At 71.7% G+C, this 56,718-nt stretch carries 49 protein-coding genes and 1 pseudogene (1 of these 50 only partly in view); 32 read left to right on the forward strand and 18 right to left on the reverse strand.

Annotation, left to right across the window (positions count from 1 at the left end; translation table 11 throughout):
- The coding region (locus A7B20_RS07820) for a non-ribosomal peptide synthetase (protein ID WP_157937623.1) at positions 1-6,664 on the reverse strand (6,664 nt) is incomplete at its 3' end.
- 440 nt (positions 6,665-7,104) lie between these two features.
- Here A7B20_RS07820 and A7B20_RS07825 point away from each other — a divergent pair.
- From A7B20_RS07825 to A7B20_RS07855, 7 genes are all read left to right on the forward strand, one after another.
- On the forward strand, positions 7,105-7,665 hold the full coding sequence (locus tag A7B20_RS07825) for a helix-turn-helix domain-containing protein (RefSeq protein WP_245866688.1): 561 nt from the start codon (positions 7,105-7,107) through the stop codon (positions 7,663-7,665).
- A 67-nt stretch (positions 7,666-7,732) separates the two neighbouring features.
- On the forward strand, positions 7,733-9,322 hold the full coding sequence (locus A7B20_RS07830; protein ID WP_102108013.1) for an ABC transporter substrate-binding protein: 1,590 nt from the start codon (positions 7,733-7,735) through the stop codon (positions 9,320-9,322).
- Positions 9,323-9,396: 74 nt separating this feature from the next.
- Positions 9,397-10,506: a M24 family metallopeptidase gene (locus A7B20_RS07835; protein ID WP_102108014.1), complete on the forward strand. Its 1,110-nt coding sequence runs from the start codon at positions 9,397-9,399 to the stop codon at positions 10,504-10,506.
- The gene (locus A7B20_RS07840; protein WP_102108015.1) at positions 10,500-11,507 is read left to right on the forward strand and encodes an ABC transporter permease subunit; all 1,008 of its coding nucleotides are present in this window, start codon (positions 10,500-10,502) and stop codon (positions 11,505-11,507) included. Before A7B20_RS07835 ends, A7B20_RS07840 begins: the two co-directional genes overlap by 7 nt.
- Before the next feature lies 1 nt (position 11,508).
- Positions 11,509-12,414 (forward strand): ABC transporter permease subunit, encoded by a 906-nt coding sequence (locus A7B20_RS07845; RefSeq protein ID WP_102108016.1) that lies wholly within the window; start codon positions 11,509-11,511, stop codon positions 12,412-12,414.
- 3 nt (positions 12,415-12,417) lie between these two features.
- Positions 12,418-13,395: an ABC transporter ATP-binding protein gene (locus tag A7B20_RS07850; RefSeq protein ID WP_102108017.1), complete on the forward strand. Its 978-nt coding sequence runs from the start codon at positions 12,418-12,420 to the stop codon at positions 13,393-13,395.
- Positions 13,392-14,354, forward strand: coding sequence for an ABC transporter ATP-binding protein (locus A7B20_RS07855; RefSeq protein WP_102108018.1), 963 nt, complete (start codon positions 13,392-13,394; stop codon positions 14,352-14,354). Before A7B20_RS07850 ends, A7B20_RS07855 begins: the two co-directional genes overlap by 4 nt.
- A gap of 73 nt (positions 14,355-14,427) precedes the next feature.
- Here the strand turns inward: A7B20_RS07855 and A7B20_RS07860 are convergent, their stop codons facing one another.
- Positions 14,428-16,386, reverse strand: a complete 1,959-nt coding sequence (locus A7B20_RS07860; protein ID WP_102108104.1) for a heavy metal translocating P-type ATPase — start codon at positions 16,384-16,386, stop codon at positions 14,428-14,430.
- Positions 16,387-16,544: 158 nt separating this feature from the next.
- The gene (locus A7B20_RS07865; protein WP_157937624.1) at positions 16,545-16,748 is read right to left on the reverse strand and encodes a hypothetical protein; all 204 of its coding nucleotides are present in this window, start codon (positions 16,746-16,748) and stop codon (positions 16,545-16,547) included.
- 415 nt (positions 16,749-17,163) lie between these two features.
- On the opposite strand from A7B20_RS07865, the gene A7B20_RS07870 reads away from it, so the two are divergent.
- Both A7B20_RS07870 and A7B20_RS07875 read left to right on the forward strand, forming a co-directional pair.
- Positions 17,164-18,963, forward strand: a complete 1,800-nt coding sequence (locus A7B20_RS07870) for a PHA/PHB synthase family protein (protein ID WP_102108020.1) — start codon at positions 17,164-17,166, stop codon at positions 18,961-18,963.
- A 27-nt stretch (positions 18,964-18,990) separates the two neighbouring features.
- Complete coding sequence (locus A7B20_RS07875; protein ID WP_102108021.1) at positions 18,991-19,476, forward strand: phasin family protein; 486 nt, start codon at positions 18,991-18,993, stop codon at positions 19,474-19,476.
- 33 nt (positions 19,477-19,509) lie between these two features.
- On the opposite strand, the gene A7B20_RS07880 is transcribed toward A7B20_RS07875, so the two are convergent.
- The 4 genes from A7B20_RS07880 to A7B20_RS07895 form a co-directional block, all read right to left on the reverse strand.
- On the reverse strand, positions 19,510-20,721 hold the full coding sequence (locus A7B20_RS07880) for an ABC transporter permease (RefSeq protein ID WP_102108022.1): 1,212 nt from the start codon (positions 20,719-20,721) through the stop codon (positions 19,510-19,512).
- 1 nt (position 20,722) lies between these two features.
- A complete protein-coding gene (locus tag A7B20_RS07885; protein WP_102108023.1) occupies positions 20,723-21,427 on the reverse strand; it encodes an ABC transporter ATP-binding protein in 705 nt (234 codons plus the stop codon).
- Positions 21,420-22,667, reverse strand: a complete 1,248-nt coding sequence (locus A7B20_RS07890) for an efflux RND transporter periplasmic adaptor subunit (RefSeq protein ID WP_102108024.1) — start codon at positions 22,665-22,667, stop codon at positions 21,420-21,422. Before A7B20_RS07890 ends, A7B20_RS07885 begins: the two co-directional genes overlap by 8 nt.
- 378 nt (positions 22,668-23,045) lie before the next feature.
- Complete coding sequence (locus A7B20_RS07895) at positions 23,046-23,402, reverse strand: SPW repeat domain-containing protein (RefSeq protein WP_157937625.1); 357 nt, start codon at positions 23,400-23,402, stop codon at positions 23,046-23,048.
- Between the two features lie 238 nt (positions 23,403-23,640).
- Between A7B20_RS07895 and A7B20_RS07900 the strand changes: the two genes are divergently transcribed.
- Positions 23,641-24,291, forward strand: coding sequence for a BON domain-containing protein (locus A7B20_RS07900; RefSeq protein WP_102108026.1), 651 nt, complete (start codon positions 23,641-23,643; stop codon positions 24,289-24,291).
- An 18-nt stretch (positions 24,292-24,309) separates the two neighbouring features.
- Positions 24,310-24,639 carry a hypothetical protein gene (locus tag A7B20_RS07905; protein WP_157937626.1) on the forward strand — a complete coding sequence of 110 codons (330 nt, stop codon included), beginning with the start codon at positions 24,310-24,312 and terminating at the stop codon, positions 24,637-24,639.
- Between the two features lie 87 nt (positions 24,640-24,726).
- Here A7B20_RS07905 and A7B20_RS07910 read toward each other — a convergent pair whose 3' ends face one another.
- Positions 24,727-25,554, reverse strand: a complete 828-nt coding sequence (locus tag A7B20_RS07910) for a universal stress protein (protein ID WP_102108028.1) — start codon at positions 25,552-25,554, stop codon at positions 24,727-24,729.
- A gap of 361 nt (positions 25,555-25,915) precedes the next feature.
- On the opposite strand from A7B20_RS07910, the gene A7B20_RS07915 reads away from it, so the two are divergent.
- The 10 genes from A7B20_RS07915 (at position 25,916) to mgtA (ending at position 36,960) form a co-directional block, all read left to right on the forward strand.
- Positions 25,916-27,142: a thiamine pyrophosphate-dependent dehydrogenase E1 component subunit alpha gene (locus A7B20_RS07915; RefSeq protein ID WP_102108029.1), complete on the forward strand. Its 1,227-nt coding sequence runs from the start codon at positions 25,916-25,918 to the stop codon at positions 27,140-27,142.
- A gap of 14 nt (positions 27,143-27,156) precedes the next feature.
- Positions 27,157-28,125 carry an alpha-ketoacid dehydrogenase subunit beta gene (locus A7B20_RS07920; protein WP_102108030.1) on the forward strand — a complete coding sequence of 323 codons (969 nt, stop codon included), beginning with the start codon at positions 27,157-27,159 and terminating at the stop codon, positions 28,123-28,125.
- Between the two features lie 3 nt (positions 28,126-28,128).
- On the forward strand, positions 28,129-28,437 hold the full coding sequence (locus A7B20_RS07925) for a type II toxin-antitoxin system MqsA family antitoxin (RefSeq protein ID WP_102108031.1): 309 nt from the start codon (positions 28,129-28,131) through the stop codon (positions 28,435-28,437).
- Positions 28,438-28,602: 165 nt separating this feature from the next.
- Entirely contained in the window at positions 28,603-28,959 is a 357-nt protein-coding gene (locus tag A7B20_RS07930) for a hypothetical protein (protein ID WP_102108032.1), read from the forward strand.
- Between the two features lie 16 nt (positions 28,960-28,975).
- Complete coding sequence (locus A7B20_RS07935; RefSeq protein WP_102108033.1) at positions 28,976-29,521, forward strand: hypothetical protein; 546 nt, start codon at positions 28,976-28,978, stop codon at positions 29,519-29,521.
- A 12-nt stretch (positions 29,522-29,533) separates the two neighbouring features.
- Positions 29,534-30,874 (forward strand): MBOAT family O-acyltransferase, encoded by a 1,341-nt coding sequence (locus tag A7B20_RS07940; protein WP_102108034.1) that lies wholly within the window; start codon positions 29,534-29,536, stop codon positions 30,872-30,874.
- A complete protein-coding gene (locus A7B20_RS07945) occupies positions 30,861-31,811 on the forward strand; it encodes an SGNH/GDSL hydrolase family protein (RefSeq protein WP_102108035.1) in 951 nt (316 codons plus the stop codon). Before A7B20_RS07940 ends, A7B20_RS07945 begins: the two co-directional genes overlap by 14 nt.
- A 62-nt stretch (positions 31,812-31,873) precedes the next feature.
- The gene (locus A7B20_RS07950) at positions 31,874-32,530 is read left to right on the forward strand and encodes a nitroreductase family protein (RefSeq protein ID WP_157937627.1); all 657 of its coding nucleotides are present in this window, start codon (positions 31,874-31,876) and stop codon (positions 32,528-32,530) included.
- A gap of 31 nt (positions 32,531-32,561) precedes the next feature.
- Complete coding sequence (gene ftsH, locus A7B20_RS07955) at positions 32,562-34,415, forward strand: ATP-dependent zinc metalloprotease FtsH (protein WP_425437133.1); 1,854 nt, start codon at positions 32,562-32,564, stop codon at positions 34,413-34,415.
- Positions 34,408-36,960, forward strand: coding sequence for a magnesium-translocating P-type ATPase (gene mgtA / locus A7B20_RS07960; RefSeq protein ID WP_102108037.1), 2,553 nt, complete (start codon positions 34,408-34,410; stop codon positions 36,958-36,960). The genes ftsH and mgtA overlap by 8 nt, the downstream gene beginning before the upstream one ends.
- Before the next feature lie 33 nt (positions 36,961-36,993).
- On the opposite strand, the gene A7B20_RS21200 is transcribed toward mgtA, so the two are convergent.
- Positions 36,994-37,350, reverse strand: coding sequence for an SPW repeat protein (locus tag A7B20_RS21200; protein ID WP_157937628.1), 357 nt, complete (start codon positions 37,348-37,350; stop codon positions 36,994-36,996).
- Between the two features lie 146 nt (positions 37,351-37,496).
- On the opposite strand from A7B20_RS21200, the gene A7B20_RS07970 reads away from it, so the two are divergent.
- Both A7B20_RS07970 and A7B20_RS07975 read left to right on the forward strand, forming a co-directional pair.
- Positions 37,497-38,387 (forward strand): nucleotidyltransferase family protein, encoded by an 891-nt coding sequence (locus A7B20_RS07970; protein ID WP_102108039.1) that lies wholly within the window; start codon positions 37,497-37,499, stop codon positions 38,385-38,387.
- Between the two features lie 95 nt (positions 38,388-38,482).
- Positions 38,483-38,905 (forward strand): c-type cytochrome, encoded by a 423-nt coding sequence (locus tag A7B20_RS07975; RefSeq protein ID WP_245866690.1) that lies wholly within the window; start codon positions 38,483-38,485, stop codon positions 38,903-38,905.
- 96 nt (positions 38,906-39,001) lie between these two features.
- On the opposite strand, the gene A7B20_RS07980 is transcribed toward A7B20_RS07975, so the two are convergent.
- Together A7B20_RS07980 and A7B20_RS07985 are read right to left on the reverse strand one after the other, a co-directional pair.
- Positions 39,002-39,892, reverse strand: coding sequence for a Crp/Fnr family transcriptional regulator (locus A7B20_RS07980; RefSeq protein ID WP_102108040.1), 891 nt, complete (start codon positions 39,890-39,892; stop codon positions 39,002-39,004).
- A 33-nt stretch (positions 39,893-39,925) separates the two neighbouring features.
- Positions 39,926-40,381 carry a host attachment protein gene (locus tag A7B20_RS07985; RefSeq protein WP_102108041.1) on the reverse strand — a complete coding sequence of 152 codons (456 nt, stop codon included), beginning with the start codon at positions 40,379-40,381 and terminating at the stop codon, positions 39,926-39,928.
- A gap of 216 nt (positions 40,382-40,597) precedes the next feature.
- On the opposite strand from A7B20_RS07985, the gene A7B20_RS07990 reads away from it, so the two are divergent.
- The gene (locus A7B20_RS07990) at positions 40,598-41,386 is read left to right on the forward strand and encodes a Crp/Fnr family transcriptional regulator (protein WP_172960976.1); all 789 of its coding nucleotides are present in this window, start codon (positions 40,598-40,600) and stop codon (positions 41,384-41,386) included.
- Positions 41,387-41,490: 104 nt separating this feature from the next.
- On the opposite strand, the gene A7B20_RS07995 is transcribed toward A7B20_RS07990, so the two are convergent.
- The 4 genes and pseudogenes from A7B20_RS07995 to A7B20_RS08015 form a co-directional block, all read right to left on the reverse strand.
- Complete coding sequence (locus tag A7B20_RS07995; RefSeq protein ID WP_102108043.1) at positions 41,491-41,772, reverse strand: glucose-6-phosphate isomerase; 282 nt, start codon at positions 41,770-41,772, stop codon at positions 41,491-41,493.
- A 34-nt stretch (positions 41,773-41,806) separates the two neighbouring features.
- Positions 41,807-42,226, reverse strand: a complete 420-nt coding sequence (locus A7B20_RS08000; protein ID WP_102108044.1) for a CBS domain-containing protein — start codon at positions 42,224-42,226, stop codon at positions 41,807-41,809.
- A 53-nt stretch (positions 42,227-42,279) separates the two neighbouring features.
- Positions 42,280-42,537 carry a helix-turn-helix domain-containing protein gene (locus A7B20_RS08005; protein WP_102108045.1) on the reverse strand — a complete coding sequence of 86 codons (258 nt, stop codon included), beginning with the start codon at positions 42,535-42,537 and terminating at the stop codon, positions 42,280-42,282.
- Between the two features lie 201 nt (positions 42,538-42,738).
- Positions 42,739-45,402, reverse strand: a pseudogene (locus A7B20_RS08015) (erythromycin esterase family protein).
- A gap of 134 nt (positions 45,403-45,536) precedes the next feature.
- Between A7B20_RS08015 and A7B20_RS08020 the strand changes: the two are divergent.
- A complete protein-coding gene (locus tag A7B20_RS08020; RefSeq protein ID WP_157937629.1) occupies positions 45,537-46,067 on the forward strand; it encodes a universal stress protein in 531 nt (176 codons plus the stop codon).
- Between the two features lie 52 nt (positions 46,068-46,119).
- On the opposite strand, the gene A7B20_RS08025 is transcribed toward A7B20_RS08020, so the two are convergent.
- The gene (locus tag A7B20_RS08025) at positions 46,120-46,842 is read right to left on the reverse strand and encodes a BON domain-containing protein (RefSeq protein WP_245866696.1); all 723 of its coding nucleotides are present in this window, start codon (positions 46,840-46,842) and stop codon (positions 46,120-46,122) included.
- Positions 46,843-46,871: 29 nt separating this feature from the next.
- Positions 46,872-49,547: a bifunctional acetate--CoA ligase family protein/GNAT family N-acetyltransferase gene (locus A7B20_RS08030; RefSeq protein WP_102108050.1), complete on the reverse strand. Its 2,676-nt coding sequence runs from the start codon at positions 49,545-49,547 to the stop codon at positions 46,872-46,874.
- 195 nt (positions 49,548-49,742) lie between these two features.
- On the opposite strand from A7B20_RS08030, the gene A7B20_RS08035 reads away from it, so the two are divergent.
- The 6 genes from A7B20_RS08035 (at position 49,743) to A7B20_RS08060 (ending at position 55,652) form a co-directional block, all read left to right on the forward strand.
- A complete protein-coding gene (locus tag A7B20_RS08035; RefSeq protein WP_102108051.1) occupies positions 49,743-50,249 on the forward strand; it encodes a flavodoxin family protein in 507 nt (168 codons plus the stop codon).
- A gap of 92 nt (positions 50,250-50,341) precedes the next feature.
- On the forward strand, positions 50,342-53,035 hold the full coding sequence (locus A7B20_RS08040) for a cation-translocating P-type ATPase (RefSeq protein ID WP_102108052.1): 2,694 nt from the start codon (positions 50,342-50,344) through the stop codon (positions 53,033-53,035).
- Positions 53,032-53,346, forward strand: a complete 315-nt coding sequence (locus A7B20_RS08045) for a phasin family protein (protein WP_157937630.1) — start codon at positions 53,032-53,034, stop codon at positions 53,344-53,346. Before A7B20_RS08040 ends, A7B20_RS08045 begins: the two co-directional genes overlap by 4 nt.
- 140 nt (positions 53,347-53,486) lie before the next feature.
- Complete coding sequence (locus tag A7B20_RS08050; protein WP_102108054.1) at positions 53,487-54,062, forward strand: NAD(P)H-dependent oxidoreductase; 576 nt, start codon at positions 53,487-53,489, stop codon at positions 54,060-54,062.
- Between the two features lie 34 nt (positions 54,063-54,096).
- Complete coding sequence (locus A7B20_RS08055) at positions 54,097-55,080, forward strand: zinc-dependent alcohol dehydrogenase family protein (RefSeq protein WP_102108055.1); 984 nt, start codon at positions 54,097-54,099, stop codon at positions 55,078-55,080.
- Positions 55,081-55,190: 110 nt separating this feature from the next.
- Positions 55,191-55,652, forward strand: a complete 462-nt coding sequence (locus A7B20_RS08060) for a thioredoxin family protein (RefSeq protein WP_102108056.1) — start codon at positions 55,191-55,193, stop codon at positions 55,650-55,652.
- A gap of 60 nt (positions 55,653-55,712) precedes the next feature.
- Here A7B20_RS08060 and A7B20_RS08065 read toward each other — a convergent pair whose 3' ends face one another.
- Positions 55,713-56,231 (reverse strand): Hsp20/alpha crystallin family protein, encoded by a 519-nt coding sequence (locus A7B20_RS08065; protein WP_102108057.1) that lies wholly within the window; start codon positions 56,229-56,231, stop codon positions 55,713-55,715.
- A 228-nt stretch (positions 56,232-56,459) separates the two neighbouring features.
- On the opposite strand from A7B20_RS08065, the gene A7B20_RS08070 reads away from it, so the two are divergent.
- A protein-coding gene (locus A7B20_RS08070; protein WP_102108058.1) for a DUF8173 domain-containing protein crosses the window boundary here: on the forward strand, positions 56,460-56,718 show its 5' end (the start). Its footprint extends 956 nt past the window's final position; 259 of the gene's 1,215 nt are visible here — the first part of the coding sequence; the start codon lies at positions 56,460-56,462; the stop codon falls past the right edge of the window.

The following is a 56,718-nucleotide window of genomic DNA, read 5'->3' on the forward strand; positions in this document are numbered from 1 at the left end:
CCAGCATCGCCGTCACCAGCGTCGCGCCGCGCCCGAGCCAGAGCCCGACGACGTCCCCGCGTCTGACCCCGCGCGCGACGAGCGCCCGGGCAAGCGCGGTCGAGCGGGCGTCGAGCGCGGCGTAGCTCAGCCCGCCGATCGCCTCGTGGTCCGGATCGCGGGCGACCTGTGCCGCGAAGCCCTGCAGCAGTCCGCTCGCCTCGCCCGCGCCCGCGGTGCGGCCGTCGGAAACCGCCGCGACCTCGGCCATCCGCGCCGGGTCTAGCAGGGCAAGGTCGCGCAGGCGGGCCTGCGGCCGGCGCACGATGTCGCCCAGCAGATGCAGGAATTGATCGGCCACGGCCGCGATGGTCGCGGCATCGAAGAGGTCGGTCGCGTACTCGAAACATCCGCCGAGCTGGCCGTCCTTCTCGGTCAGCCTGAGCGTCAGGTCGAACTTCGACACGTGGCTGTCCACCGCCAGCGGCTCGGTCGCGAGGCCCGAGGCGTCGAGATCGTCCATCGGCGTGTTCTGCAGGACGAAGACCACCTGGAACAGCGGCGAATGCGCGAGCGAGCGTTCGGGCTTCAGGTGATCGACCAGGTACTCGAACGGCAGATCCTGGTTGGCATAGCCTTCCAGAGCCGTATGGCGCACGGCGCGCAGCAACGTCGCGAAATCGGCCTCGGGGTCCACGTCGGCACGCAGGACCAGCATGTTGACGAAGAACCCGATCAGCGACTCGATCTCGGCGCGGTTGCGGTTGGCGATGTAGGTGCCGACGCAGATGTCGCGTTCGCGGGCGTAGCGCGCCAGAAGCACGTCGAAGGCCGACAGCAGCACCATGTAGAGCGTGCTCTGGTGCCGCGCGCCGAGCGCATAGAGCTCGGCCACGAGATCGGCGGGGATGACCACGTCATGGGTCGCCCCGCGGTAGCTCTGTGCCGACGGGCGCGGACGGTCGGTGGGCAGGGCCAGCACCGGCGGCGCGTCCCGCAGCGCCTCGGCCCAGTAGGACAGCTGGCGTTGCAGGGTCTCGCCCTGCAGCCAGCCGCGCTGCCAGCGGGCGAAGTCGGCGTACTGGATGGCGAGCGGCGGCAGGTCGTGGTCCCGGCCCGCCGCATAGGCCCGGTAGATCGCCGAGAATTCGGTGACCAGCACGCCCATCGACCAGCCGTCCGAGATAATGTGGTGCATGTTGAACAGGATGACGTGGTCGTCTTCCGCCAGCCGCAGGAGGGTCGCGCGGACCGGCGGCCCCTTTTCCAGATCGAACGGCGTCCCTGCATCCGCGATGGCCCGCCTGCGCGCCTCGTCCTCGCGGGCGGCGGGGAGCAGGTGGGTGAGGTCGACGACCGGGATATCCAGCGTGAACTCCGGCTCGACGATCTGGACCGGGCCGTCCGCCGTGGCGAAGCGGGTGCGCAGGCTGTCGTGGCGACGGACGATCTCGTTCAGCGCCCGGCCCATGGCGTCGCGGTCCAGCGGACCGCGCAGGCGGGTGGGCGCCGGGATGTTGTAGAACGGGTTGCCCGGTTCGAGCTGATCGAGGAACCACAGCCGCTCCTGCGAGAACGACAGCCGCTGCGGGCCGTCCCGCGGGATCGTGCGGATCGCCGTCATGCTGGTGCCCGAGCGCGTCTCGACCAGGTCGTCGACGTGGGGCGCAAGCTCGGCGATGGTCGGCCGGTCGAACAGGATCGCGCGCAGGCTGACGTCCACGCCGAACCTTTCGCGGATCTTCGAGATCGCCTGCGTCGCCAGCAGCGAATGCCCGCCGAGCGCGAAGAAGCCGTCGTCCGCGCCGACCCGGTCCAGCCCCAGGAGGCCGGCCCAGATGCCGGCCAGCGCCTCCTGGGTCGGGCCGGCCGGGGCGGCGAAGCCTTCGGTCGCGCGGCGCATGTCGGGACGCGGCAGGGACTTGCGGTCGACCTTGCCGTTGGCGGTGACGGGCAGGCGGTCCAGCGCGACGAAATGCGCGGGCACCATGTAGTCCGGCAGCGTCGCGAGCAGCGCCTCGCGCAGCGCGTCCTGCCGGGCCTCGCCGACGACGTAGGCGACCAGCCGCGTGTCGGCGGCGAGGTCGCTGCGCGCCACGACCAGCACGTCGCGGATGCCGGGGCAGGCGCGCAGCCGCGCCTCGATCTCGCCCAGTTCGATGCGGAAGCCCCGGATCTTCACCTGATCGTCGATCCGGCCGAGATACTCGATCGCCCCGTCCGGCCGGAAGCGGGCGAGGTCGCCCGACCGGTACATCCGCGCGCCCGGCGCGCCGAAGGGGTCGGGCAGGAAGGATGCCGCCGTCAGGTCGGGCCGGTTCAGATAACCCCGCGCCAGCCCGGCGCCCGCCAGCATCAGTTCTCCCGCGACGCCCGGCGGAACCGGGTTCATCGCGGCGTCGAGGATGTAGAGCTGCGTGTTCGCGATCGGATGCCCGATCGGGACCGAGGCCTGGCCGGGCAGGGCGCGGCAATCCCAGGCCGAAACCTCGATGCTGACTTCGGTCGGGCCGTAGAGATTGCGCAGCGCGACGCGGGGCAGCGCGGCGAGGAACCGGTCCTGCAGGTCCACCGGCAGCGCCTGGCCGGAGCAGAGCACCTGCCGCAGGCTGCCGAGGTGCGACGTGTCGGCCAGCCCGAGAAAGAACTCCAGCATCGGCGGCACGAAATGGATCGTGGTGATGCGCGCGTCGCGGATGAGGCCCGCCAGGTAGGCGACGTCCTGATGACCGCCCGGTTTCGCCATGACGAGCGTCGCGCCCGAAATCAGCGGCCAGAACAGCTCCCACACCGAGACGTCGAAGCTGTAGGGGGTCTTCTGCATCACCCGTTCGCCGTCGGCGACGCCATAGGCCCGCGTCATCCACAGAAGGCGGTTCGCGACACCGCCCTGCGGAACGGCCACGCCCTTCGGCCGCCCGGTCGAGCCCGAGGTGTAGATCACGTAGGCCAGGTTCTGCAGCGTGGCGGTCGCGGGTGGATCGCTCTCGTCCGCAGGAAGCGCCGCGGCATCGCCGTCGAGGCGGATCACCGGGCAGTCGAGCGGCGGCAGCGCCGGCGCAAGGGCATCGGTCGTCAGGACGAGCCGCACCGCCGCATCACGCGCCATGTAGGCAAGCCGGTCCCCCGGCAGGGCCGGATCGAGCGGCAGGTAGGCCCCGCCCGCCTTGAGGATGCCGACCAGCGCGACCATCATCTCGAACGACCGCTCGACATGAAGACCGACCACGGTGTCCGGCCCGACGCCCCGCGCCCTCAGCCCGTGCGCCAGCCGGTTGGCGCGCCGGTTCAGGGCCTCGAAGCTCAGCACCTCGTCGCCGCAGACGATGCAGTCGGCGCCGGGCCGCCGCCGGACCTGCGCCTCGAACATCCGGGCGATGGGGGCGAGCGTGTCGAAGTCCTCGGCCGTCGCGTTCCAGTCGCGCAGGATCACGGCGGTTTCGGCTTCATCCATCAGCGGCGCCGAAAGGACGGGACGGGTCGGTTCGGCCATCGCGGCCAAGAGGTGTTCGTAGGCCCCGGCCATGCGCGCGATGGTCGCGGGCTCGAACAGGTCGGCGGCATAGTCGATCTCGGCCTCGACACCCTGCGGACGGACGCGCAGCCGCAGGGTCAGGTCGAACTCGGACCGCACGACGTCCTGCCGGTGCCAGGCGGTCCGCAGGCCGTGAAAGGCGGGCGGCGCGTTGGGCCCGGACTCGATCCGCAGCATCACCTGGAACAGCGGCGAGCGGTCCAGCCGGCGTTGGGGGTCGACCGCCTCGAGGACCTGGTCGAAGGGCAGGTCGCCGTGGGCCACCGCCCCGTCCAGTGCCTTCCGGTAGGCTGAGCGCACCGCCCCCAGCGTCATCCCCGGCGACACGGCGACCCGCAGCGCCGCCCGGTTGGCGAGCGGCGCCACGAGGGCTCCGGTGTTGTCGCGGCTGCGCCCCGGCAGCTCGATCCCGAAGGCGAGGTCCTCCTGGCCGCTGAACCGGTGCAGCAGCAGCGCGAAGGCGGCGCCCGCATCGTCAGGGAACCCGGCCCCGTCCGGACCGGCCGGCATGGACCACGCATGCCGCGCGCCCCTGTGGGACTGGATCGCCGGGCGGGGATGATCCATGGGCAGCGACAGAGCGGCGGGGGCATCCGCCAGCTCGGTCCGCCACCAGTCGCGCAGCCCCTCGCGCAGTGCGCCCCGCAACCATCCCGCCTGCCAGCGGACATGATCGGCATGCTGGATGCCGGGGTCGGGCAAGGGCGAGGCCAGGCCATCGGCATAGGCCGAATAGAGCGCGGCGAGTTCGGCCAGCGCCAGGTCGGCGGACGCCTCGTCGGCGACGATCGCGTGCAGCGCCAGCACCAGGAGGTGCGTGTCTTCGTCCTGCGACACGACGCCGAGGCGCATCAGTCCGCCTTGCATCAGGTCGAACGGCGCGTCCGCAAGCGCCTGCGCGCGGGCGGCGGCCTCGGTCGCATCGGCGGCCCCCGCGCGCTCCACCGTGACCCCGCGCAGGGGCATCAGGGTCGCGGCGGGCGCACCGTCCCGGACGGCGAAGCGATACCGCAGCACCTCGTGCCGACGCGAAAGCTCGACCGCCGCGCGTTCGAGGACGTCAAACCGCAGCTCGCCGTCGACGAAGAGCGTCCGGCGCAGCGTGTAGATCGGATCGCCCGGCGCGAACTGATCCAGGTAGAAGAGGCGCTTCTGCCCGTCCGAGATCGGCACGGCCGTCTCGTCCGCGCCGCGCGCCGCCTCCTGAAGGTGCCGTTCGGCGAGCTTGCCTTCGATCTCTTGCGCCAGCTGGGCGATGGTCGGGTTCTCGAACAGCCCGCGCATCGAGATGTCGACGCCGAACCGCTTGTCGAGCGCCGAGACCACCTGCGTCGCCAGGAGCGAATTGCCGCTGAGTTCCAGGAAGTTGTCGTGGATCGACACCTCCTCCATCTCCAGAAGCTCGGTCCAGAGCGCGGTGAGCGCCCGTTCGACCGGCGTGCGCGGCGCGGCGAAGGCGCGGGTCACGGCCTGTCCGGCCGCCTCCCCGGTCCAGACCGGCGAGAACGCCCCCTGCGCCAGCATCTCGGCGCAGCGGAAGCGCTGGATCTTGCCGCTGGTCGTGCGTGGCAGGTCGCCCGTGCGCAGCAGGACGACCGAGCCGAGTTCGGCGATGTCGTGACGCTCGATCAGCATCGCGCGCAGGCTTTCGACAAGCCCCTCGGTGTCGAGGTCGCGCAAGGCAACGACCTCCTGCAGCACCGCGAGCCTGGTCTGGCCGTCGTGGTCCTGCGCCACCACGGCGCATCCGGCGGCGCGGAACTGCGGGCGCAGCGCCTCGACGTCGGGTTCGATGTCCTGCGGGAACACGTTGCGGCCCGCGAGGGTGATGAGCTCGCGCGAGCGTCCGGAGACGTAGAGCGCGCCGTCGTCCAGAAAGCCCAGATCGCCGGTCCGCATGAATCCGGTTTCGCCCCCGACACTCAGGCCGAAGACCTGCGTGCTGGCCGAGGGATTGCCCCAGTATCCCGCCGCGACCGAGGCGCCGCGCACCCAGATCTCGCCCGTCCGCCCGTCCGGGACGGGCATGCCGTCGAGCCCGACGATGGCGACCCCGGGGGCCGAGCCGTTGCTGACGAGCGGGCCGCCGTGGATCAGGGCATCGGCGGACAGGGCATCGGCGGCGCCGGGGCGGGGCGAAGCGGTCGCGGGCAGTTCGCCCCGGCGGCGTCCGGTCACCGCGCCGACGAGCAGCGTCGCCTCGGCCAGACCGTAGGCCGGCGTGAAGGCCCCCGGATCGAAGCCGCAGGGGCCGAATTGCGTCGCGAAGGACTCGAGCGTCTCGGCCCGGACCCGCTCGGCGCCGTTGATCGCGACCCTGAGGGACGACAGGTCAAGGCCGGCGCGATCCCCGGCGCCGATCCTGCGGGTGCAGAGGTCCCAGGCGAAGTTGGGCGCCCCGGTGACGGTGGCGCGGAAGTCGTGCACCGCCTGCAACCAGCGCAGCGGACGGGTCAGGAAGGCGAGGGGCGTCAGGTGCACCGCGTGCGCGCCACAGAACACGGTGGACAGGATGCCGCCGACCAGCCCGAAATCGTGGTGCGGCGGCAGCCAGGACACGATCACGTCGTCCCGCGACAGTTCGAACGCCGACCGGCAGAAGGCGAGGTTCGCCATGGCGTTGGCGTGGCTGATCATCACGCCCTTCGGATGGCCCGTCGACCCCGAGGTGTACTGCAGGAACAGCAGGTCGTCGGCCGTGACGGCGGGACGGGTCCATCCCGCCTCGCCCAGTTCGTCATCGACGCACAGGTGGGGCAGCCTTGCCAGCGGTCCGCCGTGATCCGCGATCCGCCCCGACAGCGCACGGTCGGTCAGCACGAGCGCCGCGCCGGCATCCGCCGCGATCCGTTCGACGCGCGGCAGCGCCTTGGCGGAGGTCGGGGCGGGGATCGGAACCGCGACCGTGCCCGCCAGGACCGCCGCGAGGAAGGCGAGCACATAGCTCTCTCCCGGCGGAAGCGCGATCAGGACGCGCTCGCCCGTCGTGGCGGAGGCCTGGATGTGACCGGCCAGACGGCACGCGCGGTCGACGAGGTCGCGGTAGCTCAGACAGGTCCGGGTGTCGCCCTGCAGGAACGTGAAGGCGGTGCGGCCGTCTTCGGCGGCCCGGGCGAGAACGACGTCGAGAAGTGTGGGAGCCGCGCTCACGCCGCGCCGCCGATGTGGCGGGCGGCGGGGCGGTCACCGGCAGAAACGGGTTCGGGCCGCGGTCTCACGGTGCGGGCCAGCGCTTCCGGAATCGCTTTCAGCACGTCATTCAAGTCGCGGGCCTGACAAAGTAGAAAGCACCATATCCAACTGAATCAAGTCGTCTTCGTCCCGGTTTCGTCCCAATGTGCCGACCATGATGGAATGCCGGGCCATCGGCAGCGCCAGGGCCCACCCGGTTGTGGAACGTGACGGTCCGATCGCCCCAAGGTTAACTCAATCTTTTTCTTGACGTAAAGTTCTTATTCACAGAGCATAAACCCTATGATGTTCACGAGCTTGCAGGAAGGCACAGGACCTAGCGTGTGGATCCCTTGAAGTCGGCGACGCACGAGGACAGCCTCGGTTCACGCATGCGCCGTCAGCGGCAGCGATTGTCCATGACGCTCCAGGTGCTCGGGACGAAGGCCGGTATGTCCGTCGGTTATCTCAGCCAGGTCGAACGCGGCAAGGCGACGCCTTCGCTCGGGTCGCTCTCGCAGATCGCGAGCGCCCTTGGCGTGGATGTCGACTTCTTCGTTCGCAAGCCGAAGGCCTCCGACGGCCTGACGCGGTCGGAGGGCCGGGCCCGGTTCGCCATCTCGGGGTCCTCTATCGAGTACGAGCAGATCGGCGCCAACCTGCCCGGCAGCGAACTGACATCCTTCGTGATGAACGTGCCGCCCGGATACGAGTCCGAACTGGTCTGCCATGTCGGCGAAGAGATCATCTATATCCTGGAGGGGGAGATCTCCCAGACGGTCAGCGGGCGCAGCTACACGATGACCGCGGGCGATACCCTGCACTATTTCGGCGTGAATCCCCATTCCTGGGCGAACAAGACCGACCGCCCGGCGCGCATCCTGTGGGTGGGGCGCATGCAGTACGCGGAGTCGGGCAGGACGGCCCGCTCCGTCTCGGATGCCGACGGCAACGAGATCATCGTCCCCCTTCAGCCCTGAACGACAAACAACCGGGGCCGGATGAACCGGCTCTGACCACCAGCCTTTAACCAGCGGAGAAAAAGTAATGTCCTTGAAAAATGTGGTCGCGGCAGGCCTGTTGATGGCCGTGATGGGCTCTGCGGCGTCCGCCCAGTCGCTCGTCTACTGTTCCGAAGGGTCGCCGGAAGGGTTCGACCCGGCGCTCTACACCGCCGGAACGACGTTCGACGCGTCGAGCCACCCGATCTACAACCGCCTTGCCGAGTTCAAGGTCGGCACGACCGAGACGATCCCCGGCCTCGCCGAAAGCTGGGAGGTCAGCGAGGACGGCCTGAAGATCACCTTCAACCTGCGCCGGGGCGTCAAGTTCCACAGCAACGACATGTTCACGCCCACGCGCGACTTCAACGCCGACGACGTGATCTTCAGCTTCGACCGCCAGGGCAACCCGGACAACCCCTACAACAAGGTGTCGGGCGGAACCTGGGAATACTTCAGCAGCATGTCGATGCCCGACCTGATCAAGAGCATCGAGAAGGTCGACGACTACACCGTGGTGTTCAACCTGACCCGCCCCGAGGCGCCGATCATCGCCAACATGGCGATGGATTTCGCCTCGATCATGTCGAAGGAATACGCCGACGCCATGCTCGAGGCCGGTACGCCGGAGATGCTGAACCAGGCGCCGATCGGCACCGGCCCGTTCGTCTTCCAAGCCTACCAGAAGGACGCCGTCATCCGCTACCTGCGCAACGACGACTACTGGGGCGACAAGGCCAAGGTCGAGTCGCTGATCTTCGCGATCACGCCGGACGCCTCGGTGCGCTACCAGAAGGTGCAGGCGGGCGAGTGCCATGTCATGGCCTATCCGAACCCGGCCGACGTGCAGGCGATGAAGGACTCCGACGACATCGTGGTGATGGAGCAGGAGGGCCTGAACGTCGGCTACCTTGCCTACAACACCAAGGTCGCGCCCTTCGACAACCCCAAGGTCCGCAAGGCGCTGAACATGGCGATCGACAAGCAGGCGATCATCGACGTGGTGTTCCAGGGCTCGGGCCAGATCGCGAAGAACCCGATCCCGCCGACGATGTGGTCCTACAACGACGACGTGCGGGACGATCCCTACGATCCGGAAGCGGCGAAGAAGATGCTCGAGGAAGAGGGCGTCAGCGACCTTTCGATGAAGATCTGGGCGATGCCGGTGCAGCGTCCCTACAACCCGAACGCCCGCCGCATGGCCGAGCTGATGCAGGAGGACTTCGCCAAGGTCGGCGTCAACGTCGAGATCGTGTCCTACGAGTGGGGCGAGTACCTCGAGCGCTCGAAGGCCGAGGACCGGGACGGTGCCGTCCTTCTGGGCTGGACCGGCGACAACGGCGATCCCGACAACTTCCTCGCGGTGCTGCTGGGCTGCGACGCCGTCGGCGGATCGAACCGCGCGCAGTGGTGCAACGAGGACTTCGACAAGCTGACCACCGAAGCCAAGACGCTGTCCTCGCAGGAGAAGCGCGCCGACCTCTACCGGCAGGCGCAGGTGATCTTCAAGGAGCAGGCCCCCTGGGCGACCATCGCGCACTCGGTCGTCTTCATGGTCATGCGTCCCGAGGTCGAAGGCTATGTGGTGCATCCGCTGGGTGGCCACATCTTCGACCAGGTCGGCCTGTCGCAGTAAGCGGCCGACATGAAACCCCGGGGACGGCAGGATCCTGCCGTCCCGTTTTTCTTTTCAGGCAGGAGCTTCGCCCGGTGACCGATACCCTGAACTCGCGGCTGTCCGACTATGCCGCCATCGCCGCCGATCTGGGGGTCGATGCCGTCGCGCTGGTGCCCGGAGCGAACTTCACCCGTGCCGTGGGCCAGTCCTTCTCGAGCCACGAACGCCCGTTCCTGCTGGTGATCCCCGCCCGGGCCCCCGCGGCCGCGCTTGTCCCCAACCTCGAGCTCGGCAGCTGGGCGCAGGTCGGGTTCGACGGCGCGGTGTTCGACTGGCGCGACCAGGACGGATACGACAGGGCCTTCGCCGACCTCATGGCGCATCTGCACCTGTCCACCCTTGCCGTCGAGGGGCAGGTGATGCGCGTCTTCGTGCACCACGCCCTCAAGAAAGCCCGGCCCGAGCTGCAGATTTCCGATGCCGAGCGCGAGATCTCGTCGCTCCGGATGATCAAGACCGAGGCCGACGTCGCCGCCATGCAGCGGGCCATCGACATTTCCGAGCGCGCGCTGCGCCGCACGCTCGACAGCGTGAAGCTGGGGCAGACGGAGAAGGAGATCGAGCAGACCCTCGTCGGCCTCCTGTTCGAGGAGGGGGCCGACGCGCTTGCCTTCTCGCCCATCGTCGCGGCCGGCGACGGGTCCGCCCGGCCCCACGCCCACGCGCGGCACGACTACCGCGTGAAGGCGGGCGATGCCCTGCTGATCGACTTCGGCGCGCGCAAGGACGGCTTCTGCGCCGACATCACCCGGACCGTCTTCCTGCAGACCGTCAGCGACGAGGGGCGGGCGGTCTACGACACCGTGCTGCGCGCCAATCTCGCCGGGCTCGCGGTGACGCGGGCCGGCGTGAGCGCCCACGACATCGACGATGCCGCGACCTCCGTGCTCGAGGCGTCGCCCTTCGCCGACCGCATCCGCACCAAGACCGGGCACGGGCTGGGCCGCGAGGTGCACGAGGCACCCTACGTCATGCGCGGCAATCACATGGTTCTGCCCGCGGGAACGGTTTACACCAACGAACCCGGGCTCTATCAGATCGGCAGTTTCGGGGTCAGGATCGAGGATGACGTGCTGGTGACCGAAACCGGCTACCGAACCCTGACCCGCTTTCCCAAGGACCTGCTGGTATTGCCATGCTGACCTATGTCCTCAGCCGATTGCTGACCTTCATCCCGACCTTCATCGGGGTGACGCTGATCTCGTTCAGCTTCATCCGCGCGCTGCCCGGCGATCCGATCGTGGTGATGGCGGGCGAGCGGGGGATCTCGCAGGAGCGCTACCTGGAGTTGCAGCAGCAGTTCGGCTTCGACCGGCCGATCGCCGTGCAGTTCTGGGACTACCTGACCGGCGTCCTGCACGGCGATCTCGGCAGCTCGTTCGTGACGAAGCGCCCGGTCTGGGACGAGTTCTTCGCGCTCTTCCCCGCGACCCTGGAACTTTCGGTCTGCGCGATGATCTTCGCCGTGTTCCTCGGGCTGCCGGCGGGCGTGATCGCCGCCGTCAACCGCGGCAAGCTGTTCGACCGCCTCCTGATGTCGACGGCGCTGGTCGGCTATTCCATGCCGATCTTCTGGTGGGCGCTGCTGCTGATCATCGTGTTCTCCGGCAATCTCGGCTGGACGCCGGTGTCCGGGCGCATCGACCTGATCTACTATTTCCCCAATCCGACGGGCTTCATGCTGATCGACAGCATCGCGTCGGGGCAGAGCGGCGCCTTCCTGTCGGCCGTGCGGCACCTGGTCCTGCCGACCATCGTCCTGGGAACCATCCCGCTTGCGGTCATCGCGCGGCAGACCCGTTCCGCCATGCTGGAAGTCCTGGGCGAGGATTACATCCGCACGGCGCGCGCCAAGGGGATGTCGCCGTTCCGCATCAACGGCATCCATGCGGTCCGCAACGCCCTGATCCCCGTCATCACCGTGATCGGCCTGTCTGTCGGCACGCTCCTGGCCGGGGCGATCCTGACGGAGACGATCTTCAGCTGGCCGGGCATCGGCAAGTGGATGGTCGACAGCATCTTCCGCCGCGACTACCCGGTGGTGCAGGGCGGCCTGCTGCTGATCGCGGTGATGGTGATGGTCGTCAACCTGACCGTCGACGTGCTCTACGGTGTCATCAACCCGAAGATCAGGAAGCGCTGAGATGGACGACGCTCTCTCCGGCGAAACGGCCGGCATCCACCAGCGTCCCGGCCGCCTGCGGGAATTCTGGTTCTACTTCCGCGAAAATCGCGGCGCGGTCATCGGGCTCTGGATCTTCGTGGTCTTCGCGATCCTGGCGGTGTTCGGCCCCTGGATCGCGCCGCACGATCCCACGGCGCAGTTCCGCGAGGCGACCCTGCAGCCCCCCGCCTGGCAGGAGGGCGGCACCTGGACCTTCTTCCTCGGCACCGATCCGCTGGGCCGGGACATGCTGTCGCGGCTGATCGTCGGCGCGCGCTACTCGTTCTTCGTCGGCGTGATCGTCGTCACCGTCGCGGCCTCGGGAGGGATCCTGATCGGGCTGATCGCGGGCTTCTCGCCGAAGTGGCTCGACAGCATCATCATGCGGATCATGGACATCATCCTCGCCTTCCCCTCGCTGCTGCTGGCGCTGGTGCTGGTGGCGGTGCTCGGGCCGTCGCTGACCAACGCGATGATCGCCATCGCCATCGTCCTGCAACCCCACTACGTGCGCCTGACCCGCGCCAGCGTCATGTCCGAACGGCAGAAGGACTACGTGACCTCGGCGCGCGTCGCCGGGGCCGGGCTGCCGCGGCTGATGTTCGTCACCGTGCTGCCGAACTGCCTCGCGCCGATCATCGTGCAGGCGGCGCTGTCGTTCTCGACCGCGATCCTCGATGCGGCGGCACTCGGCTTCCTCGGGATGGGCGCGCAGCCGCCGACGCCCGAATGGGGCACCATGCTGGCCGAGGCGCGGGAGTTCATCCTCCGGGCCTGGTGGGTCGTGACCTTTCCGGGCATCGCGATCCTCGTGACGGTGCTTGCCATCAACCTCATGGGGGACGGGCTGCGCGACGCGCTCGACCCCAAGCTGAAACGGAGCTGAGCGATGACCTTGCTGCGCATCCGCAACCTCAGCGTCGACTTCGCGACCGCGTCCGGATCGTTCCGGGCCGTCGATTCCGTCGACCAGGATGTCGACACCGGCGAGATCCTGGCGATCGTCGGCGAAAGCGGATCCGGCAAGTCGGTCTCGATGCTGGCCGTCATGGGGCTTTTGCCGTGGACCGCGAAGATCACCGCGGACGAGATCAGCTTCGACGGTCAGGACCTGCTGAACATCGGCACGCGCGCGCGCCGGCGGATCGTCGGCAACGACCTCGCGATGATCTTCCAGGAGCCGATGTCCTCGCTCAACCCCTGTTTTACGGTCGGATGGCAGGTGAAGGAGGCGCTGCGCTTCCACCTCGGCCTCGACCGCCGTGCCCGCCATGCCCGTGCGATCGACCTGTTCGAACAGGTCGGCATCCCGGACCCGGAAAAGCGGCTGTCGGCCTTCCCCCACCAGCTGTCCGGCGGGATGAGCCAGCGGGTGATGATCGCCATGGCCATCGCCTGCAAGCCCAAGCTGCTGATCGCGGACGAACCGACGACGGCGCTCGACGTGACGATCCAGGCGCAGATCCTCGACCTGCTCGCCGCGCTGCGCGAGGAGACCGGCATGGCGCTGGTGCTGATCACCCACGACATGGGCGTGGTGGCCGAAACCGCCGAGCGGGTCAGCGTCCAGTATGCCGGCCAGAAGATCGAGGAGCAGCCGGTCGTCGACCTGTTCGAACGGCCGCACCACCCCTACACCGCCGCGCTGCTCGACGCGCTGCCGGAGAAGGCCACCGAGCGGATGCTGCCGACGATCCCTGGCGTCGTGCCGGGACAGTTCGACCGCCCCGCCGGCTGCCTGTTCTCCCCGCGCTGCAAGTTCGCACAGGCCAATTGCAGAACGACGCCGCCCCCGGCGCTGGGACCGGAGCTTGGCTATGCGCGCTGCTTCTATCCGCTCAACACCGGCGAAAGGATCGCATCATGACCGATACCGCGGTGATGCATGCCAGGGGGCTCGAGCGGCACTATTCGGTGAGCGGCGGGCTGCTGAGGAAAAGCCGCACGCTCAGGGCCGTCGGCGGCGTCGATTTCGAGGTGGTCCCCGGCAAGACGCTCGCCGTAGTCGGCGAAAGCGGCTGCGGCAAGTCCACGCTCGCGCGGATGGTCGCGATGATCGAGGAGCCGACCTCGGGCACGCTCACGCTCGACGGGCGGGAGGTGCGGCCGGACAGCTGGGCCGATCTGCGCCAGGACGTCCAGATCGTGTTCCAGGACCCCTACGGATCGCTGAACCCGCGCCAGCGGATCGGCACGATCCTGATGGAGCCGCTGGTGATCAACACCAGCCTTTCCCGCGCCGAACGCGAGGCCAAGGCGCGCGACATCCTCAAGCTCGTCGGCCTCAGGCAGGAGCATTTCGACCGCTACCCGCACATGTTCTCGGGCGGCCAGCGCCAGCGCATCGCGGTCGCCCGCGCGCTGATGCTGGACCCGAAGGTGCTGGTCCTGGACGAACCCGTCTCGGCCCTCGACCTGTCGATCCAGAGCGCGATCCTGAACCTGCTTCTGGGCCTGCAGGACCGCATGCAGCTGGCCTACATGTTCATCAGCCACGATCTCAGCGTCGTGCGGCACATGGCGGACGACGTCATCGTGATGTACCTCGGCCGCGCGGTCGAGAAGGGGCCCAAGGAGGCGCTGTTCGCCGCGCCGAAGCATCCCTATACCGTCGCGCTCCTGTCGGCGACGCCGCAGGCCGATCCCGGCCGCAAGAAGTCCCGCATCAAGCTGGAGGGCGAGCTGCCGTCGCCGCTCTCGGTGCCGCCCGGCTGCCCGTTCGCGCCGCGGTGCCGGAAGGTGCAGCCGCGATGCCGCGCCGAGCGTCCCGAACTCGGAACCGGGGCGCACGCCGCCGCCTGCTTCTTCCCCGACAACAGCGACTAGGATCGGGCCACGCCGCCCGCAGGCCGGGCGGGCATCGTCCGGTCCCTCGATCTCGGCCGCTGGATCCCGCCCGTCAGCCGGGGGGCGGACCGCCCGGGGCGGCCCGGCCCGCAACGTCGCTCTCCGCGCCGGAGGGGGCGATGCGCAGGGCGCGCAGGGCGTTCAGGATCACCGCGACGTCGATCGCCTCCTGCAACAGCGCGCCCTCGACCGGGGTCAGGTATCCCGCCGCCGCGGCCAGCATGGCAAGGACCGACAGGCCGATCCCGGCGACGACGCTTTCCACCGCGATGCGCCGCGCGGCGAGGGCGATCTCGATCCCCTGGCACAGCCGGTCGATCCGGTCCACCAGCAGCACCACGTCCGAAGCCTCGGCCGAGGCGGCGGCGCCCCGCGCGCCCATGGCCACGCCCACGTCCGCCGCGGCAAGGGCGGGCGCGTCGTTCACCCCGTCGCCCACCATCATCACCGGCCCGCGCTTCCTCTCGGTCAGGACCAGCAGCACCTTGCCGTCCGGGCTCAGCCCCGCCCGCACGGCGTCGAGCCCGAGCCCCTCGGTCACCCGCTCGGCCCCCTCGGCGCGGTCGCCGGTGGCCAGCAGGATGCGCGCGATGCCGTTGCGGCGCAGCCGGTCCAGCATCGCGGCCGCATCGCCGCGCAGCGGGTCGGACATGACGAGGTGCCCCGCCATCCGGCCGTCGACCCCCAAGGCGACCTGCACCGCCCCCGCGCCCGCTCGGGGCAGTTGCCCGTCCGGAAGCCCGAGGCGGGCGGCCACGAATCCCGCCGACCCCACGACCACATCCCGCCCCTCCACCCGGCCGAGGACGCCGTCCCCCGGCACCTCCGTCACCGACTCGGGCACCGGCAGCGCCAGCCCGCGCGCCTGCGCCGCGGCGACGACCGCCTGGGCGACCGGGTGGCGCGACGCCTGGTCCAGCGCCGCGGCGAGGCGCAGGATCGCGTTCTCGTCCAGCGTGCCGCTGCGCAGGACCGAGACGATCTGCGGCCGCCCGTCGGTCAGCGTGCCGGTCTTGTCCAGCACCACGGTGTGGATCCGCGCCATCGTCTCGAGCGTCCCGGCCCCCTTGATCAGCACCCCGAAGGCGGCGGCCCGCGACAGCCCCGCGACCAGCGCCACCGGCACCGCGAGGATCAGCGGGCAAGGGGTGGCGACGACCAGCACGGCGACCGCACGGATCGGATCCCCGGTGAACCACCAGGCGGTCCCGGCGATCGCCAGCGTGACGGCGAGGAACCCCATCGACGAGCGGTCCGCCAGCCGCGCCATCGGCGCCTTCGAGGCCTGCGCCGCCTCGACCAGCCGCACGATCCCGGCGAAGGTGCTGTCGCGGGCGTCGCGGGTCGCGCGCAGGTCGAACGGTGCCGCGGCATTGGTGACGCCGCTCAGGATCTCGCCGCCCTCCGCCACGCGGGCCGGCAGGGACTCCCCGGTCAGGGCCGAGGTGTCGACGAAGGCCGTGCCGGAGGCCAGCGTGCCGTCCACCGGGACCACGTCGCCCTGGCGGATCAGCAGCCGGTCGCCCGGGGCGATCCGGTCGAGCGGCACCTCCTCCAGCCCGCCGTTCCGGTGGCGCGTCGCGCTGCGCGGCACCCGCGCCAGCAGGGCGTGCATCTCGCGTCGCGCCCGGCCCGCGGCATAGCGTTCAAGGAAGCTGCCCCCGGCGTACATCACCGCCACCACCGCCGCGGCCAGCGCCTCGCCGAAGGCCAGCGCGGCGGACATCGAGAGCGCGGCCACGATGTCGAGTCCGACCTCTCCCTCGCGCAGGCTGTGCAGGATCTCGACCAGCAGCGCGGCGAGGGCGGGCAGCACCCCCGCGGCCCAGGCGAGGGTGGCAAGGTCGGGGCGGCCGACCGCCGACAGGGCAAGCCCCGCGAGAAGTCCGAGGAGCGCGAGGGCAAGGAGCGCCACCGCCAGGCGGTCGGCGCGGCGGTGGCGCGTGTCCTGCTGCGCACCGGACGTGGGGGCCGTGTCCGTGGGGCGGGGGAGGGGGGGCGTGTGCGGCATCATGGGTCCGGGGCGGCTTTGCGGGCGGCGCGGGACTGGATCCGCCCTGCCGCCATCGGAACCACGGATCGGCACGCCGGTCCATGACGCAGATCAAGCCCGGCGCCCTTTCACGTCCGCCACCGGCGCGCCGGACCGCCTTGCGGCGACTGGCGCGCCTACTTCGTCGCGCCCTCGGTCGTCGCGTCCGCCGGTGCCGGGGCCGATCCGGTCGCCTCCGTGCCCGACACACCCGGTGTCTCGGGCGCGCCCAGCCAGCGGCCGAGATCGCCGCCCCACCAGAAGAACGCGCGGGGGGCGAGAAGGACCGCCAGTATCGCGGCGATCCAGCCGCTCACGTTCGAAGCTGCGTCCCGGCTCATCCCGACCTCCGTGATGTGGCCCGCACATGCCGGGGCCACGTTGCGCTGTTCTCCATACCGCCGCAGATCCGCCGCCTTGGCATTGATCGCGCGCAATCGCGCCACCTCCGCCGGAACGTTGACCGACATCAATGACGGCGGGAAGCCGCGCCGATCCAATGGCACCGGATCCGGCCGCCCGCACGGCGAAGACCGGCAGACCCCTTGGCCGAGCGGACCGCGTGCGGTGCGGCGGCGGGGATCGACCAGATCGGGAGAAACGATGCCGCGAAGCCTGCCCGCCCCATGCACCTGCACGACAGCCAGACCGGACGCCGGGACCGCGGCCCCGGATGCGGCGGCCGGGCGCAAGAGTGTCCCCGCCTCGCCCCTCTGGCCCTGGGGCCCCGCGCCCTGGGACGCCTGGGCGCAGGCGATGCGCGCCGTCCTGCCCGGTGCGCAGGAGGGGGGGACGCACCACCTCTCCGCTGCCCCCGCGCCGGAGCCGACCGACCGGCCCGATCCGCCGACCAGCGCCGACCGGCTGCTCCACGCCATGCTGGCCCGCACCACCGGCGGGCTTTCCCCCGCCGCGCTGTGGCTCGCCTATGCGGACTGGGCGGTGCATCTCGCGGCCTCCCCCGGCAAGGTCCAGCAGCTGGCCGAGAAAGCGGGCCGGAAGGGCGTCCGCCTTCTGGGCTACGCGTCGCAGCTGGCCGCCGGGACGGCCTGTCCGCGCTGCATCGAGCCCTTGCCCCAGGACCGCCGCTTCGCGGCCGAGGGCTGGCAGGCGCCGCCGTTCAACGTGATCCACCAGGCGTTCCTGCTGAACCAGCAGTGGTGGCACAGCGCCATGACGGGAGTTAGCGGCGTTTCGGCCCACCACGAGCGCGTCGTCGCCTTCATGACGCGGCAGCTGCTCGACACCGTGTCGCCGGTGAATTTCCCCGCCACGAATCCCGAGGTGCTGGCGGCGACCCTGCGCGAGGGCGGGCAGAACCTGGTCCGTGGCGCGATGAACTTCTGGGCCGACTGGGAGCGCGCGCTGGGCGGCAAGCCCCCGATCGGGGCCGAGGCGTTCCGGCCGGGGCGCGAGGTGGCGGTCACGCCGGGCCAGGTGATCCACCGCAACCGCCTGATGGAGCTGATCCAGTACGCGCCCGCGACCCCCTCGGTCCATGCGGACCCGGTGCTGATCGTCCCGGCCTGGATCATGAAATACTACATCCTTGACCTGTCGCCGGAGAACTCGCTGGTGCAGAACCTCGTCTCGGCGGGGCACACGGTGTTCATGGTCTCGTGGCATAATCCCGATGCGGCGGACCGCGACCTCGGCATGGACGACTACCTGCGGCTCGGCATCCTCGAGGCGCTGCGGGCGATCCGCGCGGTGGTGCCCGAGGGGCGGGTGAATGCCGTCGGCTACTGCCTCGGCGGCACGCTGCTCGCCATCGCGGCCGCGCTTCTCGCCCGCGACGGGGAGGACGTGCTGAACTCGGTCACGCTGCTGGCGGCGCAGACCGATTTCACGGAGGCCGGGGAGCTGACGCTGTTCATCGACGACAGCCAGCTGGCCTTCCTCGAGGACGTGATGTGGGACCAGGGATACCTCGACACGCGGCAGATGGCGGGCGCGTTCCAGCTCCTGCGATCGCACGACCTGATCTGGTCGCGGCTGGTGCGCGACTACCTGCTGGGGCAGCGGGCGGCGATGACCGACCTGATGGCCTGGAACGCCGACGCGACGCGGATGCCCTACCGGATGCACGGCGAGTACCTGCGCCGCCTGTTCCTGTCCAACGACCTGTTCGAGGGCCGCTTCGACGTCGAGGGGAAGCCGGTGATCCTCGGCGACATCCGCGCGCCGCTCTTCGTCGTGGCGACCGAGCGCGACCACGTCGCGCCCTGGCGGTCGGTCTACAAGATCACCCTGCACGAGGAACTGGACGTGACCTTCCTGCTGACGAGCGGCGGCCACAACGCCGGGATCGTCAGTCCTCCGGGCCACCCCGGGCGGCACTACCGGCTGGGACGGCACCCGGCGGGCGGACGGTACACCGATCCCGAAACCTGGCAGGCCACGGCGCCGGTGCGTGACGGTTCGTGGTGGCCCGCGTGGCTGGCGTGGCTTGGCGAGCGGGCGGGCGGTCTCGGTCCGCCGCCCTCCATGGGTGCCGCCGCCAAGGGCTTTCCGCCGCTGGAGCCCGCGCCCGGCCGCTATGTCCACGAAACCTGAACCATCCTGAACGGAAGGAACCAAGCGATGAAACCCCAATCAAGACGACCGGCCGAGGCGCCGAACCTTCTCGCCGGCTTGCCGGGCGAGGTGACGGCCGCCTGGCAGGCACCGATGCACGCGCTCCGGGAGGGGCAGGCCGAATGGCTGGAGGGCAGCCGGACACTGTGGGCGTCCTGGCTGCAACGCCGCCAGCAGGCGCTCGAGACCGGGCTGGAAGCCCTGGGCCGGATCGGCGCCTGCCGCACGCCCTCGCAGATGTCGGCGATCTGCGACGCCTGGGTGACCGGCAGCATGGAGCGCCTGGCCGCCGACATGAACGAGACGCGCGACCTGATGGCGCGGCTGGCCGACCATGCGCAGCAGTCCATGGGCGGGGTCTTCGCGCAGGGAGGCGAGAACCCGTCGGCACCGTCACCGGCCGCCGCGCCGGAGCCCCTGCCGGAGGCGGCGCGCGTCCGGTCGAAACCCGGCGGCGACGGGTCGCGCGAGGCCCGCGTCGCGCAGGACTGACCCCGGCGGGGCAGGGTGGGGGGACGGAAACGCTCACTCGTGGCGCAACGCCTCGATCGGGTCCATGCGGGCGGCACGGCGGGCGGGGAAGAAGCCGAAGATGATGCCGACGAGGGCCGAGAAGCCGAAGGAGACGAGCACCGTCAGCGGGTCCGGCGCGAACGGCACCGACAGCATGCGCGCCCCCGCAAGCCCCAGTCCCAGTCCCGCGAGAATGCCGACGACACCGCCAAGCATCGACAGGATGATCGCCTCGATCAGGAACTGCGCCAGCACGTCGCGCGCCTGCGCGCCGATGGCCAGCCGGATGCCGATCTCGCGCGTGCGCTCGGTGACGGAGACCAGCATGATGTTCATGATCCCGATGCCGCCGACCAGCAGGCTGACCGCGGCGACCGCCGAAAGCAGGCCCGTGAGGATGCCGGTGATCCCCGTCAGCATCGTGGCGAACTGGCGCGTGTCCAGCACCTCGAAATCGTCGTCCTCGCCGGGGCCGATCCGGCGCAGCTCGCGCATCAGCCGGGTGATCTCCTCGCGCGCGGCATCGACCGCGGCGCCCTCGCGGATCGAGACATAGAGGGTCTGTACGTCGCTGTTGCCCGCGATGCGGCGCTGGAAGGCGGCGAGCGGCAGGATCACGAAATCGTCCTGGTCCGCGCCGAAGGTCGAGGCGCCCTTGGAGCGCAGCAGGCCGATCACCCGGCAGGACAGGGCGCCGATCCGGATCGTCGCGCCCACCGGATCGCCGCTGCCGAACAGCGCCTGCCGCAGCGTCTCGCCGAGGATGCAGAGGGTGCGGCCCGCCCGGACCTCGCCTTCCTCGAACAGCCGGCCCGCGGCGACCTGCCAGCGCGCGGCCTCGAAATAGCGGTTGTCCGTGCCCACCACCTCGGTCATGCGGTTGGCGCTGCCGAAGATCGCCCGCTCCCGCGTCTGGCTGATCGGCGCCGACACGGCGACGGCCGCGACGCCCGCCTCGACCGCGTCGTTGATCCGCAGGGTGAACATCGGCGCGGTGCCGACATGGGGCCCGCCGCGCATCGCCCCCTGGCCCGGCACCACGATCGCGACGTTGGTGCCGAGCTTGCGGACGTCGGAGGCCACCTGTTCCGTCGAGCCCCGCCCGACCGTCACCATGGCGATCACGCTGGCCACGCCGATCACGATGCCGAGCATGGTCAGCGCCGAGCGCAGGGCGTTGCGGAAGATCGCCTGCACGGCCAGGCGCAGCGTCTCGGCCAGCATCTCAGGCGATCCCGGGCGTGGGCTCGTCGCGCGCGATCCGCCCGTCGACCATCCAGATCAGCCGGTCGGCATAGCGCGCCATGTCCGGCTCGTGGGTCACCATGACGATGGTCAGCCCGCCCTCGCGGTTCAGCCCGCGCAGCATCTCCATGATCTCGACCGAGGTGCGGGTGTCGAGGTTGCCGGTCGGCTCGTCCGCCAGCATGATCTTCGGCGCCCCCACCAGCGCACGCGCGATGGCGACGCGCTGCTGCTGGCCGCCCGAAAGCCGCCCGGGATCGTGCGCCGCGCGCGATTCCAGCCCGACCCGGGCCAGCGCCTCCAGCGCCGCCTTCTGCCGCTCGGCCCGCCCGCGGCCGCGATAGATCAGCGGCAGCTCCACGTTCTGCAGGGCGCTTGTGCGCGGCAGCAGGTTGTAGCCCTGGAACACGAAGCCGATGTAGTGGCGGCGCAGCAGCGCGCGCTGGTCCCGCGTCAGCCCGGCGACCTCGACCCCCATGAAGCGGTAATTCCCCGAACTCGGGGTGTCGAGACAGCCGATGACGTTCATCGCCGTGGACTTGCCCGACCCGCTCGGCCCCATGATGGCGATGAACTCCCCGGCCCGCACGGTCAGGTCGATGCCGTCGAGCGCGCGCACCGCGATCTCCCCGGTGCCGTAGACGCGGCTGATCCGCTCCAGCACGATCACGGGAGGCTCAGCCATCTCTCTGTCCGACGATGACGCTGTCGCCCTCCACCACCGCGCCGTCGAGGATCCGGGTGACGGTCCCGTCGGTCTCGCCCGGTCGGATCTCGACCTGCACCGGCTGGCCGTCGCGCAGCATCCACAGAGCCCCGCCGCCCGGCGACAGGGGGACGGGGGGCGGCGTGACCGAGGGCATCAGCATCCCCAGAAGCCCGCTGTGTCCGCCGTCCGACCCCTGCTCCGTCGCCTGCGCGGGCGCATAGCGCAGCGCGGCGTTGGGCACGATCAGCGCGTCGGCCACCTCGGCCACCGTGATCTCGGCGGTGGCGGTCATGCCGGGGCGCAGCAGCATGTCGGCATTGTCGACGTCCAGGATCGCCTTGTAGCTGACGACGCCGTTCACCACCTCGGCGGCGAAGCGCAGCTCCGAGATCGTCGCGGGGAAGCGCCTTTCGTCGTAGGCCTCGACGGTGAAGCTGGCCCGGTCGCCCACCTTTACGCGACCGATGTCGGCCTCGTCGATGTCGACCTGAAGCTGCATCTCCCGCAGGTCCTCGGCGACGGTGAACAGCACCGGCGCGGCGAGGGCGGCGGCGACGACCTGCCCGGGGTCGATCGCCCGTTGCAGCACCACGCCGCGGATCGGCGAACAGATGCAGGCGTTGTCGAGGTCGGCCTGGTGCAGGTCCAGCGTGGCGGCGGCAAGGTCGCGGTCGGCCTCGGCCGATTGAAGCTCGGCCTCGGCGCGGCGCAGGGCGGCCTCCTGCGCGGTATAGGTCTGGCGCGAGGTGACGCCGCGCCGCTCGAGCGCCTTCGCGATCTCGAAATCGGCGCGCGCCTGGTCCAGCGAGGCCCGGGCGACCGCGACATGGGCCGTCGCCGTCTCCAGCGCGGCCCGGGCGATGGCCAGTTCGGCTTTCAGCTTGCGGGTGTCGAGCGTGGCGAGCACGGTGCCCACATCGACGCTGTCGTTGAAGTCGACGTTCACCTCCGCCACGGCGCCCGAGAGGGTGCTGGAGATGTCGACGAGGTTCGTCGGCTCGACCGTGCCGGTCGCGGTCACGGTGACCGTGAGGCCGCCGCGCCGGACCGGGGCCGTCAGGTAGCCGCCGTCGGCGCCGCCCCGCGTCATCCCGAAGCCCAGCCAGAGCAGCGCGGCAAGCACCGGCACGCCGACCGCCATTGCGATCCCCGCCCGGCGCCTGCGCCGCCCCGGCGTCAGGCCGAGGGTGCGCGCGATCTCTCCCGTGTCGTCCATGCCGGTCGGTCCCTTTTCATGTTCCCATCCTCGCGGCTTCCGGGGGGCGTCGCATTGACCGCGATCACCGCGCAGTTCACGCCGTTGTCCGCCGTCAATGTCACGGCGCCGCGAATCGCGCAGTCTGAGCCTGTCGACAGGAGGAGCGGAGCCGGAGAAGACCCGACGGGAAGCGTCGAAGGACACTGGCCGCGAGACGAGGCACCGGGAAAGCGACGAGACCTGGAGATCGGGGGTCGTCGGGCGGAGGGCCGAGACATCGGGGCGACCCGGCTGGATCGTCCGACCCCGACGACCCTTCGCGTTGCCCCTGCCGCTTGCCGGTCGGCAGGGACCGACCGGCACCGGGGCGGTCTCCCGCCGCCCCGGTGTGTCGGCTCAGTAGATGCTGGTGGGCGAGGGGCGGATCAGCACCGACAGCGCCATCACCGCAACGACCAGACCGCCCCCGACCGAAAGCCATGTCAGCGCCCTGATCGCGGAATAGCCCATGACGAAGGGCGCCGCGATCAGCCCCAGCCCGAGCACCAGTTGCGCCACCTCCTCCCAGTCGCGGAACCGGCGCAGTGCGGCAACGGCGAGGCCGGTCGCGGCGAGCCCCGAAAGGACGATGTTCCAGATCGCAGGCGCCAGGCTGACGCCTTCGGGCGGCGGAATCCTGAGGAAAAGGGCGGCGATGACGATCGCCAGTCCCGTGAGCAGGGTCACGGCATCCTGCCAGTGCATCCGTTGCATGGGTCGAACCTCCTGTAGCCATTGGCGCGGTCCCGTCTCCCCGTGACACGGGACCGCATGACACAAGTCTGGGCCACCGCGCCAAGCGATCATTGATCCGCGACAACGGGCTCTCCGCCCAGGCGCCACTCCGCCGGGTCAGGCCCGTTGTCCGCCGTCAATGAGCGGCGGCGCCCCGCGCGGCAGTCTTGCGGCGTGCACGTCGCATCGACAGGCAATCAGCAAGCGGAGACTTGAAATGAAGGATATCGACCTCAGACAGGACGTTCTCGACGAGCTCGAGTACGAGCCCAGCATCGACGCGGCGGAGATCGGCGTCACCGTCGAGGACGGCACCGTGACGCTCACCGGCCACGTCCGCACCTATGCCGAGAAGCGCCAGGCGGAGAACATCGTCAAGCGCGTGAAGGGCGTGCGCGCGATCGCGCAGGAGATCGAGGTGCGCCCGCTCGGCAGCCACCTGACCGCCGACGACGAGATCGCCAAGCGCGCGGTCAACTCGCTGACCTGGAACGCTTCGGTGCCGCGGGACCGCGTGCAGGTGAAGGTGGAGAACGCCTATATCAGCCTCAGCGGCAAGGTGGACTGGTACTATCAGAAGATGGCCGCCGAGAAGGCTGTTCAGTCGATCTCGGGCGTCAAGGGCGTCGGCAACCTGATCGAGATCAAGCCGAAGGTCAGCCCGACCGACGTCCGCCAGCGGATCGAGAACGCGCTGAAGCGGGATGCAGAGCTGGAGGCGAAGCGGATCCAGGTGCAGGTGAGCGACAGCCGGGTGACGCTGGAGGGCCGGGTGCGCAACTGGGCCGAGCGCGACGCGGCCGAGCGGGCCGCCTGGGCGGCGCCGGGCGTGGCCCATGTCGTCGATCACATCACCATCGGCGCCTGAGAGCGGGAGGATCGGATGATGGCAAAGGACAACGCGGAAGGCATGGAGGGCTCCGACGTGTCGGAGGACCTGCGCGCGATGCGGCAGGCCGTCCTCGACCTCGGCAAGGCGCTGCGCACCTTCGGGCGGACGCGCCTGGCCGAACTGGGCGAGGAAGTGAACGAGGACGCGCACCGGGTCGCCGACGAGGGGCGGCGGGCGATGCAGGACGCCGAGCGGCGGATCGCGTTGCTCGAGAAGCAGGCCGAGCGCAGCGTCCGCGACCATCCCGCGGCCTGGGCCACGGGGCTTCTGGGCGTGATCGGCTTCGGCCTGGTGCTGGGGCTGGCGCTGCGCCGTCACGACTGATGGCAGTAGGGAGGGAAGCCCGGGCGAGCAGAGCGCGCCCGGGCTTTTCCGTTTGTGCGTGGCCGCCGTGCAGCGGGGGCGGCCCGCCTAGCAGGACAGCAGGATCGGCAGCGGCGCGCTGTCCAGCAGGTCGCGCGTCACGGCGCCCACCAGCATGTCGTAGATCTGCGAATGGCCGAAGGCGCCCGTCGCCAGCAGCTCGGCATTGCCCTCGCGCGCCAGGCGGACCAGCGTCTCGGGGCGTTCGTCGGCCGCGGCGGGGCGATCCATCGTGGTCACCTTGAACCCGGCCCGGTCCAGCGCCACGGCCAGGTCCTCGCGCCCGGTCAGGCCCGGTTGCACCTCGTCGGCGTGGACGTGCAGCGCGACCAGCGTGATCTCGGCCCCCGGCGCGGCGAGCGACAGCACGTCATGGGCGGCGCGCGTCGATTCGCGGGTCTCGGTCCAGCCGATGACGATCCGCGTCGCGGGCGCCTTCAGCTCCGCCCCGGGCCCCAGCACCAGCACCGGGCGCCCGGCCTGCCGCACGATCCGGTGGGCCAGCACCCGGTCGTCGGGCGACCGCCCCGCCGTGGCGCCGATCAGCACGAAATCCGCGGCCCGGACCCCGCCCAGCAGGAAGGCCTCCGACCCGTAGAGGCCGGACTGCGCCCGGAACTCGCCCTCGAGCCCGTTGCGCCGCAGCGCCTCCTCGAAGGCCGCGCGGATGGTCTTCGATTCCGTCTCCTCCCAGTCCAGCATCGACTGGAAGATCATCGGCTCGACCCCCGCGCCGACGGTCAGCATCACGGGGTTGAACGGATGCAGGGCGGTCAGGTGCGCCTCGAAGCCGAGCGCGACATCCGCCGCACGGGCGATCAGCGCCTCCGCCTCGGTCGTGTCGAACAGCACGAGTACGATGCTGCGTCTGGTCATGGCCGGTCCTCCTGTGCCGGTTGTGGTTCCCGCCCCGGGGGACGGGGACGATGGCTCTCTACTTGCCCGGCTTCTTCGTCTCGGGCTTGGCCGAGGACGGTGACGGTGACGACGATGAGGACAGGGGCGCCGACGGCTTGCCGGACTTGGTCGGTTTCGGTTTCGATTTCGCGTCCATGGGATGCTCCGTTCTGCGTGGCCACTGCGGCACTTGCGGACACTCCGCCCGCAGGCGGCGCTTCGCATTGACGGCTGTCATCGGCGCGGCGGTGCGCCTCCGGCGCGCCGTTGTCCGCCGTCAATGCCGCCCGGCCGGATCCGATCCAGGCTGGACCCTGCATCGCGGAAGGGAGGCGGCGTCATGGAGATCGGGAGCGAGATCGCGAACAGGCCCCGCAGGGGCGGGGAGGACGACGGAAGAACCGGCCTCAGTCGGCGCGGCTTCCTCAGGGTGGCGGGGCTGGCCGGGGTTGCCGCCGGGCTGGCGGGGCACGTCGCAAGGGCGGACGGGCAGATCGGCTATTTCGCCATGGACCTGCCGGACGACAGGCTCGCCGGGATGCTGCGCACCATCCTGCGCATCCGCTGGCACGAACGGACGATGGCCGACAGGATGCTGAGCGATCCGTCCTACCGCGCCTACAACCACTTCTACGCGGGGCAGGAGGCGGTCGCCACAGGAGTCTGCGCGGCGCTGAGGAACGATGGCCCGTTCGAGCAGATCGACCTCGTCTATTCCACCCACCGCCCCACCGGCCACGCGCTGGCCAAGGGCGTGGACATGGCGAAGATGCAGGCCGAGATGGACTTCCGCGCCACCGGGCTGAACGGCGGGTACGCCGCCGAGATGCACATCTCCGACCCCTCGGTCGGTTTCATCGGCGCCGACGGCATGATCGGCCCCGGCCACGTGATCGCCACCGGCTCGGCCTTCGCCTTCCGTGCGCGGGGTTCGGACCAGGTCTCGGTCGTCTTCGGCGGCGACGGCACCTATGCCACGCCGCATTTCCACTCGGCGCTGAACAACGCCAGGCTTCTCGACCTGCCTTTCATCTACGTGCTGGAAAACAACCTCTATCACCAGTACGCGCACTATTCGTACTCCTGCCCGCACACCGACATCGCCGACGCCGCGCGGGCCTACGGGATCCCGGCGCGGGTGGTGGACGGGCAGGACGTGTTCCAGGTCTACAACGCCGCGAAGGAGGCGGTGGACCGCGCCCGCGCGGGTGGCGGTCCGACCTTCATCGAGGCCAAGACCTATCGCTACTACAACCACTTGGGCGCGCCCGGCGCCGAGGTCGGCAAGCTCGGCGCCTTCGGCTACGACCCGCTCGCCATCACCTCGTTCCGCCCCGAGCGCGAGGTGCGCGCCTGGATGCAGCGCGACCCGGTCGACATCGCGCGGGCCACGCTGATCGACTGGGGAGTGCTCACGGCCGAGGCCGCCGACGCCATGGAGGCCGAGGTGCGCGCCGAGGTCGACGCCGCCTTCGCCTGGGCCGCCGGGCAGCCGCTCTGCAATCCCGAGGACGGTCTGAAACACGTCTTTGCCGAAGGCGAGGTCATGCCTCGCCAGGTCGCCTGACAGGGGAAACAGCCATGACCGAGAAGACCTGGATGTATTCGGTGCTGGAGGCCGTCCAGTGGGAGATGCGCAACGATCCGGCGATGACCTGGATCTTCGAGCTGACCCCGCCGGTCGCCACCAACGCCGGGATGCCGGTGATCAACCTCGAGACCGAGTTCGGCCGCCGCCGGGTGGTCAACACCGGCATCGACGAGAACTGGATGGCCTCCGCCGTGCCCGGCGCCGGGCTCGCCGGGTCGAAGGCCGCCACCTACATCCCCTACCAGGGGGCCGGCATGCCCTACCAGGTGATCCAGAACCACGCGGGCAAGCTGCGCAGCATGTCCGGTGGCAGGGCCTCGATGCCGGTGGTCTTCGTGATCGAGATGACCGGCCAGACCCCGGGCTTCGCGGGCCAGCACAGCGATTACGAGGTCGACACGATCTATGCCCACATCGCGGGCGTGCGCACCGTGGTCCCCTCGACCCCCTACGACGCCAAGGGGATGATGCACGCCGCGCTGCGCAGCCCGGACCCGGTGGTGTTCCTCTATCCCGCGGGCCTGCGGATGCTGTCCGAGGAGGTGTCTGACGCGCCCTACGAGGTGCCGCTGACCAAGGCCGCCGTGCGGCAGGAGGGCAGCGACCTGACCATCGTCGGGTCGGGCGCGGGGATGCCCGAGGTGCTGGAGGCCGCCGCGACGCTGACCGGCGAAGGCATGTCGGTCGAGGTCATCGACCTGCGGGTGCTGAAGGAGATGGACACCGAGACCCTCGTCACCTCGGTCGCCAAGACCCGCCGCCTGCTGGCGGTCGACCAGAGCTACTACACGCTCGGCCCCGCGGCCGAGGTCGTGGCCCGCTGCGCCGAGAACGTCGAGGGCGCCCGGTTCCGCCGCATCGCCTTCTCCGACGCGCCGCCGCCCGCCTCGCCCGAGATGTTCACCTGGATGCGCCCCGACGCGACGCGGATCGCGGACGCGGCCCGGCGGATGGTGTGAGCGATGAAGATGACACTTCAGGACGTCCAGGATGCCGCGCTGGTCGAGGGGGCGAACGTCCCGTGCGACCGCTGCGGGACGGGACTGCTGACCGAGGCGAGTATCCGCAGCGCCTTCTGGCGTGGCGAGGAACTCGTGGTCATCCGCGCCATCCCGGCGCTGGTCTGCCCGGTCTGCGGCGAGGAATACGTCGCCGACCGCACCGCGCTGGGGCTGGACCGGATCCGCGCGGCGGGGTTCACCGGCGCGCGGGTGGCCGACCGGATGATCGTGCCCGTGCTCGACTACACCGAACCCGGGGGGGCGGAATGATCCGCGGCGCCCGGACACTCCTCGCCTGCGCGTCCGTCGCGCTCTGCGTCGCGGCGGTCGCGGCCCAGACCGACACCTTCGGTTTCCTGCCGGACGGTGGGCGGGGCAGCTTCGGCGAGGTCTTCCCCGCCCCCCCCCTCGCGGATCTGGGCGCTGTCGCAGGACATGAGCGAACACGCCTGGCGGGACGAGATCGCCACGCGCGCCCCCGCCCTCGGCGAGAAGCCCCGGGCGACCCTTGCCGCCTACCTGTCCGTGATCGCGCCCCGTGCCGCCGACCCCTCGGGAGAGCTGCCGCCCGACGGGCGCGACCTTGCCCTGACCAACTGCCTGTCCTGCCATTCGCTGTTCACGGGATACCTGATGCAGCGGCGCGACCGGGCGGGCTGGCTCTCGGTCTTCGCCTCGCCGTTCCACAAGGAGATCGAGGTCACGCCCGAGGAACGCGAGCTCTTCGCGGACTATTCCGCGCTGAACATGCCGATGCGACTTCAGGACGTGCCGCCCGAACTGCGCTTCTGACCCGAGGATCGTCGCGATGACACCCCGCTCCTACGTCCTGCCGCTCGTCCTTTCCATCCTTGCCGGAGCCGGGTCGGCACAGCAGGGCGACGACCTCTTCGCCTTCATCCCGCCGGGGGGACGCACGCTGCTCGAACGCGGCCTCGCCGCGGGCGATGCGGAGCTTGCCGCCGCCATCGCCACGGCCCGCCCGGCCGTCGAGTGGAGTGCGTTCTTCGCCGAAAGCGCGGATGCCGCGCTCTCCGGTCTCGACGACTGGGAGCGGCAGACGCTGGCCGACTACCTTGCCTACACGGGCGCGATCGCACCGGGGGCGGAGTTGCCCACGGACGGGCGCGACATGATGCTGGCCCGCTGCCAGTCCTGCCACATCATCACCGTGACCGTCACCCAGGCCCGCACGCGCGACGCCTGGCTCGCCACGCTGGGCCGCACCAGCCATGTCGAGATCCCGCTGGGGGCGGCCGAGCGCGAACAGCTGGCCGATTACCTCGCCGTCAACGCGGGCCTGCCCATCGACGTCATCCCGCCCGAGCTGCGCGCCGGAGGGGCGTCCTACTGACGGGGCGGGCCGGTGGCATATACCTCCGCGATCTTCTGGCCCTTCCTCGCCCTCGTCCTCGCCGGTGTCGCGCTTCTGCCCCGCCGTTTCCGGCTCGCCTGGCTGATCGCGGTCAGCCTGTGGTTCTACGGGACGGGGGATCCGATCCGGCTGCTCTGGCTCGGCGGCATCGCGGCCCTGGCCCTCGCGGCGGCCGGGGGGACGCGCCTCTGGCGGGGCGTCGGCATCGCCGCCCTCCTTGAGCTGCTCGTCTGGGCGAAGTTCGCCGACACCCTCGGCCTGCCCGACCCGGACGCGCCGCCCGGCCTGTCCTTCCTCGTGCTGACCGCCATCGCGCTGGTCGCCGACAGCGCAGGGCCGGGGGCGGCGGGCGGCATCGCCGGGCGCGTCCTGCATCTCGCGTGGTTTCCGAAGCTCCTCGCCGGGCCGATCGAGCGCGCCGGACACCTGATCCCGCAATTCCCGCAGATCGCGCTTCGTCCCGGACTGGCGCGGCTCGGCCTCGCGCTGCTGATCTCGGGACTGGTGAAGAAGCTGGTGATCGCGGATGCGCTCGCCCCGGTGGTCGATGCCGCCTACGGCGTCCCCGCCTATGCCACGCCGGTCGACCTGCTGGTGGCGAGCTATTTCTTCGCCTTCCAGATCTACTGCGACTTCTCGGGCTACACCGACATCGCGCTGGGCCTCTCGGCGCTGGTGGGCCTGCGGCTGTCGCGGAACTTCGCCCACCCCTACTTCTCACCGACTGTGGGAGAATTCTGGTCCTCGCGCTGGCACATCACGCTGGGCCACTGGTTCCGCGATTACGTCTACATCCCCCTCGGCGGCAGCCGCCACGGCCGGGCGCGGCAGGCGGCGAACGTGATGGCGGTTTTCCTGCTCTCGGGCCTCTGGCACGCCGGGCTCGGCTACGGCGTCGGCTGGGGCTTCGTCGTCTGGGGGGCGCTGAACGGCCTTTTCGTGATCGCCGAGCTCTGGCTGCCCGCGCCGCAGGGCCGGACATCGCGCCTCCTCCGGGGGCTGCTGACCTTCCACCTGATCCTGCTGACCTGGGTCTTCTTCCGCGCCGCGACCCCTGCCGAGGCGCTGGTGATCCTCGGGCGGATCGCGGGGGCGCTGCCCGACCTGCCGCACCTCCTCCCGGCCTATCCGTTCAGTGCCGAGCAGCAGCTTGGCGCGGTGCCGATCCTCGGCCTTCTCGCGGCCGGGATCCTGACCGGGCGCATCCCCCTGGCCGAGCGTATCGCCGCCGCCCCGCTGCCGTTGCGCTGGGGCGGTCTCTATGCCGGGCTCGCGGCGCTGCTGCTGATGGGGCGGTGGCAGGCGACGGGGTTCATCTATGCCGGATTCTGAAGAGCCTTGGCGCCCCCGGCGCATCGCGGCCTTCCTCGGGCTGGGGCTGCTTCTATACGCCGGGCTGTTCCTCTGGTCGGGCCGTGTGCTGGAGACCCACGGGGACCGCAACCCGTTCTTCCGCATCGCCCATGCCCCCGAGCGGTCCGACTGGATCGTCCTCGGCGCCTCCCACGCCCTGCCGCTGGGCTTCGCGAACGTGCCCGAGACCCTCCGCACGGCGACGGGGCGCAGCACTCTGACCCTCGCCGTCGCGGGCGGCGGGCCCGCGGTGACGCGGACGGTGGCCGAGCGCTATTTCGCCGACCGCGGGGCGGCGGGCGTGCTGCTGGTGATCGACGCCTTCGCCTTCGCCGACCCGCGCTGGAACGCGGCGCGCCTTGGCGACGCGGACCTTCTGCCGAAGATCCCGGCCGACCTGCGCACGCTCGCCGTGCTCGCCCGGGCGGTGCCGCGCGGCTTGCCGCTGCCGGTGTTCCTCGCGCAGGCCGCGGGGGCCGCGCGGATCAACGACCGGACGCGGTTCCGGCCCGACCGCTGGGAGGCCGAGGCCCGCTTCGACACCGCCCCGCGCCCTTCCGACGCCGCCGACGCCGCCCGCATCGCCTATCTCTATCCCGGCCCCCCGTCCGAGGCGGCCATCGCGCAGGGCCTCGCCGACACCGAGGCGGTGATCCGTCTCGCCCGCCGCCACGGCGCGAGGGTCGCGCTGGTCTTCCCGCCGCTTCCCGACCGCTTACGGGCGCGCCTGCCGGTGATCCCCGGCCTCGACGCCCGCCTCGCGGACCTCGCCGCACGGCTGGACGTGCCCCTGCTCGACCACGGCGCGCTGATCCCCGAGCCGCGGTTCTACTTCGACAGCGATCACCTGAACCGCGCGGGCGTCGCGCTCTGGCTGGAGCGGGGTCTGGCCGCGCTTCTCGGCAGCACCGGATGACCGCCGTCAATGCCGCGGCACCCCGGACGCCCCATCCTCGCCAGCAGGATCGGAGGTCCGCCATGCCGCACATGATACCGCGTTCGCCGTCCGGCCGCCTGTCGCGCCGGAGCCTGATGATCGGCACCGCCCTCGGCGTCGCCGCCATTCCCGACCTTTCCGCCGCCTCGGAGACGGGCGAGCTGACCGTGACCGAGGCGCTGCGCCGGCGGCGGTCGACCCGCAGCTTCTCCGACCGCCCGGTGGATCCCGCCCTGCTGGCCGAGCTGCTGTGGGCGGCCTTCGGGATCAATCGCCCGGCCGTCGGGCTGCATACCGCCCCGTCGTGGCATGGCGCGGCCGAGACGGTGATCCATGTCGCGTCGGCCGATGGCGTCGCCCGCTACGACCCCGCGAACGACAGCATGACCCTGCGCCACGCCGCCGACATCCGGGGGATCCTGTCGCCGCAGCCCTTCGTTGCCACCGCGCCGCTCTGCCTGGTCCACATCGCCGACCTGCGCCGCCTGACCGCGGCCGAGGATCCCGCGGAGCGGCTGCACCACGCCCGTGTGGATGCCGCCATCGTCGCGCAGAACGTCTATCTGTTCGCCGCGGCGCGGGGGCTTGGCACCTGCCTTGTCGGCGGGTTCGACGAACCGGCCATCGCCGCGGCCCTGGACCTTCCCGACCACGAACGCACCACCTTCGTGCAGCCGGTCGGCTGGCCCGCGGCATGAGAACCGGACACAGCCGCGGCAGGGGGCGGAGATGGCACAGATGAACCGCAAGCACGCCTTCAACCTCGGCTATGTCCTGATCGCCTTCGCGCTGGTCACGGCGCTCCAGCTCTGGCTGGCGGCCTCGCGCACGGCGGTGATCGGCTATGGCGAGTTCGTCACCTACCTGCACGACCGCCAGATCGCTTCGGTCTCGGTCTCCGATACCGAGGTGACGGGCAGCTTCCGCACGCCGGTGAACGGCAAGACCGAATTCGTGGCCGTCCGCGTCGACCCGGCCTTTGCCGAGGAGCTGGCGAAATACGACGTCCAGATCACCGGCGCCCGTGACCAGACCTGGCTCTCCACGCTGCTGTCCTGGATCCTGCCGATCCTCGTCTTCTTCGCCCTCTGGTCCGTCTTCTTCCGCCGCTTCGCCGAGCGGCAGGGCCTCGGCGGGCTCGTCAACGTCGGCAAGTCCCGCGCCAAGGTCTATGTCGAGCGGCAGACCGGCGTGACCTTCGCCGATGTCGCGGGCGTCGACGAGGCGAAGGCCGAGCTTCAGGAGGTCGTGTCGTTCCTGAACGACCGCGACCGCTACGGCCGACTCGGGGCGCGGATCCCGAAGGGCATCCTGCTGGTCGGCCCGCCCGGCACCGGCAAGACGCTGCTGGCGCGCGCCATCGCGGGCGAGGCGGGGGTGCCGTTCTTCTCGATCTCGGGGTCCGAGTTCGTCGAGATGTTCGTGGGCGTCGGCGCGGCGCGGGTGCGCGACCTGTTCGAGCAGGCCCGCCAGGCCGCGCCCTGCATCATCTTCATCGACGAGCTCGATGCGCTCGGCCGCGCGCGGAGCGCCGTGTCCGGCTTCGGCGGCAACGACGAGAAGGAGCAGACGCTGAACCAGCTGCTGTCCGAACTCGACGGCTTCGACCCGACCGTGGGCATCGTGCTCTTGGCCGCGACGAACCGGCCCGAGATCCTGGACCCCGCCCTGCTGCGCTCGGGGCGGTTCGACCGCCAGATCGTCGTGGACCGCCCCGAACGGGCGGGGCGGGCGCAGATCCTCGCCGTGCACGCGCGCAAGGTGAAGCTCGATCCCTCCGTCAGCCTCGACGACATCGCGGGGCTGACCCCGGGCTTCACCGGCGCCGACCTTGCCACCCTGGTGAACGAGGCGGCGATCATCGCCACGCGGCGGGGCGGCGAGACCATCTCGGCCGCCGATTTCACCGCCGCGGTCGAGCGGATCGTCGCGGGCGCCGAGCGGCGCACGCGGGTGATGAACGCGGCCGAGCGCACCCGCGTCGCCCATCACGAGATGGGCCACGCGCTGGTCGCCGTCAGCCTGCCGGGGGCCGATCCGGTGCACAAGGTCACGATCATCCCGCGCTCGGTCGGCGCGCTCGGCTTCACGCTGCAACGCCCGACCGAGGACCGCTTCCTGATCACCCTGCCCGAGCTGAAGGAGCGGATGGCGGTCCTGATGGGCGGGCGCGCGGCCGAGGAGCTGATCTTCGGCGAAGCCTCCACCGGCGCCTCGGACGATCTGGCCAAGGTGACGGACATCGCCCGCGAATGCGTCATGCGCCATGGCATGGACGAACGGATCGGCGCCGTGGTGCTGGAGGAGAAGACGCTGCGCTTCCTCGGCGACCGCAGGGGCGAGCCGCGGTCGCGCGATTTCTCCGAGGACACCGCGCGCGAGGCCGACCTCGCCATCCGCCGGCTCGTCGCCGAGGCCCGCGCGACGGCGACCGCCATCCTGAGCCGCAGGCGTGCCGACCTCGAGGCCGGGGCGAAGCTGCTGCTCGAACGGGAAAGCCTGACGCCCGCGGACTTTCCACCGTTGAAACGGTCGGCGGCAGAGCCGGTGGCCCAGATCGCGGCCGCGGTGTCCCATGGGTGAAGCGGCCGAGGCCTGGTGGTCCCGGCCCGTCGCCACGCTGTTCGCGGACCTCGGCAGCGGGCCGCAGGGTCTTCCGCAGGCCCTCGCCGCGGCACGACTGGCCGAGGTCGGCGCGAACCGCACCGCCGCGCGGGAGGGCCACTCCGCGCTGCGCCTGTTGGCCCGGCAGTACGAAAGCCCGCTGGTGCTGATCCTTGTCTTCGCCGCCGCCGTCTCGGTCCTGGTGCGGGAATGGACCGAGGCGGGGATCATCCTGGCCATCGTCGCCGCCAGCACGCTGCTCGGCTTCGCGCAGGAATACCGCGCCTCGGCCTCCGTCGCCGCCCTGCGCGCCCGCCTCGCGCTGACCGTGCGCGTCCTGCGCGACGGCGCCGCCGCCACGGTGGCCGCCGAGGCGGGGGTGCCCGGCGACATCGTGCTGCTGGCGACAGGCAATCTCGTGCCCGCCGACGGGGTTGTGATCGAGGCGCGCGACTTCCTCGTGACCGAGGCCGCGCTGACCGGAGAATCGCTGCCGGTGGAAAAACGGCCCGGCCTCTCCGCCCCCGACGCGGCGATCTCGGCCCGCGCCAACGCCGTCTTCCAGGGCACCTCGGTGCGCAGCGGCACGGCGCGGATGCTGGCGCTGCGGACGGGTGCGCGGACGACATACGCCGGGATCGCCGCCCGCGCGATGGCCCGCCCCGCCGACTCCGGTTTCGAACAGGGGATCAGGGGCTTCGGACTGCTGCTGACGCGGGTGATGACGGTCGTGGTGACGCTGGTGCTGGCGGCCAATCTCGTCCTCGGGCGGCCGCTGATCGAGAGCCTGCTGTTCTCGGTCGCCCTCGCCGTCGGTCTGACGCCCGAGCTTCTGCCCGCGATCATCAGCGTGACCATGGCCGACGGCGCGCGGCGCCTGGCACGCCGCGGCGCCATCGTGCGCCGCACCGTGGCGATCGAGAACCTGGGCGCGGTGGACGTGCTCTGCACCGACAAGACCGGCACGCTGACGACCGGCGCGGTGATCCTCGCGGATGCGCTCGACCCCGAAGGAGCGCCGTCGCAGGCGGTGATGGTGGCGGCGCTGCTCAACGCCGCGCTGGAGACCGGGATCGACAATCCGCTCGACGCCGCGATCCTCGCCGCGGGGCAGGCGCGCGGCCTCGCCGTTCCCGAGCGCGCGAAGATCGACGAGATCCCCTACGACTTCCTGCGCCGGCGCCTGTCCATCGTGGTCGGGCAGGACGGGGCGCCCGGCCACCTGATGATCACCAAGGGCGCCTTCGCCGAGGTGCTGGAGTGCTGCACGACGGTGGAAAACGGCTCGGGCCCCGCAACTCTTGACCCCGGCACCCGCGAACGGCTCGCGGGCCGGGCCGCCGACTGGGGGCAGGACGGGCAGCGGGTGCTTGCGCTGGCCACCCGCGTCCTGGACGCGCGGCCGCACTACACTGTCGAGGACGAGCGCGGGATGACCTTCGCCGGTTTCCTCCTCTTCGACGATCCGCTGAAACCGGGCATCGCCGAGGTGCTGGGCCGGATCGCCGCGCTTGGCATAACCACGAGGATCATCACCGGCGACAACCGCCACGTCGCCCGTCACGTGGCCCGCGCCGTGGGGCTGCCCGACACCGTGCTGACCGGAGAGGACCTGAACCGGACCCGCGACGAGGCGCTGTGGCACCTCGCCGAGACCACCCATGTCTTCGCCGAGGTCGATCCGCAGCAGAAGGAGCGCATCGTGCGCGCGCTCCAGCGGCGCGGCCACGCGGTGGCCTATCTCGGCGACGGGATCAACGACGCCCCGGCGCTCTGGCAGGCGGATGTCGGCGTCTCGGTCGACCAGGCGGTGGACGTGGCCCGCGAAAGCGCCGACATCGTCCTGCTCGACCGCGATCTCGGGATCCTCGCCGGGGCCATCGTCGACGGTCGGCGCACCTTCGCCAACACGCTGAAATACATCTCGATCACCACCAGCGCCAATTTCGGCAACATGATCAGCATGGCCATCGGCACGGTGTTCCTGCCGTTCCTGCCGATGCGCCCGGCGCAGATCCTGCTGAACAACTTCCTGTCCGATCTCCCCGCGCTCGCGCTGGCCGGGGACCGCGTCGATCCCGAGGCGGTGGCGCAGGCGCCGCGCTGGAACATGGCGGCGATCCGCAACTTCATGGTGGTCTTCGGGCTGCTCAGCACCGCCTTCGACCTGCTGACCTTCGGCCTGCTCGCCTTCGTGCTGCACGCGGGCGAGGGGCTGTTCCAGACCGCGTGGTTCCTGATCTCGCTGCTGACCGAACTGGCGGTGCTGCTGGTCCTGCGCACCCGGCGCCCGCTGTTGCAGAGCCGCCCGGCGGCCGCGGTGCTCTGGCTCAGCGCGGCCGTGGCCGGAGCCGCTGTCGTCCTGACCCTCACCCGTCCGCTCGCCGCCGCCTTCGGCCTGGTGCCGCCGCCCCTGCCGGTCTGGCTGGCCGGGGGCGCGATCGTCGGCGCCTATCTCGCCGCGACGGAGGTGCTGAAGCGGGCCTGGTTCCGCGCGGGGCCGGTCCGGACCGCCGGGCGCTAGGGTGCTGCCTTCGCGCGTCGGCGGTCCCGGCGGTCAGGCACTGTGCTGACCCATCTCCTCGAACGAGGTCCAGGCCCCCATCGCGGCGATCACGACGCCCGCGCCCACGGCGGCCCAGACGGCGTTCTTCAGGTCGCTGAAGCCGAGGATCCAGGGCGAGGCGACAAGCCAGAGGCCGAGCGCGATGTCGAGCCATTCCTCCCACTGGCGGAACGCGGTCAGCGCGGCGAGGGCGAGGACGATCGCCGCAATCCCCGAGGCGACGAAGTTGACGGTGAGCAGCCAGGTCGACCCTCCCTCCTGCGCGGGGATCGACAGCAGGAACGGGGTGACGACAAGGAAGAGCCCGGCGAGAAGCGTGATCCAGTCCTGAAAGTGACGCGTGTCCATGACGGTGTCTCCAGATGTGCGGCCAATGCGGCCGGGGCCCATTGTGACGCCGCGCGGGCGGCGCTCATTGACGGCCGTCATTGAACGCCGTGCGGCGCGGCGCAGACTGGATGGCAGCGGAGGGCGGCAGCCGGAGAAGCGGGACCATGACCGGAACGACGGGAAACCAGGCGGCGGAGATCCCCGGCGACGCGCAGATCGCGGCATGGCTGCGCCGCTTCGCCGACCTGCTGGAGCAGCAGGACGAGGACGGCTTCCGCATCCGCGCCTACCGCACCGCCGCGAACGAGATCGACCGGCTGGAGCGCCCCCTGGCCGAGCACTACCGGCAGGGCGGGCTCGACGGCCTGATCCGCCTGCCCGGAATCGGCCGGGGCATCGCCGCCGCCATCGCCGAGATGCTGACGACCGGCGGCTGGCGCCAGCTCGACCGCCTGGAGGGAGAGCTGACGCCCGAGCGGCTGTTCGCCACGATCCCGGGCGTCGGCCCGGTGCTGGCCGAGCGGCTGGCCGACACTCTGGACGCCGACACCCTGCCCGAGCTCGAGACGGCGCTGCGGCAGGGCAGGGTCGCAGGCGTGGGACCGCGGCGCCGGGCCGCGATCCTTGCCGCGCTGGACCAGCGCCTGTCGCGCATCCCCCGTGCGTCGCTGCCCCGGACCGAGGGGGACGAGCCGCCGGTTTCGCTGCTGCTCAAGGCCGACGCGCTCTATCGCCGCCGCGCCGCGGCCGGTGAGCTTCGGCAGATCGCGCCGCGCCGGTTCAACCCGACCGGCGCGGCCTGGCTGCCGATCCTGCACACCCGCATCGACGACTGGCACCTCACGGCGCTCTACTCGAACACGGCGCGCGCCCATGAACTCGGGCGGACCGACGACTGGGTGGTGCTGTTCCATCACCGCGGCGACGGGCCCGAGCGCCAGTCCACCGTCGTCACCGAAACCCGCGGGCCCCTGGCGGGGCGGCGCGTGGTGCGCGGCCGCGAGGCGGAGTGCCTGGCCAGCGCCGAGGCGGCGGGCGCGGTGGCCGCCGACTGACCCAGCACCCCCTCCGATGATGGTCGTCAATGCCCGCAGGCGCGGTCCCCCGCAGGCTGAGAGGGCGACATTTCTTCCGTTGAGAGGGATACCCCATGCCAGAACATCTGCCGTTTCGCACCCTTGGCGCGGCCATCGCGGCCGCGACCCTGATCCTTGCAACCGGAGGCGCCCGTGCCGAGGACGCCGGGCGCCAGGAATACATGTACAACTGTTCGGCCTGCCACGGCGAGAGCGCCCGCGGCGACGGGCCGGTGGCCCGCTATCTCAACGTGTCGACGCCGGACCTGACCGCGCTTGCGCGGAAGAACGACGGGGTCTTCCCGCTGCTGCACGTCATCCAGGTGATCGACGGGCGTTCCGGCGTCGGGCCGCACGGCACGCCGATGCCGGTCTGGGGCGAACGCTTCATGAAGGACGGGGTCGAGGATGCCGGGCCCTATGCCGCCGAGGTGATCGTGCGCGGCCGCATCCTGTCGCTGGCCGAATACCTCGAGTCGATCCAGAAGCAGGAATGAGGCCCGCCCCCGGTCCCGTCGACCTCGGCGGGGCCGGGGGTTTGCCCCGAGGCTGTTCGCCGATGGGCCCGGAGGCTGCGGCGCGGCGCACCGGCCTCAGGGGCGGCCCTCCCAAGGGGCCGACGGCAGCAACGGACGCGGCGCGCCATTCCGCTCCGGCATCCTCAGGGCGGCGGGGCGGCCGGGCTTCGGTGCGCGGTGTGCGCCCCCCTTCGGGGCAGGCTGGGCCGTCGCGTCCAGGATCATCGCCCTCGGGTCGCGCAGCGGGTCGAGCCGGGCCAGCTCGGCCAGGGCGGCGAGGTCGCGGATCCGGTATCGTCCCGGCGACTCCTGCGCGATCAGGCCCCGCTCGGCCAGGTCGCCGAGAGTCCGGCAGATCGTCTCGACCGTGGTGCAGGCGAAATCCGCCCAGTCCCGGCGCGAGACGACCATGTCCAGCACCAGGCTGCCGTCCTTTCGGGTCTTGGTGGGCATGAACTCGGTCGCCATGACCAGGAAGGCGACGATCCGCTCCCTGCTGCCGAGCGCCCCGCGCCGCCACACCATCTCGAGCTGGCGGATGTGCTGCCGCATCACGTCGGCCAGCACCGTGGCGTGGAACGGTGCGTCCTTGGCCATCGCGCGGCGCAGCGCGGCGGGATCGAAGGCGCAGATCTCCGCGTCGGTGACGGCGACCAGGGCCGGGCCCCGGGGGATCCCGGCGACATCGCCGACAAGGTCGCCGGGCGCGAGGAAGCCGAGGACGGTGCGCTGTCCGTCGCGCAGGATCCGCTCGGTGCGCAGGAACCCGCTGCGCAGCACGCCGGTGACGCGCGGCAGCTCGTCCTCTTCCTGCAGCCGGGCCTCCGCCGGGATGCGCCGCAGCCGGGGCAGGGGAGGCTGGACCCCGCCGCCGGCAAGGCCGAAGACCGAGCGGCACAGGCGCAGCGTCTTCAGCGGGCATTTGCCGCAGCCGGCGGTTTCGAAGGCGGTTCTTCCGGTTTCCATGGTCGTCTCCTCTGACCCGGCCCCCAGCGGGCGTCAGGCTTTGTTGCGCACGAGATCGAGAACGCGCTCGCGCAGTTCCTTCTCGGGAAGGGCGACCAGGTTCATCGGCCGTTCCAGCACGACCGACTCGTGCAGCGGCGCGGGCATCCGCGCCCGCAGGATGCCGAGCATCCGTGGCTCGACCAAGATGGCGAGCCGGGCGAACGCCCCTGCCTTGCGATGCTGTTCCAGGACCTCGCAGATGTCGGAGGCGAAGTCCTGCATGTCGCGCAGGATCGGATCGGTGCCGGGCTCCATGGCCGAACGCCGCCCGCCCGACCCCGAGGAGAAGCTGCGCCCGGCCCTGTCGGTCAGGACGTCGCGCAGATGCATCGACGCGGCGCGGTGAACGATCTCGATCTGGTCCTCGCCGTCGGTATCCTCGAGTCCGCGCAGGATGCGCGCGCGCACTCCGTTCATGACCAGAGCCCAGGTTCTCGCGCTGCGCATGTTGCCCCCAGTGGCGATCCGGTTCCAGTGAACCACGCCCGGCCGTGCCGCGCATTGATCCTTCGCAATGCGCAGGGTGATCCGTGTTAATCTTTCGGACAGGACCGGACTCCCTCGTTCGGTCGATCGCGTCGGGAGTCCGGCCGAATGATCGCTTCGCCCATCGGCTGGCCGAGTGGACACTGGATCCGGAAAACATCAGGGGAGGACCGCGCCATGCAGGAAACGCCGAGAGAAGCCGCGGGGTCGAAATCCTCTGCCAACCTGCGGCTGCTGCCCGGATTCGACGAGCTGCCGGAGCCGATCCTGAAGGAGTTGCAGGCGATCGTGGTCCGGCGGTCCTTCGAGGCCGGACAGACCGTGGTCGAGGCCGACGCGCCGTCCCGCTTCACCTGCATCGTCCGCACGGGCATCCTGCGGATGCAGAAGGACCTGCCCGACGGCCGGCAGCACATCGTCGGGATCCTGGTCGAGGGCGACCTGTTCGGGCGCGTGTTCAACGGCAACATGCACTTCTCGATCGAGGCCGCGACCGATGCCGAGATCCTCGCCTTCCCCCGCGCCGCGTTCGAGGCGCTGCTGCTGCGCTCGCCCGAACTGGACCGGCTGCTGCTGCTGCACCTGCTGTCCGAACTGGACCGCGCCCGTGACTGGATGATCATCCTCGCCAATCCGAAGGTGCGGGGGCGGCTGGCGGGACTGCTGCTGCTGCTCTGCACCCGGCTCCAGACCGTCGATCACCTCGTGACCGTATCCGGGCGGGCCGTGCGGGTGCGCATCCCGCTCAGCCGTCCCGACGTGGCGCACCTGCTCGGGACCCGGGTGGAATCGGTCAGCCGGGCGCTTCATGCGCTGGCCGACGACGGCCTGCTCGACATCGTGCGCCCGGACCTGCTGGAGATCCGCAACCTCCAGGCCCTGACCGAGGAGGCCGGGGAGCCCGACCTTGCCGACACCGCGTCGCTGCTGCGCCTCGTGAAGGCCATGCGCAAGTCCGCGGACTGAGGGGCCGTCCGGTCAGGCCCGGCGCGGGAAGCGCGCCGGGCGGACGGGACAGCGGATAGCGGGGCAATGCCTGTCCCGACCGGGCATTGCAGGCGCTCGCGGCCCTAGCGCGGGCAGCGCCGGGTGTAGTACCTGCCGTCGCCGTAGGCATAGGCGCAGTCGCCGGTGGCGCTGTTCTGCGCCACCAGCGTGCCCGCCGCGGCCCCGAGCAGCGCGCCGATGATCAGCCATTCGTTGCTGGCGTTCAGCGCCTCGGCGGTGATCAGGCCGACGGCGGCCCCGCCGGTCAGCCCGACCGCCGTGCGCTGCCCGGTGGTCATGTTCTCGCAGGCGGGCAGCACGGCAAGGCTGAGCGCGGCGGCGGTCAGCAGGGGGCGGACGGTCATGGCTTGGCTCCTCGTCGGGGTGGGGGCGGCGCGCTCAGGCATGGTGGTCGGCCACGGCGTGCAGGATCTCGCCCGAGAGGTCCCGCCCCGCCGAATGGGCGATGTCGCCGAGGCTCAGCATCCCGACCAGCCGCTTGTTGTCGTCGATCACCGGCAGGCGGCGGATCTTCTTCTGGTCCATCAGGTGGATCGCGTCCTCGACCGTCTCGGTCGTGTGGCACCAGACGATGCCCTTGGTCATCACCGCGTCGGCCCGGGTCTTCGCGGGGTCGAGCCCGCGGGCCACGACCCGGATCGCGATGTCGCGGTCGGTCAGCATCCCGATCAGCCTGTCGTCCTTGCCGATCGGCACCGCCCCGATGTCGTCCTTCTCCATCATCCGCGCGATCTCGATCACCGGCGTCTCGGCGCTGGCCCAGTCGGCCCGCGGGTGCATGGCTTTGGCTACCTGCATCACATCCTCCTTGCTCTGCATGGCGGGCAGGATGACAGGCCGCGGTCGCCCCCTCATTGACGGGGGACAATCACAGGCGCAGCGCGCGGCCGGCAGAGACGGCGCGCGCCCTGTCCGCGACGGCGCAGCCCTTCGGCTGCGCGGCGGGCGCGGCGTTGCGCGCGGCGCGCACCGTGGAGGGTGTGCGCGGCGCGCACGGTGGAGGGCGACACGCCGAAATAGCGGGCGATCTCGGTCTCCGTCAGCCCGAGGTCGTCGAAGGCGGCCACCGCTTGCGCCGGCCAGGGGCCGAGCCGATCGATCCTGTGCATTGCTGGTCTCGCTCCGTTGTTGCGGGACTGTCCGGGAAGGGGGGCGCCGTGGATCCGCGGAGCTCCCCCTCCGGCGGCGGCCTTGCACGGGCAACATCGGCAGGCGGCGGGGCGAGGGCATCGTCGACGATCGACGTCGCACCGCCGGAGTTCGGGGGTCGGCCGGGGCCCGCCGCCCTCCGGCGGATCGCCGCGCCCGGCTCAGAGGCCCGAGGGATAGGTCTCTTCCTCGCCGACCGACATCTGCTCGGGCAGGGGGACCACGGCCGTGGTCGTGTCGAACCAGACGAAGGCATCGTACTGGTCCGCGAGACTGGCCTGCGAATAGTGGCTCCAGCGCTCGGGGTCGGGCCGGTAGATCACGCCGATGTAGCGCTCGAGCCGCGGCTCGGACAGCGCGCGGCGCAGGTCCGCGGGCAGCCGCGCCAAGTCTAGCAGGTACCGTTCGACCCCGGCGGCGTGGAGCAGCGCCTCGTGACTGCCGGGGCGCGACGGGCGCACCGTCTTGATCTCCATCGGCGCGTCCCAGTCCGAAGCCGCGGCGACGGTGCCCGCATGGGTGCCGAAGCCGACCAGCGCCGCCTCGGCGCCGAAGCGTTCGCGGCAGAGCTGGCCGATGTTCAGCTCGCCCCGCGCCTGGCCCATGTCGGTGAACCGGGCGTCGCCGATATGCGAGTTGTGCGCCCAGACCACCGCCTTCGCCCCGGCGCCCGCGTTCTCCAGCAGCCGTTCCAGCGTGTCGAACATGTGCCGGTCCCGCAGGTTCCACGAATCGGCGGCGCCGAGGTACATCACCCGGTAATACCGCTCGGCGCTGGCGATCAGCCGGGCGTTCTGCGCCGCATCGAAGAAATCCTCGCCGTCGCGGGCGCTGTAGGGAAAACGCTTCTGCAGCAGGTCGAGCAGCATCCGCGTCACCGGCGCCTCGCACAGCGCATAGCCGCGGCCGACCGAGGTGCGTCCGTAGGCGGCAAGCTCGTGCGACTAGGGCGCAAGGCAGCCATAGCGCACCCGCGCCTCGGCCGCCGCCTGCGGATCGACCCGGTCGAGATAGGCGAGCACCGCCGCGATCGAGGCGGTCATGCTGTAGAGGTCCAGACCCCGGAACCGGACCTGCCGCGCCGCCGGGCGCCCGGCGTTGTGGCGCTGCTGGACGGTCACGAAATCGTCCACGTCGCGGTTGCGCCACATCCAGGTCGGGAACCGCGTAAACGGCGGCGGCAGCCCCGCCACGGCGGGCTTGCCGCGGATCCTGCGGTCGATCGCGGCGGCGTCGGGCCAGTCCGCCTCGACCGCGACGATGGTGAAGCCGTGCTTCTCGATCAGGCGCCGGGTGATCGCGGCCCGGGCGCGGTAGAACTCGAAGCTGCCGTGCGAGGCTTCGCCCAGCAGCACCACCCGGCGACGTCCCAGCTCCTCGAAGGCGTCGGCGAAGCCCGGATCCTCGGGCGCGGGCAGGGGCGTCAGCGCCTTGCGGAGGGTGGCGAGGACCGGAGGCACCCCGTCGGCACGCGGCGACCGAGGCGTGGCCGGCGCGGGAGGGGCCGGAAGGCCGGGTGTTGCCGGGGCCAGGTGATGCTCGAACCAGCTTGCCGCGAGGTCGGCGGCGGCTTCCAGCGTGCCGGGCTCCTCGAACAGGTGGCCCGCCCCCGGAACGATGTCCAGCCGCTTCTCGCAGGCCAGCGCCGCAAGCGCCTGGCGGTTCAGCTCCAGCACATGGCGGTCCGCGCCGCCGACGATCAGCAGCGTCGGCGCGCGCACCTCGGCCAGCCGCGCCCCGGCCAGGTCGGGACGCCCCCCGCGCGAGACGGCGGCGCCGATCCGACCGGGCAGCTCCGCCGCCGCGAGAAGCGCGGCGCCCGCCCCGGTGCTGGCCCCGAACAGGCCGAGGGGCAGCTCGGCGATGTCCGGCTCTCCGGCGATCCAGCCCGTCGCGGCGACCAGCCGCTCTGCCAGCAGGGGGATGTCGAAGACGTTGCGCCGGTCCACCTCCTCGGCGGGATCGAGCAGGTCGAGGAGCAGGGTCGCGAAGCCGCGCCGCTCCAGCACCGCGGCGACCGCGCGGTTGCGCGGGCTGAACCGGCTGGATCCGCTGCCATGGGCGAACAGGACAAGCCCGCGCGCATCCGCCGGAACCCTCAGGTCCCCGGCAAGGCCGAGGGGCGGGATGACCACCGCGCGCGTCGCGACCGCGGCCGCGCTCTCGGCCCCCTGCCAGGCCTCGCGCAGAAGGCCGATGGTCTCGGCATCGCTCAACTGGTGGAAGTCGCGGTACCAGGCGCCGACCCCGGTGAAGGCGGGATCGGGCACCAGGCATTCGACCCGGTCGGCCAGCGCCCCGATCTCGTGCAGCGTGTCCGCGGGGGCCACCGGAACGGCGACGATCACCCGCGCCGCCTTCCTGCGCCTTAGGTATCCGAGCGCCGCCTTCACCGTCGCTCCGGTCGCCAGCCCGTCGTCGACGACGATGGCCGTGCGCCCCGCAGGATCCACCGGCTTGCGCGCGCCGAGATAGACCGCGCGCCGCCGCTCCAGTTCCGCCAGCTCCGCGGCGCGGGCGCGGGCGAGATAAGTCTCGTCCGCCCCCGAGGCCCGCAGCACGGCCGGGTTCACGATGGTCTCGGCCGCCTCGCCGTCGACCACCGCACCCAGGGCCACCTCCGGCGCGCCGGGGGCGCCGATCTTGCGCACGAAGATCAGGTCCAGCGGCGCGCGCAGGGCCTTCGCGATCTCGGCGGCCACCGGCACGCCGCCCCGCGGCAGGGCATAGACCACGGGAGACTCCAGCGGCAGCCGGGTCAGCCGCACGGCCAGGCGGCGCCCGGCATCGGCGCGCGTCTCGAAGGGATCGAACGAATGTTCCATGCCCCCAGACTGCCGCCCGCCCGTCGCGGCGCATTGACGGCGCGCAAGCCCGCCACCGGCGTTGACGCCCGTCAATGCGCCCGATGGCCCGCGCGCCTACGCCGGAGCGGTACTGGCGCCGGGGGAGGACGGTGATGGCGACGCAAAGGATACTGGCCGCGACCGACGGCTCGGAAATGGCCAACCGCGCCCTCGACCTCGCGGTGGAGATATCGGTGGCGCTGCACTGCGACCTCAGCATCGTGCACGTGCTGATGCACGGCCGTCCGGCGGAGGAGATCAAGCGCATGGCGGATATCGAGCGGCTGGTCGCCGCGGCGCCTGCGGGCCTCGCGCTGGCCTCGCCCGCCGTGCCCGCCTCGGTCGCCGAGCTGATCGCCGCCGCCGAGGCGGAGTCGCGGGGGCTGAGGCTGATCGAGATCATCGGCGAGACGACGCTGCGCGACGCCGCCGACCGCGCCATGGCCCGCGGCGCGACCAACCTGCGCACCCACCTGGCCGACGGCGATTACGCCGACGAGATCCTCGACGCGGCCGAGACGGACGGGGCGCGGATGATCGTCCTCGGGTCGCGCGGGCTCGGCCGGTTGCGCGCGGCGGTCCTCGGCAGCGTGTCGCAGAAGGTCGCCCATCACGCCACCTGCGCCGTGCTGCTGGCGAAGTGAGCCGAATGCCCGGCGGCGGAGGCCATCCCCCGCCGCCCTGCGACGTCCGGCGTCAGACCGAGACCGCGATGTGGTCGTCCACCTTCACCACGCCCGGCGCGGCCCAGGCCGCCCGCTCGGCCGCCTGCCGTTCGGACCAGGTCCGCACCTTGCCCTCCAGCTTCACCGTGTGGTCGGTCACGCTGACGCTGATCTGGTTCGCCTCCAGCTCGGCGTCGCGGCGCAGCGCCTTCTCGATGCGCTGGCGGACGTCGGTCGGACTGACCGCGGGTTCGATCTCGATCAGGTTCACCAGCCCCTTCACCCCTTCGAGGTTGTGCAGCGCCGTCTCGGCCTCGACCTTCTGGTAATGCCACTTCACCTTGCCGGTCAGGGTCATGTAGCCGTCGCTGACCTTGATCTGGACCGCGTTCGCGGGAATCCCGCTGTGCCAGCCCAGGACGTTGACCGCGTGCTTGGCGATCTCGTCGTCGGCGGTGGTGTGGGTGCCCATCGGCCGCACCTCGATCTCCTGGGCGATGGCCTTCACCCCCTTCACGCGGCGCACGATGGCCTCGGCCGTGCGCTTCTGCGCGAAGGTGGGCACGTGGCCGGTCAGCGTGACCGTGCCCTTCTCCACGGCCACGCCGATGTGGGCCGCATCTATGCTGGGGTCGAACTCCAGCTCTTCTTCCACAAGCCGTCTCAGGTCGATGTCCATCTCGTGCTCCTCGGGTTGACGCCGACGGGTGTCGGGTTCGCCGCCGAGTGTCGCGTCGCCGGGGCTGCGCGACATTGACGGCTGTCATCGCGCCGCAGTCCGGCTCAGCCGAGATCCATCTCCATCTCCACCACCGTCGCGTCCTCGCCGCCCGTCTCGGTGAACCCGAGGCCGCGGCAGAAGTCGCGCATCCCCGTGTTCTCGCGCAGGACGGTGCCGATCATCCGCCGCAGACCGGAGCGCCGCGCCTCGGCGATCAGCGCCTGCATCAGCCGTCGCCCCACGCCCCGGCGCTGCCAGTCCTCGGCCACGACAAGGCCGAAGGCGCAGGTCTCCCGGTCGGGGCAGAGCGCGTAGCGCGCCACGCCCACCTGCGTCTCGTCCCCCTCGCGCAGCGCGAAGGCGACGAGGACGAGGGCGCGGCGGAAGTCCACCTGGGTGAAATCGGCCAGCATGGCCGGGCTCAGCTCCTGCACCGCGCCGAAGAAGCGCAGCCGCTTCGCCTCGGCCCCGAGGGTGCGGACGAAATCCGCCTCGCTCTCGGCATCCTCGGCGCGGATCGGCCGGATCCGGACCGTCGCGCCATCGTCCAGCCGTTCCAGGTGATCGAGCCGCGCGGGATAGGGCGCGATGGCCAGGTGCGGCCCCGCCGTCCCCTCGGGCGCGACCGAGATCCGGGCATCGAGCGCCAGCGCCCCCTCCGGCCCGGCGAGCAGCGGGTTGATGTCCAGTTCGGTGATCTCGGGCAGGGCGGTGACGAGGTCGGAAAGTTGCAGCAGCGTCTCGATCACCGCCTCCATGTCGGCGGGCGGCAGGTTGCGGAAGGCGCCCAGCAGCCGCGCGGCGCGGGTCCGCTCGACCAGGCGGCGGGCCAGCACCGCGGTCAGCGGCGGCAGGGCGATGGCCGTGTCCGCCAGCAGCTCGACCTGCGTGCCGCCCAGGCCGAAGGCGATGGCGTCGCCGAACACCGGGTCGCGCGACATCCCGAGCAGCAGTTCCCGGCCATGGGCGAGCCGGGCCATCGGCTCGATCGTGACGCCCTCGATCCGGGCCTCGGGGCGCAGGCGGCGCGCCCCGGCGACGATCTCGTGGAAGGCGGCCTCCGCCGCCGCCCCGTCGGCGATCCCGAGCCGCACGCCGCCCACGTCCGACTTGTGGCTGATGTCGGGCGACTGGATCTTCAGCGCCACGGGAAAGCCCACGCCGGCGGCGAGGGCCGCCACGTCCTTCTCCTCCGTCGCAAGCACGCTGCGCAGCACCGGGATGCCGAAATCCGCCAGCACCGTGCGCGCCTCGGCGGGGGAGAGGCTCTTTCTCCCCGCCGCGACCGCCCTCCGCACCAGGGCACGGGCGTGGTCGGGATCGCCGGCGGCGCGGGTGCGCGGGCCGGGCACCTCCTTCGCCAGCTCGCCGTTATGGCGATGGCGCGCGAGGAACGAGAACGCCTCGACCGCACGCTCGGGCGTGGTGAAATCCGGCACCCCCGCCGCCGACAGTGCCGCCCGCGCCGCCTGGACCGAGCTTTCGCCCATCCAGCAGGCCAGCACCGGCTTCGACGGCGACCGGGCCGCGGCGGCGATCACCGCCTGCGCGCAGGCCCCGGCATCGGTCATCGCCTGGGGCGTCAGCATCGCCAGCACCCCGTCGAAGGCGGGATCGGCCAGCGCCGCGGCGACGGCGGCCTCGAACTGTGCCGCGCTCGCGTCGCCGATCACGTCCATCGGATTGGACCGCGACCAGTTGGCCGACAGCTGCCGGTCCAGCGCCGCGACCGTGGCCGCGGACGGCGGCGGCAGGTGCAGGCCAAGGTCGGTCGCGCGGTCCGCGGCCAGCACCCCCGCGCCGCCGCCGTTGGTGACGACGCAAAGCCGGTCGCCGGTGGCCCGCCGTCCCGCCGCCAGCATCTCGGCCGCGGCGAAGAGCTGACCGAAGGTCTCGACCCGGACGGCGCCGGCGCAGGCGAGCGCGGCATCGAACACCGCGTCGCTGCCCATCATCGCGCCGGTATGGGTCGCCGCCGCGCGCGCCGCATCGCCGCCGCGCCCGCCCTTCAGCACCACCACCGGTTTCAGCCGCGTGGCATGGCGTGTGGCCGAGATGAAGGCCGCGCCGTCGCGCACGCCCTCGACATAGAGCAGGATCGCGCGGGTCTTCGGATCGTCGGCCAGGAACTCGATCGCGTCGCCGAAGCCGATGTCGAGCGCATTGCCGAGCGAGACGAGGGCCGAGAAGCCCAGGTCGTTCGGCCCGGCCCAGTCCGAGATGGCCGAGCACAGCGCGCCCGACTGCGACACCAGCGCCAGGTTGCCCTTCGGCGTCGCGGCCTTGAGGAAGGTCGCGTCGAAGTCGTGCCAGGGGCGCACCAGCCCCACGCAGTTCGGCCCGAGCAGGCGCACGCCGTTCTCGCGCGCGACCCGCACCACCTCCTGCGCGAGGCCGGTGCTGTGGCCGCCCTCGCCGAAGCCGGCCGAAAGCACGATGGCATGACGCGTCCCGGCCGCCGCGCACTCCGCGATCAGGGCGGGGACGGTGCGGGCCGGCGTTGCGATCACGGCGAGGTCCGGGGCCGGGCGCAGCCCGGCGATGTTGGCGGCGCAGGGCCGGCCGAGGACGCTGTCGTGCTTCGGGTTCACCGCCCCGACCGGCCCGGCGAAGCCCGACGCGACGAGCTTCTCGAACACCATCCGCCCGACGCTGCCCTCGCGCGGGCTTGCGCCGATGACGGCGACGCTCTTCGGGTTGAACAGCGGGGCGAGGGGATGGGTCGTGGCCTGCGTCATCTGGGGCGCTCCTTGGAACCGTGTCACCCCCCTATGGGCCAGGCCGCGGGCGGGCGAATTGATCGACGTCAAGGCCGCCCGTTCCGGCGACTTCGGCAAGCGGCGGCCCTGCGGCGGATGTCATTGACGGCGCGCAATGACACCTGCGCCGCACGCATCTAGACAGGGTGTCGCGCGCGCGAACGGAGACACGCGATGACACGCTATGCCAAGCCTCTCGTGGTGTTCTACTCCCATTCCGGGCACACGCGGGATGTTGCCGAACGCTTCGTCCGCCTCTCCGGCGCCGACCGGCGGCAGCTGTCGCCCGCGCGCTACGACATTCCGGTACTGTGGACGGTGCAGGCGATGTTCGACGCCGTGACCGGGGCGGAGCCGCCGCTGCCCAATCTCGGGCTCGGACTGGCCGGGGAGCGGCGCTGGGTCGTCGTCGCCGGGCCGGTCTGGGCAGGCCGGCTGGCGGCGCCGCTGCGCCCGGTGCTGCGCGCCCTGCGTCCCGTCGACGTGCCCGTGGGCCTGCTGCTGACCTGCGGCAGTCCGAAGGGCGCCCCGGGCGCGATCCGCAGCGCCGAACGGGTGCTTGACCGCCCCTTCGCAGCGACCGCCTTCGTCGCGAACGGCGAGCCGGCGTCGGACGACACCGATGGCCTGAACGGCTTCCTTGCCCGGCTGGACGAGGCCCGGTCCCTGGTGCTGCTGTAACGGTGGCCCCGTCTCAGTCCACGTCTCAGTCCCCGCCTTGCGCGGCGTCCGCGGGTGCGGAAGCCGGGCCCCCGGACGGCCCTCTGTCCGAGTTGCAGGCCACGGCCCATGCCCTGCGCGCGCAGGATGTGGCGGCGCGCCTGTCGGTTTCGCCCGCGACGGGCCTGAGCGAGGCCGAGGCACTGCGCCGCGCCGCCCGCTTCGGCGAGAACCGCCTGCGTGCCCAGGCGCCCGCCAGCCTGCTGTCCCTGCTCGGCCACCAGCTGCGCAGCGTCATCGTCTGGCTGCTGTCGGCGGCGGCGCTGGTCTCGGCGCTGACCGGCGAGGGGGCCGAGGCGGCGGCGATCGCCGTGGTGCTGCTGCTGAACGGCGCGATCGGCTTCGCGACCGAGCTGCGCGCCGCCCGCGCGATGGAGGCGTTGCGCCACTTCGCCGAGGTCCGCACGCGGGTGCGCCGGGACGGGCGCGACCGGATGATCGACGCCCGCGCCCTCGTCCCCGGCGATCTCGTCGTGCTCGAGGGCGGCGACATGGTGACGGCGGACCTGCGCCTGGTCTCTGCCTCGCAGCTCCAGTCCGACGAATCGGTGCTGACCGGCGAATCGCTGCCCCGCTCGAAGGACGCTGCGCCGGTGGCGCGCGCGGCGCCGCTCGGGGACCGCACCGGGATGCTCTACAAGGGGACCGCCGTCACCCGGGGCAGCGGCACGGGAATCGTGACCGCGACCGGCATGGAGAGCGAGCTGGGGCGGATCAGCCGCCTGATCGACACCGCGGGAGCGGGGGCCACGCCGCTGGAACGGCGGCTCGACTCCCTTGCCCAGACCTTCCTGTGGCTCACGCTGCTGCTTGCCGCGGGGTCGGTCGCGGCCGGCATCCTGCGCGGCCACGACGCGGCCGACATGCTGCGCACCGGCGTCGCGCTGGCCGTGGCCGCGATCCCCGAGGGGCTGCCGGTGGTGGCGACCCTCGCGCTGGCCGGGGGGATGCGGCGCATGGCCCGCCACCACGCGCTGATCCGGCGGCTGTCAGCGGTCGAGACGCTGGGCGCGGCCACGCTGATCCTGACCGACAAGACCGGCACCCTGACCGAGAACCGCATGAGCGTCGTGCGCTACCTGCTGGCGGGCGGCGATGCCGACCCGGCCGAGACGGTGCCGCCCGCAATGGCGCAGCCCCTCTCCCAGGCGCTGGCGGTCGGGGCGATGTGCGGCACGGCGGACCTCGGCCCCGACGGCAGCGGCACCGGCGACGCGATGGAACTGGCGCTGCTGCGGGCGGCGCGGGATTTCGGAGACGGCGCGCCCGCCACGGCGCCGCGCATCGCCGAGCACGCGTTCGACCCGGCGCTGCGGCTGATGGCGACGGTTCACCCCGAGGCCGACGGCGTGGTCTTCGCGGTCAAGGGCGCCCCAGAGGCGGTGCTCGCCGCCTGCGGCAGCGTGCTCGGGCCCCGCGGGGCCGTGCCGCTGGACGACGCGGGGCGCGCCGGATGGCTGGCGCGGGTGGGGGCGGCGGCGGCGACCGGGCTCAGGACGCTGGGGCTGGCGCTGAAGCGCGGCGGCGATCCCGGCGCGCCGCCCTACGAGGGGCTCACGCTGATCGGCTTCGCCTGCCTCGCGGACCCGCTGCGACCCGGCATACCGCAGGCCATCGCCGAGTGCCGGGCGGCCGGGGTGCGGGTGGTGATGGTCACGGGCGACCATGCCGCCACCGCCCTCAGGATCGCGCGGGATGCCGGGATCGGCGAGGACGGGATCGTGGCGGTCGAGGGGCAGGCGCTGGAGGCCCTCGGCCGGACGCCGCCGGACGAGGGCCTTGCCGCCCGGCTGCGCGAGGCCGCCGTGATCGCGCGGGTCTCGCCCGAGGCGAAGCTGGCGCTCGTCGCCTTCCACCAGGCGCGGGGCGAGGTCGTCGCGATGACCGGCGACGGCGTGAACGACGCGCCCGCGCTGCGCCAGGCCGATATCGGCGTCGCCATGGGGCGGCGCGGCACCCAGGTCGCGCGCGAGGCGGCGGACATGGTGCTGGAGGACGACGACCTTGCCACGATCGTCGTGGCGATCCGCCAGGGCCGGGTGATCTTCGGCAACATCAGGAAGTTCATCGTCTACCTGATGTCCTGCAACCTCAGCGAGATCCTGGTGGTGGCCCTCGCCGTCGGCTCGGGCCTGCCGATGCCGCTTCTGCCGTTGCAGCTGCTGTTCCTGAACCTCGTCACCGACGTCTTTCCCGCCTTCGCCCTGGGTCTCGGGCGGGGCGACGGGCACGAGATGCGCCGCCCGCCGCGCGACCCGGGCGAACCCTTCCTCGGGCGGCGGGAATGGCTGCGCATCGCCCTGCTCGGCGCGGCGCTGACGGCGGCGACCCTCTTCGCCTTCCTGCTGGCGCTGTTCGCGCTGGACCTGCCGCAGGGGCACTGCGTGACGGTGGCCTTCCTGACCCTCGCGCTGGCGCAGCTCTGGAACGTGTTCAACATGCGCGACCCGGCGACGCGCCTCCTGCGCAACGACGTGACAGCCAACCCCGGCATCTGGGGTGCGCTCGGTCTCTGCCTCGTCCTGCTGGCGCTCGCCGTCCTGCTGCCGGGGCTGGCGGGGATCCTGCGGCTGCCCTTCCCGGGCGGCGCGGGGCTGGCGCTGGCGCTCGGGGCCAGCCTGCTGCCGCTGCTGGCGGCGCAGCTGGTCCTCGCGCGCGGAGCCGGCCGCGCATTGACACGGATCAAGGCGGGGCGGGGCGACGGGAGGCTAGAACTGAAAGACAGCCACAACAGGGGAACCGGATGAACAAGGCAAGACACGACCGCAGCGGCATGACGCGACGCCCCTGGCCAGTAACGCCCGAAGCCTGGCCGCTGGCGGGGGCGGCGGAGGCGTGGATGGATATCGGCAGCGAGGCCTGGACCTTCTGGGCCCACCGCCTGCGCAAGGACGTCGAGACCCAGCACGCCCTCCTGCACAGCCGCACCCCGTTCGACGCGCAGGTGATCCTGGCCAAGCATTTCCACAACGCGATGGAGGACTACCACCGCGAGGCCGGGCGGCTCGTGCAGCTGCTGCATGTCGTGCCGGGCGCCGCGGTCCTGATCGAGGAATAGCCGCCCCTGCACCCACGGGGGCGGGGCCGCGATGGCCTGCGGGGACCCTCCGCCGCCGAGGGGCGCGTTGACGGCGGTCAATGCGGGATCCGGACGCCCTGCCATCGTGGCAAGGGGCCGCACCGGAAGAAGGAAGCTCGATGACCTCGATCCTCGTCATCGTCGCCCACCCCGACGGCGCCAGGGGCCACTACTGCGGCGCCCTCGCCACCGCCTATGCCGAGGCGGCACGGGCCGCCGGGCACACGGTCAAGGTGCTCGACGCGGGGGCCGAGGCGGTGCCGTTCCTGCACTCGCGCAGCGAATGGGAGACGGGCGACCTGCCGCCCTTCGTCCCGGCCGCACAGAAGGCGATCCGCGCCGCCGATCACCTGGTCTTCGTCTACCCACTCTGGCTCGGCGCGATGCCGGCCAAGCTGAAGGCCTGGCTGGAGCAGGTCATGCGGCCCGACTTCATCGGCGCCACAGGCTCCGGCCGGTTCCAGCGGAGGCTCAAGGGCCGCTCGGCCCGGGTCGTCGTGACCATGGGGATGCCGGTGCCGGTCTACCGCTTCTGGTTCGGCGCCCATTCCCTGCGCAGTTTCGAGCGCAACATCCTGCATTTCGTCGGCATCGCGCCGGTGCGCTGGTCGCTGATCGGCAATGTCGAGGGCAGCGCCGCCCACCGCGCCCGCGCCCTCGCGCGGCTTGCCGACCTGGGGCGGGCGGGGCGGTGACGGCGCGCGGGCCTCGGCAGCGGAGGGAGGTGGCATGATCGCCATGGTCCTCGAACGCCCGGGCACGCCCCTCGTCGCCCGCGATCTCGCCCCGCGGACACCCGGCCCGGGCGAGCTTGCCCTGCGCGTCGAGGCCTGCGGCGTCTGCCGCACCGACCTGCACGTGGTCGACGGCGACCTGCCGCACCCCCGGTTGCCGCTGATCCCCGGTCACGAGATCGTCGGCCGCGTCACCGCCTGCGGCCCCGGCGTCCGCCGCGTCCTGCCCGGTCAGCGCGTGGGCGTGCCCTGGCTCGGGCGCACCTGCGGCGCCTGTCCGTTCTGCCGCGGCGGCCGGGAGAACCTGTGCGACGCGCCGCTCTTCACCGGCTACACCACCGATGGCGGCTTCGCCGAGGACTGCATTGCCCACGCCGATTACGTCATCCCCCTGCCCGAAGAGGCCGATCCCGCCACCCTCGCGCCGCTGCTCTGCGCCGGGCTGATCGGCCACCGGGCGCTTGCGATGGCGGGGGACGCGCAGCGGATCGGTCTCTACGGGTTCGGGGCGGCGGCGCATCTGCTGATCCAGCTCGCCGTCTGGCAGGGGCGGCGGGTGCTGGCGCTGACCCGGCCCGGCGACGGCGCGGGGCAGGCCTTTGCCCGCCGCCTCGGCGCGGTCTGGGCGGGCGGCTCGGACGAGGCGCCGCCGGAACCGCTGGACGCGGCGCTGATCTTCGCCCCCGTCGGTGCGCTGGTGCCCGCCGCGCTGCGGGCGGTGCGCAAGGGCGGCACCGTGGTCTGCGCCGGGATCCACATGTCGGATATCCCGTCCTTCCCCTATGCCGACCTCTGGGGCGAGCGCGCGATCCGCTCGGTCGCCAACCTGACCCGGGCGGACGCCGACACGTTCCTGCCCCTCGCAGCCCGGGCGGGGGTCAGCGCGCATGTCACGCGCTATCCGCTGCGCGACGCCAACGCCGCGCTCGACGACCTGCGGGCGGGGCGGCTGGAGGGGGCGGCGGTGCTGATCCCGTGACCTTCGCATGCGGCGCCACGGGCGTTCGCCGCGATTGATCCTGCGCAACGCGATCCGGACATTCGGCTGCTATCCTCCCCGCATGTCCACCGCATCGCTCAGAGGCGCCCATGACTCAGACCCTGACCTGTCTTGACTGTGGCCAGGCCAACCGCCTGCCCGCCGAACGCCTTGGCACCGCGCCGAAATGCGGCAGCTGCGGCGCGCCGCTGATCGCCCGCGCGCCCGTGGCGGTGCCGTTCCGCACGCTGCAGAAGGCGATCCGCACCGACACGCTGCCGCTGATCGTGGATTTCTGGGCGCCCTGGTGCGCGCCCTGCCGCATGATGGCCCCCGCCTTCGCCGAGGCCGCGGCGAAGGCCGGAACGACGGCGCGCTTCGCCAAGATCGACATCCAGGCAAATCCGCAGGCGGGCGAGGCGCACGGGGTGAAGGGCATCCCGCTGATCGTCGCCTTCCGGAACGGCCGCGAGCTGACGCGCCGGGCCGGCTTGGTGTCGGCGCCGGACCTGGCGACCTGGGTCGCGGCGGCCGTCGCGGAGGGCCGCCGCCAGCGGGACGGCGCGGCCTAGCCTGCGGTCCGGTTCCGGAGGGCCCGGACCGCGCGGCAGCGGCGCCGTGTGCAGGCCGCGTCAGGCGGCGTGCACCTCGATCGTCTTCTCGGCGGCCAGCGCCGCCTCTGACTTCGGCAGGCTGATCGTCAGCACGCCCTTGGCGAACTGCGCGTCGATCTTTTCCTGGTCGATGTTCTGCGGCAGCCGGATCGAGCGGCGGAAGCTGCCCCAGCGGCGCTCGCTTACGTGGTAGGCGTCCTGCTCGCGCGACGATTCCTCGGTCTTTTCGCCCGAGATCGTCAGCATCCCGTCGCTGATCTTCACCGAAACGTCCTTCGCCTCCATCCCCGGCAACTCGGCGGCGATGGAGAAGGACTTGTCGTTCTCCACGACATCCATCGCGGGGCTCAGGGCCGCCGGAGCGAACATCGCGGGGGTTCCGGGCGATCCGCGCTCGAAGAGGCGCGTCGGCTCGAAGGCGTCGAACAGCCGCTCCATCTCGTCGCGCAGGCTGCCGAAACCGGGCCAGCCCGACAGGGCCGACTGCGGGAACCGCTCGGCGCCGCGGGTGACGGGAACATGGGTCTTCTTGGACATCTGACTCTCCTGTCTCGGGTTGAGGGCGCCACCCGCCGGGGATGGACGGGTGGCGCGGAACCGCACCGCCCCGGCGGCGGCGGCCGAACGGTGGCAAGCCGCGCCGCCCCGGACGGGCGAGCCAGACAAATGTGCCGCGGCGGGACCGCGGCGCATTGACGGCCATCAACGACAGCGCGCCGGCCCGCCCCCTAGACTGCGACAGGAAGAACGTCGTCTGGAACCGCCATGCCTTTTCGCTGCCTTGCGGGCTCTCTTGCCGCCGTCCTCTGCCTCGCGGCCCCGTCGGTGGCCGGAACCGTCGTCATCGGCCAGGATACCTTCATCGGCGGCACGCCGTCCGGCGAGGCGACGTCGGCGCCGCGCGACCTGTTCTTCGCCGGGCCCTCTGCCGAGCTTGCAATCCCGGTGGCGGGCGATGCCCACCTTGCCGGGTTCTCGGCGCATGCCGGGGCGGCGACCGGGGCGGATCTCTATGCCGCGGGGG

The sequence above is a fragment of the Oceaniglobus roseus genome, assembly GCF_002869745.1.
Lineage (GTDB): Bacteria > Pseudomonadota > Alphaproteobacteria > Rhodobacterales > Rhodobacteraceae > Oceaniglobus > Oceaniglobus roseus.

Coding starts and splice junctions, on each gene's coding strand:
- A7B20_RS07840 (WP_102108015.1), top strand. CDS start 10,500: ATGCTGACCTATGTCCTCAGCCGATTGCTGACCTTCATCCCGACCTTC.
- A7B20_RS07990 (WP_172960976.1), top strand. CDS start 40,598: ATGCAGGAAACGCCGAGAGAAGCCGCGGGGTCGAAATCCTCTGCCAAC.
- A7B20_RS07880 (WP_102108022.1), bottom strand. CDS start 20,721: ATGCTGGCCGAGACGCTGCGCCTGGCCGTGCAGGCGATCTTCCGCAAC.
- A7B20_RS07910 (WP_102108028.1), bottom strand. CDS start 25,554: ATGACCAGACGCAGCATCGTACTCGTGCTGTTCGACACGACCGAGGCG.
- A7B20_RS08005 (WP_102108045.1), bottom strand. CDS start 42,537: ATGCACAGGATCGATCGGCTCGGCCCCTGGCCGGCGCAAGCGGTGGCC.
- A7B20_RS08025 (WP_245866696.1), bottom strand. CDS start 46,842: ATGTCGCGCAGCCCCGGCGACGCGACACTCGGCGGCGAACCCGACACC.
- A7B20_RS07945 (WP_102108035.1), top strand. CDS start 30,861: ATGCCGGATTCTGAAGAGCCTTGGCGCCCCCGGCGCATCGCGGCCTTC.
- A7B20_RS07850 (WP_102108017.1), top strand. CDS start 12,418: ATGACCTTGCTGCGCATCCGCAACCTCAGCGTCGACTTCGCGACCGCG.
- A7B20_RS07920 (WP_102108030.1), top strand. CDS start 27,157: ATGACCGAGAAGACCTGGATGTATTCGGTGCTGGAGGCCGTCCAGTGG.
- A7B20_RS08020 (WP_157937629.1), top strand. CDS start 45,537: ATGGCGACGCAAAGGATACTGGCCGCGACCGACGGCTCGGAAATGGCC.
- A7B20_RS08000 (WP_102108044.1), bottom strand. CDS start 42,226: ATGCAGGTAGCCAAAGCCATGCACCCGCGGGCCGACTGGGCCAGCGCC.
- A7B20_RS07980 (WP_102108040.1), bottom strand. CDS start 39,892: ATGGAAACCGGAAGAACCGCCTTCGAAACCGCCGGCTGCGGCAAATGC.
- A7B20_RS07870 (WP_102108020.1), top strand. CDS start 17,164: ATGCGCGCCGTCCTGCCCGGTGCGCAGGAGGGGGGGACGCACCACCTC.
- A7B20_RS08060 (WP_102108056.1), top strand. CDS start 55,191: ATGACTCAGACCCTGACCTGTCTTGACTGTGGCCAGGCCAACCGCCTG.
- A7B20_RS08035 (WP_102108051.1), top strand. CDS start 49,743: ATGACACGCTATGCCAAGCCTCTCGTGGTGTTCTACTCCCATTCCGGG.
- A7B20_RS07950 (WP_157937627.1), top strand. CDS start 31,874: ATGCCGCACATGATACCGCGTTCGCCGTCCGGCCGCCTGTCGCGCCGG.
- A7B20_RS08065 (WP_102108057.1), bottom strand. CDS start 56,231: ATGTCCAAGAAGACCCATGTTCCCGTCACCCGCGGCGCCGAGCGGTTC.
- A7B20_RS21200 (WP_157937628.1), bottom strand. CDS start 37,350: ATGGACACGCGTCACTTTCAGGACTGGATCACGCTTCTCGCCGGGCTC.
- A7B20_RS07975 (WP_245866690.1), top strand. CDS start 38,483: ATGCCAGAACATCTGCCGTTTCGCACCCTTGGCGCGGCCATCGCGGCC.
- A7B20_RS07925 (WP_102108031.1), top strand. CDS start 28,129: ATGAAGATGACACTTCAGGACGTCCAGGATGCCGCGCTGGTCGAGGGG.
- A7B20_RS07875 (WP_102108021.1), top strand. CDS start 18,991: ATGAAACCCCAATCAAGACGACCGGCCGAGGCGCCGAACCTTCTCGCC.
- A7B20_RS07885 (WP_102108023.1), bottom strand. CDS start 21,427: ATGGCTGAGCCTCCCGTGATCGTGCTGGAGCGGATCAGCCGCGTCTAC.
- A7B20_RS07935 (WP_102108033.1), top strand. CDS start 28,976: ATGACACCCCGCTCCTACGTCCTGCCGCTCGTCCTTTCCATCCTTGCC.
- A7B20_RS07905 (WP_157937626.1), top strand. CDS start 24,310: ATGGCAAAGGACAACGCGGAAGGCATGGAGGGCTCCGACGTGTCGGAG.
- A7B20_RS07895 (WP_157937625.1), bottom strand. CDS start 23,402: ATGCAACGGATGCACTGGCAGGATGCCGTGACCCTGCTCACGGGACTG.
- mgtA (WP_102108037.1), top strand. CDS start 34,408: ATGGGTGAAGCGGCCGAGGCCTGGTGGTCCCGGCCCGTCGCCACGCTG.
- A7B20_RS07890 (WP_102108024.1), bottom strand. CDS start 22,667: ATGGACGACACGGGAGAGATCGCGCGCACCCTCGGCCTGACGCCGGGG.
- A7B20_RS07830 (WP_102108013.1), top strand. CDS start 7,733: ATGTCCTTGAAAAATGTGGTCGCGGCAGGCCTGTTGATGGCCGTGATG.
- A7B20_RS07865 (WP_157937624.1), bottom strand. CDS start 16,748: ATGAGCCGGGACGCAGCTTCGAACGTGAGCGGCTGGATCGCCGCGATA.
- ftsH (WP_425437133.1), top strand. CDS start 32,562: ATGGCACAGATGAACCGCAAGCACGCCTTCAACCTCGGCTATGTCCTG.
- A7B20_RS07900 (WP_102108026.1), top strand. CDS start 23,641: ATGAAGGATATCGACCTCAGACAGGACGTTCTCGACGAGCTCGAGTAC.
- A7B20_RS07915 (WP_102108029.1), top strand. CDS start 25,916: ATGGAGATCGGGAGCGAGATCGCGAACAGGCCCCGCAGGGGCGGGGAG.
- A7B20_RS07995 (WP_102108043.1), bottom strand. CDS start 41,772: ATGACCGTCCGCCCCCTGCTGACCGCCGCCGCGCTCAGCCTTGCCGTG.
- A7B20_RS07825 (WP_245866688.1), top strand. CDS start 7,105: ATGACGCTCCAGGTGCTCGGGACGAAGGCCGGTATGTCCGTCGGTTAT.
- A7B20_RS08050 (WP_102108054.1), top strand. CDS start 53,487: ATGACCTCGATCCTCGTCATCGTCGCCCACCCCGACGGCGCCAGGGGC.
- A7B20_RS07860 (WP_102108104.1), bottom strand. CDS start 16,386: ATGCCGCACACGCCCCCCCTCCCCCGCCCCACGGACACGGCCCCCACG.
- A7B20_RS07970 (WP_102108039.1), top strand. CDS start 37,497: ATGACCGGAACGACGGGAAACCAGGCGGCGGAGATCCCCGGCGACGCG.
- A7B20_RS08045 (WP_157937630.1), top strand. CDS start 53,032: ATGAACAAGGCAAGACACGACCGCAGCGGCATGACGCGACGCCCCTGG.
- A7B20_RS07930 (WP_102108032.1), top strand. CDS start 28,603: ATGAGCGAACACGCCTGGCGGGACGAGATCGCCACGCGCGCCCCCGCC.
- A7B20_RS08030 (WP_102108050.1), bottom strand. CDS start 49,547: ATGACGCAGGCCACGACCCATCCCCTCGCCCCGCTGTTCAACCCGAAG.
- A7B20_RS08055 (WP_102108055.1), top strand. CDS start 54,097: ATGATCGCCATGGTCCTCGAACGCCCGGGCACGCCCCTCGTCGCCCGC.
- A7B20_RS07845 (WP_102108016.1), top strand. CDS start 11,509: ATGGACGACGCTCTCTCCGGCGAAACGGCCGGCATCCACCAGCGTCCC.
- A7B20_RS07985 (WP_102108041.1), bottom strand. CDS start 40,381: ATGCGCAGCGCGAGAACCTGGGCTCTGGTCATGAACGGAGTGCGCGCG.
- A7B20_RS07855 (WP_102108018.1), top strand. CDS start 13,392: ATGACCGATACCGCGGTGATGCATGCCAGGGGGCTCGAGCGGCACTAT.